Below are 56,457 nucleotides of genomic sequence, written 5' to 3'. Positions count from 1 at the left end.
AGCCGCGGTGCACAACAATCCGAAAGCCAGGCAGAAATGGGCCGTCGAGCAGATGAAGTTCGGCGCCAAGGCGTCAAAGAATCTGGGCCTGAAGGCCTCGGTCTCCTTCTCCGGGGCGTTGGCTTTCCCTTACCTCTATCCATGGCCGCAGCGGCCTGCAGGCCTGATCGAGGAAGCGTTCGCCGAACTTGGCAGGCGCTGGAAGCCGATCCTCGACGTCTATGACGAGAACGGCGTCGACATCGGCTACGAGATCCATCCGGGCGAGGACGTGTTCGACGGCGCCACTTTCGAAATGTTCCTCGATGCGGTGGGCGGCCACAAGCGCTGCAACATCAATTACGACCCGTCGCATTTCCTGCTGCAGCAGCTCGACTATCTCGAATTCATCGACATCTATCACGAGCGGATCAAGGCGTTCCACGCCAAGGATGCCGAGTTCAATCCGACGGGACGGCAGGGCGTCTATTCCGGTTACCAAAGCTGGACCAACCGGGCCGGGCGGTTCCGTTCGCTCGGCGACGGTCAGGTGGATTTCGGCGGCATCTTCTCCAAGCTCACCCAGTACGGCTACGATTCCTGGGCGGTGCTGGAATGGGAATGCTGCCTCAAGCATCCGGAGGATGGCGCTGCCGAAGGTGCGCCGTTCATCCAGCATCACATCATAAGGGTGACGGAAAAGGCGTTCGACGATTTCGCCGGCGGCGCCACCGACAAGAAGGCGCTGCGCGCCATGATGGGAATCTAGCGCGGTTTCCCTTCCCCTCGAGGGGAGGTAAGCAACAACGAGGGAGACAAAAATGGTCGGCGCATCGAAGTCGGAAACAGGAGGCGGTCCGATCCGCTACGGCATGGTCGGCGGCGGGCAAGGCGCTTTCATCGGCGCGGTGCACCGGATCGCGGCGCGCTTGGACAATGACTTCGTGCTGGTCGCCGGCGCGCTGTCGGCGAATCCCGAGCGCGCCAAGGCTTCCGCCGCCGAGCTCGGGCTCGATCCGGCGCGCAGCTATGGCTCCTACGCCGAGATGGCCAAGGCCGAGGCCAAGCGGCCGGATGGCATCGAAGCGGTGGCCATCGTCACGCCCAACAACGTGCACGTGCCGGCGGCCAAGGCCTTTCTTGAGGCCGGTATCCACGTCATCTGCGACAAGCCGCTGGCAACGACATTGGCAGAGGCAAAGAAGCTGGCTGCCGTGGTCGAAAAGACCGGCAAGGTCTTTGTGCTGACGCACAATTACACCGCCTATCCGATGATCCGTCAGGCGCGCGAGATGGTGGCCAAGGGGCAGCTCGGCGACATCCGCATCGTGCAGTCGGAATATCCGCAGGACTGGCTGACCGAAGACCTTGCCGCCATCGGACAGAAACAGGCGGCGTGGCGCTCCGACCCCAAGCAGGCGGGCGCGGGTGGCGCACTCGGCGACATCGGCACCCATGCCTACAATCTGGCACGCTTCGTCTCCGGGCTGGAACTGGATGCGCTGTCGGCCGATCTCGACGCCTTCGTGCCGGGCCGCCAGCTCGACGACAATGTCAACGTCATGCTGCGCTTCAGGCCGGTCGGCAAGGCGCATCCGGCCAAGGGGATGATCTGGGCGAGCCAGGTGGCGCCCGGCCACGAGAACGGGCTGAAGCTGCGCATCTACGGCTCGAAGGGCGGGCTGGAATGGGTGCAGGCCGACCCGAACTATCTTTGGTACACTCCGTTCGGCCAGCCGAAGCAGCTGCTCACCCGCAATGGCGCCGGCGCGCTGCCGGTCGCGGGTCGCGTCAGCCGCGTGCCGTCGGGCCACCCCGAGGGCTATCTCGAAGGCTTCGCCAACATCTACCAGGAGGCCGCCCGCGCCATCCGTGCGGCGCGCAAGAAAGGCGGCAAGCCGGCTAAGGATGTCGTCTTCCCGACCATTGAGGACGGCGTCGAAGGCATGGCCTTCATCGAGGCCTGCGTGAAGTCGTCGAAGAAGAACGGAGCATGGACCAAACTGTGAAAGGCGGAGCTGTGAGAACGGACTGCTAAATGTCTTCGCCACCTGAAACCGACCGACAGTACGCATACTTTCGCGCAATCGGCGAGGATAATCCTGCGGAAGTCACAAGCCTGCTTGGGGTAGAGCCTAACGAATGCTGGCGGACTGGTGACGTTTTCGAACGGCGCGGACACACGTTTCGCCGCAAATCATCCTCGTGGAGACTCGACAGCGGATTGGAAGACACTGAAGCTCTTGATCGTCACGTCGAAGCTCTGCTGACAAAGCTGACCCCGCGCAAAGACGAACTTCTAAGGGTGCGGGTGAAGTTCAAAACGCAAATTGTTTGCGTGAGCTATTCCTATCAAAGCTTCAGTTGGGAGCTCGACTTCGATGTTCAACGGAGTGCCACAGCGCTCGGGATTGGTTTTTGGATTGATGCTTATAGTTTCGGCGATCACCACGAAGAAATGGTTGCGTTGAGAGAGCAGTTGAAGGCGCGTGCAAAGGGTCCGGCTAGGTAACGCGAGTCACTTCCTCGCGGCCCGTCCTGCCATGGGAGACGAATGGGGAGGGGTGTCGATGAAAATCGGCATGTGCATGTTTTTGTGGACGACCAGCGTCTCGAAGAAACACGAGAAGCTGCTGCGCGACATCAAGGCGACCGGCTTTGATGGCGTCGAGATCCCGGTGTTTTCCGGCACGCCTGACGACCACAAAAGGCTCGGCGACCTGCTCGACCGCATCGGGCTGGAGCGCACCGCCGTCTCGGCGATGGGCGATCCCTCGACGAACCTGATCTCGCCTGATGCCGCGACGCGCAAGGCCGGGATCGACTACATGAAATGGGCGATCGACTGCAGTGAGGCGCTTGGCGCCGACAGGCTGAGCGGTCCGCTGCATTCGACGCTGGGCGCGTTCTCAGGCAGCGGGCCGACGGCGGCCGAGAAGAAGCGTTCGGTCGCCTCGCAGCGCGCCATCGGCGACCATGCCGGCAAGAGGGGCGTCACCATCGGGCTCGAGGCGCTCAACCGTTTCGAATGCTATCTGCTGAACACGATGGACGATTTGTGCGAGCATATCGACTCGATTGACCGGCCACACATCAAGGCGATGTACGACACATTCCACGCCAATATCGAGGAGGCCGACCCGATCGGCGCCTATACGCGCAACCGGAAAAATATCGTCCACATCCATGTCTCAGAGAACGACCGCGGCGTGCCGGGGCGCGGCAACATTCCGTGGGCCGAGACGTTTTCCGCCATCCGCAACAGTGGCTATGACGACTGGCTGACCATCGAGGCGTTTGGGCGTTCGCTCAAGGATTTGGCGGCGGCGACCAAGGTGTGGCGCGATTTTTCCGAGAGCCCGGAGGCCGTCTACCGCGATGGCTACAGGCATATCAAGAATGGGTGGAAGAAGGCTGGTGCCGGGGACGCAGCGAAGCCTTTTCCCTCTCAGGCGATCTGAGCCGCGGGCAGCGGGCGGGTGGGCGTGCGCTGGGGCCGCTCGTCGTTGCCGTTTCCGACGGTCCCCATAAGTTTGCGGCGGAGATAGTTGGAGATGTTGTCGAAGATAAAAACGACAAGCAGGATCAACAGAACCATGTAGAAAACATTGGCCCAGTTGGTGTTGGTGCGCATGGCCTCCCACAGTTTCAGACCAATGCCGCCGGCGCCGACAGCGCCGATGATTGTCGCCGAGCGCGTGTTCGATTCCCAGAAATAGAGGGATTGGCTAAGGAACACCGGCAGAACCTGAGGCAGCACGCCATAGCGTTGCACCATCGCCGGCGTTGCGCCCACCGAGCGGATGCCCTCGCGCTGCTTGTCGTCGATGTTTTCCAGCGCCTCGGAATAGAGTTTGCCCAGGGTTCCGGTGTCGGTGAAGAAGATCGCCGACATGCCGGCCAGTGGTCCCGGGCCGAAGCCGCGGGTGAAGAACAGCGCCCAGATCAGCATGTCGACAGACCGCAGGAAATCGAAGAAGCGTTTTGTCGCCTGGTTGGCCATCCAACTCGGGGTGATGTTGCGCGCAGCCAGGAAAGCGAGCGGAAAGGCGACGATCGAGGCCAACACCGTGCCGACAAAAGCCATGACGATGGTTTGCAGAAGCTTCAGCCACACGTCGCCGTGCTGCCACTCGGCATTGTAGAGGATGCTATCCCAGGCAAGCGCCGCGTTTGATCGCGACGCGTCGATGCGTTCCCCGGAAACGATCAGTGAAGCGACCTCGCCGAATGATTTTCCCCAGAATGGGGAATTCGTGTCAAACACAAAATTGGCCCAACCGAAAAACCGCCTCCAGGCGATCACCTCGTCGTTCTGCACTTCGGCGCGGCCCAAAAACCCGAACGAAACATAGGCTGTCGACCCTGGTTTGCGTTGCTCTATCCAGTAGGGCAGCGGTGTGCGCGGCGTGACTGATCTGTCCTTGGCAATGTCAAAGATGACGCTTTCGGCACCGCGCGTCACAGTGACAAGATTTGGCGTAATGGCAATCTGGCCGCTTCCAAGGACGACGGTCGCCGCCACGACGGCCTTTTCGCGAACCGTTTTGGGCGCAGCCGGAACCGATTTGTCTGGCGAGGGGGCAGGGTTCTCGGCGGTTGGCGCGCCAGGCGCCATGAAAGAGCCCTGCGATGACTTGTCAGTGGCCATCGCCGGTGCTGGTGCAGCGTCACCCCGGCGCTCGATCGCAGCAATCTGTTTGATCACCCAGTCGGGATTTGGATTGGATCCCAGTTTGGAGAAACGGGAGTAGTCGATGGTCAGATAATCGTCCTTGAACTCGATGTCCGGGCGGATTTCGTAAGACACCCAGTCGGCGAGATAGGCGCCGGCCAGGTTCCAGTTCGCCTTTTCGAGAACGATGCCTATCGAAAAGAACCACCAGCAGTAAAAAGTATAGAGAATGCACAAAAGGACGCCGAACGGGGCGGCATAGCGCTTCCATAAGGGGCGTCGGAACGCTTCCGGATGGCGAGCGGCGATGTCGTTGATGGCGTCGGCGTTCATTGCGTTACTCTCCGCGCCCGTATGCGAACGCCTGCCTGCCGACAAGACGTTGTCTCAGCCATGCCGAAAACTGGTCGACGGCGACAATCGTGCAGAACAGCAGAAAGACGATGGCAATGGTCTTGGCCTCATGGCCCCGGCTGATCGAAAGACGCAGGGATTCGCCGATGCCGCCGGCGCCGACGGCGCCGAGTATGGTCGAAGCGCGCACATTGATCTCGAAGCGGAGCAGGAAATAGCTCATGAAGTTGGGCAGAACCTGAGGCACGATGCCGAACCACACCCGTTCGACCCAATTGGCGCCAACGGCCCGCAGGCCTTCGTCAGGCTTCATGTCGGCATTCTCGACCACTTCGAAGAACATTTTTCCGAGCGCGCCGACGGTGTGGATGCTGACCGCGAGGATCGCCGGAATGGGCCCAAGCGAGAAGATCGCCAGAAAAAAACCGGCAATGACGATTTCCGGAAAGGCGCGGACAATTTCGAGGAAGCGGCGCGTGGTGAAACGGAGCCAGCGGCTGGCCGTGATATTGCTGGCAGCCAAGAAGCAGAGCAGGAAACCGAAGGTGGAGCCGACCAGCGTCGAAAACAGGGCAATGTTCAGTGTCTCGATCATCCGGTAGAAATACTCCGGAATGTAGATGCCCTGGGTCAGGTAGACCCGGCCTTCGGGATAGTCGAATTTGAGGCTGCCATCGTCATAGGGCGACGGCAGGTCGAACAGTGCGCGCACCGGGTCAAACCAGTCGCGCGGCTTCAGTTCAACGAAAAAATCGGCGATGTGGGGAAGGCGGTCGAAGAACTTTCCGGCGTTGGTTTCGTTGGCGAACCAGAGCGAGCCCGAGAGAGCAAGCAGCAGGAAAACCAGGCCTCCGATCGTGTAGAGGCGCCGGCGAGCGGCGAGGTCGCGCCAGTGCTGCTCGACCAAGGCTCCTTCCGTGGAGAGCGCAGGCGCGCGGTAAACGTCGATAGCACTCATCGATAGGTCCCAGCCCGTGACGCGGCAACGCCGCCGGCGGCATTTTAGCCCCGGCGGCGTCGTGCCTTGGGCTTACGAGCCGATCTTCGCCTTACGAGCGTCGATGATCGCCTGATAAAATTCCGGAGTGACCGGCGAATAGCCCTTGAAGTCGCCGCCTTGAACCGCCGAGAAACAGGCCGGATCGGTTTGCGGAAGCTTGGTCAGGAAATCGGTGATCTTCTGCTTGGTAGCGTCGTCGAGCGAGGTGCGTATGACCAGCGGGCCGTTCGGGATCAGCGGCGACTGCCACAATTCAACGAGGTCGTCCATCTTGAGGACGCCCTTGTCGACCATCTTGCGCAGATTGCCCGAGCTGTAGCCGTCCTTGAAGTCGCCGACGCCGGAGGCCCAGGTGGTGCCGGCATCAAAGGTGCCCTTCAGAACTTCAAGGACAAGCTGTTCATGGCCGCCGCCGAAACCGGTCGACGCGAAATAGCTCTTCACATCCATACCAATGTCCTTGGGCAGCGACGTGACCGGGATCAGATAGCCAGAAGTCGAATCGGGATCGGCGAAACCGAGCTTCTTGCCCTTCATGTCAGCGAGTGTCTTGATGCCTGAATCCGCACGGGCGACCATAACCGAATGGTAGCCGGTCGAACCGTCGGTCTGGACCGTCGTCAGGATCGGCTGAACCGCGTCCTTGTTTTCGAGATAGACCTTGGCGTAGGCGGAAGCTCCGAGCTCGGCATAGTCAAGTGTGCCGCCGAGGAGGCCCTGGATGACGCCGTCGTAGTCGGCGGCCGGGAACAGCGAAACCTTCTCGACACCGAGGACTTCCTTGATGTGATCGGCGAAGCACTGGTAGTTGCGCAGACGGTCGGCTTCGTTCTCGCCGCCGAGAATGCCGACGCGGAATTCCTTCAGGTCCTGTGCCTGGACAGCGCCCATCGCCATGGCAATGATGGAAACGGCACCGAAGAGTATCTTCCTAAACATCTCGAGTCTCTCCTGTTGAGTCCGGCATCGCGCCGGCTGCGTTCGAATTTTGACGGTGCCTGTGACGCGGGCTGGCGATCCAGATCGCTCTTTTGCTTGTCCATGATCTTTCCCGCAAACCGGCGTCCACTTTGCGGGATCATGGATCAGTATCCCGGGAATGCGGGCTCGAGCGGTCCAGTGGATGCGGCGATTCTTTGCTTGATGGTGACGCTGGTCGAGGTGATGGCCTCGGAGATTTCGCTACCGTTGCTGTCGGCGCCATAGACCATGCGCACGGCCTCGCGGTTGAGATCCTCGGGTGGGCCGTCGAACACAACCTTGCCGGCGGCCATACCGATGATGCGGTTGCAATAAGTGCGGGCCGTGTCCAGCGTGTGCAAATTGGTGATGACGGTGATGCCCTCGCGCAAATTGATATCCTGCAGCGAATCCATCACCACCTTGGCGTTGAGTGGGTCGAGCGAGGCAATCGGCTCATCGGCAAGAATGATTTTCGGCTGTTGCATCATGGCGCGGGCGATGGCGACGCGCTGCTGCTGTCCGCCGGACAAGGTGCCGGCCGGCTGCAGCGCGGTGCGGGCGATGTCGAGACGCTCGAGTGCTGCTATCGCCTCGGCTCGTTCCTCACGCGAGAAGATACCGAGCAGATTGGCAATGGTAGCACGATGATTCAACCGGCCGAGCAGCACATTGGTCAGCACGTCGAGGCGCGGCACCAGGTTGAACTGCTGGAAGATCATGGCGCAGTCGCGCTGCCAGCGGCGCAGCGGCGAGCCCTGCAGGCGCGAGACTTCGGCGCCGTCAAAAAAAATCGACCCCTGGCTGGGATCGATGAGACGGTTGATCATGCGCAGAAGAGTGGATTTTCCGGCACCGGAGCGACCGATGATACCGACCATCTGGCCCTGTGGGATCGACAGGTCGACGGCGCTGACAGCGGTGTTCTTGCCGAATCGTCGGGAAACGCCGCGGATTTCGAGCGTGGCAGGGGTTGCTGACATGGGGCAGGGCTCCAGTCCAGTCGCGATTGAAGGTCTGTTAACCTTGGCTAGCGCAGCCGCATGAACCTGCGGTGTCGGATTGATGTCAGTTTTGTTACCGCCCACAGGCCTTTGGCGATCCTTTGCTTGTGCATGTCGTTGCCCCAAAACCGCGGTGGCCTTTGGGCGACATGCACGGGATCAACCCAGAACCAGAAGCTCCTCGAAATGGTTCATGTCCTTGAAGCTGCAAAAGGCCGGCTGCCTGAGCACGATCACCGGCGCCTCGCGTTCGAACAGCGACAGGCAGTCTGCGAACAGATCCTGCCATGCGGCTGCGCGGTCGTCGGCAAGCCGGCGGATCTGGTAAGCGAAGGTGATGTGGAAGACGTAAGTTTCGTGGTCGGGATGCCGGTAGCCGAACGGCACCGACAGGGCATCACGCCATGCACTCATGATGGCCCTGTCGTCGTCCGAGGCGCCGGCAACAGTCAGCCCTGTCGGCACGACATCGATGACCTTGACCTTGAATGCGCCCTGGTTTTCGAAGCCCTGCAGCCGCTCCAGGTAAAGACGGGTCATGTCGTCGATGCTGGTGTCTAAAGGCACATCCTGCGGCCAGTAGGGCAGCCGGCGGCGATACTCGATGATGCCCTGGAACAGCGTCATGTGCAGGCTGGAGATCGGCGTGAAGGCCAGACGGTCGGCGTCGAGCAGGGCGCGCATGCGGTTACGCACCTCGATGACCACCGCTTCGGAAGGCGAGCCGCTGACGAGATGGCTGACGACGGTGTTGCCGGGCTCGAACAGAAAATTGCCTGATCTGTCATAGCGCGTGCCGAGATGCACGGGAGGGGTCGGGTTGGTGCCTTCGAAAAAACCGGCGAGCGAGGATCTTGGCTTGTCGAGCATTTGGGGGTCTCCGGGGAAAGACCGTGTCCTGTCCGAGTCCTGTGTCAGGGATGTGAATGGTGAATGGTGAATGGAGAGGCTTCACTGGGCTCGAGCCCAATTGGTCGCCCCTATTCGCCATTCACCATTCACCATTCACCATTCACTAGCCGCCATACTTCTCCAGAAACGCTTCCGCCTCCAGCTCGCGGAAATCGTCGAGCGCAGCGCGCAGGTCGGCATGGTCCCAATCCCACCAGGCAAGCGCTTGGTAGCGCTCGGCGGTGCGGCGGTCGAAACGCTCGCGGATCGGCTTCGCCGGCACGCCGGCGACGATGGTATAGGGCGCGACGTCCTTCGACACCACCGCGCCGGCGCCGACCGCAGCGCCATCACCGACGGTGACGCCGGGCAGGATGGTCGAGCCATGGCCGAGCCAGGTGTCGTGGCCGATTGTGACGCGTTTGGCGCGGCGCTGGGCGAAAAACTCGCTCTCGTGCTCGGCGTCGTCCCAATAGTCCGAAGCGCGATAGGTGAAGTGGTGCAGCGTCGGCCGCCATGTCGGGTGGTTGGTGGCATTGATGCGCACGCTTGCCGCGATGTTGGAGAACTTGCCGATCGTCGCACACCAGACGGCGCAATCCTGCATCATGTAGGAATAGTCACCGAGGATGCTCTCCGAAACCCGGCTGCGGTCGGCGATCTCTGTCCAGCGGCCGAGCGTCGAATTCTCGATCTGCGCCGTCACGTGGACGAGCGGCGCTTCCGACAGTTTCCTGCTCATGCGGCACGCTTCCCGGCAGCGAAGGTGGTGACGTCGATGATGCGATCGGCGACCGCCTTGCGCACGTCGTGGTCGTGGAATATGCCGAGCAAAGCGACGCCGGCCGCTTTCTTTTCCGCGATCAGCGCGATGACCACGTCGCGGTTCCTGGCGTCGAGCGAAGCGGTCGGCTCGTCGAGCAACAGGACCGGGTGATGGGTGATGAAGCCGCGCGCGATGTTGACGCGCTGCTGCTCGCCGCCGGAAAACGTCGCTGGCGGCAGTGCCCAGAGTTTTTCCGGCAGGTTGAGCCGCGCGAGCAGGGCGCGCGCCTTACCGCGCGCGGCCTCCCGGTCCTCGCCGCGCTCGACCAGCGGTTCGGCGACGACATCGAGCGCCGAGACGCGCGGCACGGTGCGCAGGAACTGACTGACATAGCCGATCGTTTGCCGGCGCACGGCAAGCACGGTACGAGGGCTGGCGGTGGCTAGATCGATCAGGCAGTCCGCGTGCTGGACGATGATCTGGCCTTCGTCGACGGCGTAGTTGCCGTAGAGCATCTTCAAAATGGAGCTCTTGCCGGCGCCGGAGGGACCGCCGAGCACGGCGCATTCGCCGGCCCGGATCGAGAAGGAGACGCCAGCGACGACAGGCAATTTGATGCCGTCGCGCAGATGCATGGTGAAGCTTTTTGCAACATCGGAGACAACGAGGGGGGTGGGCATCGTCACACCTGCAAAATGGAAGAAACAAGCAATTGCGTGTAAGGCGCGCGCGGATCGTCAAGCACGCGGTCGGTGAGGCCGCTTTCGACGACGCGGCCGTCCTTCATCACGATCATGCGCTGTGACAGCAGACGCGCCACGGCGAGGTCGTGGGTGACGACGATCGCCGCCAGGCCGAGGTCGGTGACGAGGCCGCGCAACAGGTCGAGCAGGCGCGCCTGCACCGAGACGTCGAGGCCGCCGGTCGGCTCGTCCATGAACACAAGCCGTGGGCCTGTCACCAGGTTGCGCGCGATCTGCAGGCGCTGGCGCATGCCGCCGGAGAAGGCGCGGGGTTCGTCGTCGATGCGGTCCTCGTCGATCTCGACGCGCGAGAGCCAGTCGACTGCCGTGGCGCGGATCTTGCCGTAGTGGCGGTCGCCGATCGCCATCAGCCGCTCACCGACATTGGCGCCGGCCGATACCGTCATGCGCAATCCATCCGCCGGGTTCTGATGGACAAAACCCCAGTCGGTGCGCATCAGGAAGCGGCGCTCGGCCTCGCTCATGCGGTAGAGCTCGCGGAACTGGCCGTCGCGCATGCGGTAGCTGGCGGTGCCGGAGCTTGGCAGCAGCCTAGTCGACAGGCAGTTGAGCAACGTCGTCTTGCCGGAGCCGGACTCGCCGACCACGGCCAGAACCTCGCCCGGCCAGAGGTCGAAGCTGACATTCTCGCAGCCGACGCGCGAACCATAGAATTTGGACAGCGCCGAGACGCGCAGCAGCGGTTCGTCGGTCATTGCGCCGGCTCCACGGTTTCCGCGGCAAGATGGGTTTCCGGGGCAAGATGGCCGCGATGGCCGTCTGCCCGCCGCTTTTCGCAATGGTCGGTGTCGGAGCAGACGAACATGTGGCCGCCATGGTCGTCGAGGATGACCTCGTCGAGATAGACGTTCTCGGCCGCGCACAGCGCGCAGGGCTGGTCGAAGGTCTGCACCTCGAAGGGATGGTCCTCGAAGTCGAGACTGACCACGTCGGTGAAGGGCGGCACCGCGTAGATGCGCTTCTCGCGGCCGGCGCCGAACAATTGCAAAGCCGGCGAACGGTGCATCTTCGGATTGTCGAATTTCGGCGTCGGCGATGGGTCCATCACATAGCGGCCCTCGATCTTGACCGGATAGGCGTAGGTGGTGGCGATGCGGCCGTGCCTGGCGATGTCCTCGTAAAGCTTCACATGCATCAGGCCATATTCCTCCAGCGCGTGCATTTTTCGCGTTTCCGTTTCGCGCGGCTCGAGGAAGCGAAGCGGTTCGGGTATCGGCACCTGATAGACCAGCACCTGACCCGCTTTCAGCGGGTGCTCGGGGATGCGGTGGCGGGTCTGGATGATACTGGCTTTGGCCGTCTCAGTGGTGACGGCGACATTGGCGACCTTCCTGAAGAAGGCGCGGATCGAGACCGCATTGGTGGTGTCGTCTGCGCCCTGGTCGATGACCTTGAGCACGTCATCAGGGCCGATGATCGAGGCGGTGACCTGGACGCCGCCGGTGCCCCAGCCATAGGGCATCGGCATCTCGCGCGAGGCGAACGGCACCTGGTAGCCGGGAATGGCGATGCCCTTGAGGATCGCACGGCGGATCATCCGCTTGGTCTGCTCGTCGAGATAGGCGAAGTTGTAGGTGGCGATGTCGGTCATGGTGATCGCTTCCGCTTTGTGCTACCGAATTGACTTCCAAAACGCGGAAAGAGGGCCAGACTCAGGTGACCCCTACCGGATGGATGCACATCGGAATTCTGTTGCTGGCGTTCGTCGGCGTGGTTGCCTTTTTCCTTCGCCCCAAGAATCTTTCCGGACCAAGAGACGGTTCGAGCAATGACTTCTTCTCCGGTGGGCAGGATGGCAGCAGCGGGTATCCTGGGCATGGCGGTCACTCCCACGATAGCGGCGGACACGGGGGACACGGCGGCGGAGACGGTTGATCTCATGACGCCCTATCCAGTCCCTTGGCGTAGCGCGCCAGCCGCTCAGTGAGCGTGCCGGTGTGCAGCTCGAACATGTGGTTGTCGTCGTCGTAGAAATAGATCGAGCGGCCTTCGCCCTCGACGCGCGGGCGCGGCGGGCGCATGTCGAGGCCAAGCGTTTTGATGCGCTCGGCGTAGCGGTCGAGATCGGCGTCGTCGATCTTGAAGGCGATGTGATTATAGCTTCGCTCGGGCAGCGGCTCGCCTCCCATGATGGCGATCCAGAGATCGCCGATCAGGAAGAATTTTTCGCGTGACAGCGAGAACTGCTCGGTATCGCTGGCATAGACTTCGCGCGCGTCGAAGATGCCGGTCAGGATCGCGCTCATGCGGTCAAGATCGCGGACGATGAAGGTCATATGGGACAGGCCTTCGATCATTCCGCGGCCTCCCGCTTTTCCTCGACCTTCGCAGGGTTTTCGCGGGCCTCGTACTCGGCGCGCATGCGGCGCACGAGATCGAGCTCGGCCTGGAAGTCGACATAGTGCGGCAGCTTCAAATGCTCGACGAAGCCGGTCGCCTGGACATTGTCGGAATGCGAAATGACGAACTCCTCGTCTTGCGCCGCGGCAACGACATCCTCGCCCAATTCGCTTGCACGAAGAGCGCGGTCGCAGAGCGCCATCGCCATCGCCTTGCGCTCGCTCTGGCCGAAGACGAGGCCATAGCCGCGGGTGAATTGCGGCGGCGCCTTGGCCGAACCCTTGAACTGGTTGACCATCTGGCACTCGGTGACGCGGACGCTGCCGAGCGGCACGGCGAAGGGCAGTTCCGGCACGTCCAGTTCCAGTTCGACCTCGCCGATGCGGACCTCGCCGACGAACGGGTGGTTGCGGGCATAGCCGCGCTGGGTGGAATAGCCGAGCGCCAGCAAAAAGCCCTCGTCGCCGCGTGACAGCGCCTGCAGGCGGATGTCGCGCGCCATCGGGAATTCCAGCGGCTCGCGGGTGATGTCGCCGGGGACATGGTCCTGCGGCATGTCGCCATCCGGCTCGATCAGGCCTTCGCGGGCGAGGATCGCCGAAACGCGCGGCATGGCTTGCGCCTCGCTCTCGCGCTGCAGCGGCTCGGCGACGTCGCCGCCGGCGGCAAGCTCGGGATCGAGCAGCCGGTGGGTGTAGTCGAAGGTCGGACCGAGGAGCTGGCCGCCGGGCAGGTCCTTGTAGGTCGCCGACACGCGGCGCTCGACCAGCATCGCGCCGGTGTCGATCGCCTTGGTGTAACCGAAGCGCGGCAGCGTTGTGCGGTAGGCGCGGACCAGGAAGATCGCCTCGATCATGTCGCCGCGCGCCTGGACGATGGCGAGCGCGGCCAGTTCGCGGTCGTAGAGCGAGCCTTCGCTCATCACCCGGTCGACGCCGAGCGCCAGCTGCTCGACGATCTGGTCGAGGCGAAGTGCCGGCACCGAACGGTCGCCGCGCCGGCGATCGGCGAGCAGTCGGTGGGCGTTTGCAATGGCTGCTTCGCCGCCTTTTACCGCAACGTACATCTTACGCCTCCATCGTCTTGATGCGCGTCGTGCGTGGCAGGCAGGCGAGGCTGTCGGCGGTGGCCAGGATGATGTCGACGCCACGCGGAAAGCGCTGGTTGTTCTGCTTCCACTGTTCGATGAAATGACGCGGCATCTGCGCCGGCGCGATGGTCGCGCTGGTTTCGATGCCGGGGCCTTCGAGCAACAGCGGCGCGCCGGAGACAAGATCGGTGACTTGCAGGATAAGCGTCGTAGAGCGATCGGGATAATCCTGGGTGCCTTGCGAAAAGCCGTCGAGCGCCATCATTTCCGCCGGGTTGGCGATCAGCGCGAAATGCGCATCAGCCGGGGTGTTGGCCGAGGGCGCGCCGGTGTGAAAACCCAGCCAGGATTTGACGGCGGGCGCTGCCTGCAAGGTGAGATCGAGCCAGAGCGGCGTGTCGTTGTCGCAGAGCGAAAGCGCAATGGCGCCGGCCGTCGCCGAGAGCGGCACTGGGGGGCGGGCAAAGGCCGGCAGGGCTTGCACGCTGCCCGGCCGCGCCATCGCGTCCATGACGGCGCGAAAGACCGTCTGGGCGTTGAACACCGGATCGGCGAAACCGCCCTCGATCGATTGAGCCGCTATCTCCATCAGTCCTCTCCGCGCACCATGGTGAAGAAATCCACTTTCGTTGCCGCGGTCTCGGCACGCCGCCGGTCGCGCGCCTCGACCAGGGCCGCCCGCAGCGGTGCGACCAGTCTGGTCTCGACCGCTTCGCGATGGGCGGGTTCCTGCCACAGCGCGTCGGCGATCGCCGCCAGCTTCGCTTTCCGCTTGTCGCGGCCGAGCGTGTAGCAATGGCCGACCTGTCCGGAGGGCAGCCGGACCGTGGCGCGGGTGACCGTCGCCTCGCCGACATTGAAGGGCGCGCCGCCGCCGCCGATGCGGCCGCGCACCGTGACCAGGCCGGTTTCGGGACCACGCAGCAGTTCGGCTTCCAAAGGCAGGCCGGCTTCGCTCCAAAGACGGGCGATGTCTTCGCCGGGCGACTGCGCCAGCGTCGCCATGATCGCCTTGCGTTCGGCCTGATCGCGCGCTTCCTGTCCTCGCATGGTTTGCTCCTTGCGCAATGGCTAATTTGTCTATTGATATAGACAACCATACAAATTATACCTGTTAGCTAGCGCGAGTCCATGACGGGTGCATGACATCGCGTGAAAGCATCGGGGCGATGGAAGATTGGGGTGGACATGATTGGGCAGCAAGTGGCCAGCATCGAGCGGCGCAGTGGCGTCTCGCTATGGCGGCAGATCGCCGACCAGATCCTGCATGCGATCGCCGTCGGCGATTTCGCCGAGAATGCCGCGCTGCCGCCGGAAATGGCGCTGGCTGAGCGCTATGGCGTCAACCGCCATACGGTGCGTAGTGCCATCGCCGCCCTCGTGCAGGACGGTGTGCTGAGGGCCGAGCAAGGGCGTGGCACCTTCGTGCTGTCGCGCAAGCGGCTGTCCTACCCGATCGGCGCACGCACGCGTTTTTCGACCGGCCTGCAAGGGCAGACGTCCGAACGGCATATCGTCCTGCTCGCGTCGTCGGTCGAGCCGGCCAGCCGTCGCGTCGCCGAAGCCCTGGGGCTTGTCAGGGGCGCTGATGTGATCCGCCTGGAAACGCGCGGCGAAGCCGACGGGCATCCGGTGTCGCGCGCTACCGCCTGGTTCGATGCCCAGCGCTTCGCCGGTATCGACGCTGCCATGGCGGAAACCGGATCGGTCACCGCCTCGCTCAAGCGCTTTGGGATCAACGATTATCTGAGGCAATCGACGGTGCTGTCGGCGCGCCACGCCGATGCCGCCGATCTGGTCGATCTCGACCTGCAGCCCGGCGCCATCGTGCTGGTGACAATTGCGGTCAATATGACGCTCGACGGTCAGCCGATTCAGTTTTCCGAGTCGCGGTTTCCGGCGGAGCGGGTGGAGCTCAGATTGTCGGCTAACGATCAGGCAATGTCGTAGAAACGCGCGGCATTGCCGCCGAAGACGGCATTCTGCTCGGCCAGCGACAGGCCAGCTAGAAGCTCCTTCGCGGCAGCCAGCCAGTTCTCGTAAGTGGCGGCCAGTTCGCAAACCGGCCAGTCGCTGCCGAACATCAGCCGCTCCGGGCCGAAGCAGGCGATGAGGTGGTCGGCATAGGGTTTTAGGCCGGCGACCGACCAGTTAGGGCCGGCTTCGGTGACCAGACCGGAAAACTTGCACAGCACCGACGGTCTCTTGGCGAGCGCGGCCATGTCGCTTGCCCAAGGCTCGACAATGCCCTTGGCGATGAATGGCTTCGCGGCATGGTCGACGACGATAGGCAGGTCCGGGATATGGTCGGCGAGTGCCGCGACCACCGGCAGGTGGCGCGGCTGCGCCAGTGCGTCGAAGCGCAGGTTCAGTTCGGGCAGCAGCCTGAGCGCCGCGAGGTGCTTCGGCTTCAAAATGTCGAACGTGTCTTCGATGTCCTGCAGCATCGGCCGGATGCCGCGGAATTTCGGCCTTGTCGCCAGCCGGCGCAACGTCGCTTCGACGTCGTCGGCGCCGACGTCGACCCAGCCGACTACTGCCGCGATGCTCGGCTCGTTCTCGGCAAGGTCGAGCATGAATTCGGTCTCGGCGACCGTTGCCGCTGCTTGCACCACGACGGTGCGTTCGATGCCGGCGGCGCCGAGATGCGGCTTCAAATCGGCCGGAAAGACATCGCGCACGATCGGCGCGACATGCGGCCCCATCCAAAAATAGTCGCCGCGGGCGATCTGCCAGTAGTGCTGGTGTGCGTCGATCCGCATCGTCTCATCCGATCTCGATGACGGCCTTGATCAGCCCGGATTTCTGATGCGCCCAGCGGGCGAGGTCAAGGGGGGCCTGGCCAAGCGTGGTCCGGTGGGTGACGAGCTTTGCCAGTGGCACCGCGCCGTTGCGGATCGAGGCGGCGACATGGTCGAAGTCGGCGCCAAGCGCGTTGCGGCTGCCGACCAGCGTCATCTCGCGCTTGTGGAACTCCGGATCGGAAAAGACGATGTCGTCCTTGACGACGCTGACCAGGACCAGGGTTCCGCCATGCGCGACATGGGCGAAGGCCGACTGCACCGACTGCGTGTTGCCGGTGGCGTCGAAGACAACGTCGAACCCCTCGCCGCCGGTCGCGCCGCGAACCAGATCGGGCGCAGTGGCGCGGGAGCCGTCGAGCGTCGCGAAGCCGAACTCGCTCTCGGCGAAGCCGAGCCTCTCGCTGCTCATATCGAGCAGGCTGACGTCGAGCCCGGCGATGCGGGCAAACAGCGCCGTGCCGAGCCCGATCGGCCCGGCGCCTATGACCAGTGTGCGGGCGCCTGGATCAGCGCGCGCGCGACGTACGGCATGCGCGCCGATAGCCAGGAATTCGACGGCGGCGGCATCGGCCAGCGACAGGCCGTTTGCCGGATAAAGATTTTGCACCGGCACCAGGATCTGCTCGCACATGGCGCCGTCGCGATGGACACCGAGCACCTCGATCTTGACGCAGCAATTCGGCTTGTCGTGCCGGCAGGCGATGCATTTGCCGCAGGCGAGATAGGGATTGATGATGACGGCTTCGCCAACGTTGAGCGTGACGCCGTCGCCCTTGTCGACGACCGTGCCGGAGACCTCGTGGCCCATGATGCGCGGGTAGGCGAGGAACGGGTGCTTGCCTTCGAAGATGTGGTAGTCGGTGCCGCAGATGCCGACATGGCTGACCGCTACCAGCGCCCATCCCGGCGGCGGCGCGCCGGGCACCGGGCGGACCTCCAGGACAAGATCACCAGGCGAGCGGCAGACGACTGCTTTCATGCTTCAATCCAATTCACGATACCGCCGGCCCTCGCTTTCGCGGGCCGGCGGCTCCTGGGAGGAATTTACTTGCCGCGGCGGCGCAGGCCGTCGAAATAGACGATGACGATGATCAGCACACCGGTGATGATGCGCTGCCAGAAGGCGTTGACGTTCAAGAGATTGGCGCCGTTGTTGATGGTGGCGAGGATGAAGGCGCCGAGCAGCGGTCCGTGCACGGAGCCGACGGCGCCGAACAGCGAGGTGCCGCCGATCACCGAGGAGGCGATCGCCTGCAGTTCCCAGCCCTCGGCCTGGGTCGGGTTGCCGATGCCGATGCGCGAGGCCAGCAGCACGCCGACGAAGGCGGCGCACAGGCCGGACAGCGTGTAAGCCATGTAGATGGTGCGCTGGACGTTGACGCCCGACAGGCGCGAGGCTTCGGCATTGGAGCCGACCGAGAACAGATAGCGACCCCAGCGGCTGTGATGCAGAAAGATGTAGGCGGGGATGCCGACCAGGATCACCATCCAGAACAGATTTGGGACGCCGACAAAGGAGCTGCGCGAGAACTCCTGGAAGGCATCGTTGTTGATCGAGATCGAGTTGCCGTTGGTCATCAGCAGGCCGATGCCGCGCAGCGAGGTCAGCGTCGCCAGCGTGATGATGAAGGGCGGCAGGCCCATCTTGACGATGCCGAAGCCATGGAACAGGCCAATGGCGACGCCGACGAGCAAAGTGATCAGGATGGCGAGGAAGACCGGCACGCCGGCATTGATCAGCATGGCGGCGATGACGGTGGCGAAGCCGACGACCGCGCCGACGGAAAGGTCGATGCCGCCGGTGATGATGACGAAGGTCTGGCCGACCGCCAGGATGGCGATCATCGAGCCCTGGCGGAGCAGGTTCGAAATGTTGTTGCCCGAGGCGAAGCTTTGCGTCGCCACCGACAGGATGACCCACAACAGAACCAGCAGCGCCAGCAGCGTCAGCCCGAACAAGGCGTTGTAGTTGCGCTTCGGTTTTTCGGCGGCAATGGCCTCGGTGCTCATTTCTGTCCTCCCAGTTTTTCTTGTTTCTCGGCGAGCGCCTGCGTGAGAATGTCCTCGTGATTGGCGGTACGGAACCCGTGCGTGGCCACCAGCTTGCCGCGCCGGAACACGTGCAGCGTGTCGGCCAGCTCATAGACCTCCGGCAGATAGGACGAGATCAGGATGATACCGGCGCCCTTGGACAGAAGCGCGCTGAAGAGGCGGTAGATCTCGGCCTTGGTGCCGACATCGACGCCGACCGTCGGCTCGTCGAAGATGAACAGCTTGGCGCCGTGCGCCAGCCATTTGCCGATGACGATCTTCTGCTGGTTGCCGCCGGACAGGCTGGAGGCGAGCGCGCTCCGCGTCGGCGTCTTGATCCTGAGGCCGGCGATCTGGCGATCGGCTTCAGCTTTCTCCTTTGCGCCTGAGATCAGCATGTTGCTGGAGATGCGCTTGTAGATCGGCAGGTTGAGATTGAGGCCGACCGGCAAATTGAGGCAGAGGCCCTGGTCGCGGCGGCTTTCCGGGGCCAGCGCCATGCCAAGCCTGATCGCGTCGTGCTCGGAATTGACCTGGACCGGCTTGCCTTCCCAAAGGATCTGGCCGGCCGATTTGCGGTGGCGGCCGTAAAGCGTGGTGACGAACTCGCTGCGCCCGGCGCCGATCAGGCCGTAAAGGCCGACGATCTCGCCGGCGCGCACCGAGAGCGAAACGTTCTCGAAGCCCTTGCCGGACAGGTTCTTGGCTTCGACGATCATCGCGCCCGGCGTAAAATGCTCCTTGTGGTAAACCTGCTCGATCGAGCGGTTGATCATCATCTTGACCAGTTCGGCGTCGTTGGTCTCGGCAATGTTCCTGGTGCCGACAAGCGTGCCGTCGCGCAGCACCGAGACGCGGTCGGCGAGTTCGAACACCTCTTCCATGCGGTGGCTGATGTAGATGATGGTGACGCCTTCGCCCTTCAGCCGACGGATCAGCTTGAACAGCTGGTCGGCCTCCTTGCGGGTCAGATAGGCGGTCGGTTCGTCGAAGATGAGGAATTTGGTGCCGCGCACGGTGGCGCGGGCGGCGGCGATCAACTGCTGCTGGCCGATGGTGAGGTCGCCGAGCACGACATGCGCCGGCAGGTCGAAGCCGAGATCGTCGATGATCTTCTGCGCATCCTTGACCATGGCGCGTTGCTGCAGGATGCCATAGCGCGAGTTCTCCTCGCCGAGGAACATGTTGGCCGCAACCGTCAGGTGGCGGCAGAGCACGACCTCCTGGTGCACCGCATTGATGCCGAGCGCCATCGCCTCGTGCGGGGTCGCCAGCGCTTCGGGCTTGCCCTCCCAGATGACGTCGCCGGAGGTGCGCGGCATGACGCCGGTCAGAAGCTTGATCAAGGTGGACTTGCCGGCGCCGTTCTCGCCGACGATGGCGTGGATCTCGCCGGACTTGAAGGCGAGGTCCACCGGCTTCAGCGCGTGAGTGCCGGGATATCGCTTCTCCAGCCCCTTGAGTTCGAGGATCGTCCTGCCGGGCTCCAGAGTCGGGGCCGGGTGCAGTTCCTGCGCCGTGGACGTCATGACAATCCTCCCAGATTGGTCCTGCGATTGGGCACGTAGACTAGAGGCTGTCGAATCCCGGTGGTGTCGGGATGCGGGGTGTCTCCGGGGCATGGGCCCCGGGGACGATGCGCCTGTGGCGATGCTTAGTCGAGCTTCGGGTTGAGCAGCGCGTCGATCTTCGGCTCTTTCATATTGGCCTTGGTGACCAGGTTGGCGCCGGTGTCGACATTGGCTTCAACCTTCTCGTTCTTCGAGGCGGCGAGCGCGGTCTTGATGCCGTCATAGCCCATCCGGTACGGGTCCTGGACAACGAGGCCGGAAATGACGCCGTCATTGAGGAACTTGATCAGCTTCTCGTCGCTGTCGAAACCGATCAGGCCGACCTTGCCGGCAAGGTTGTTCTCGGCGATCGCCTGGCCGACGCCCTGCGCCATGATCAGGTTGGAGGCGAAGATGCCCTTCAGGTCAGGGTTGGCGGTGATCAGGTCGGTCGCGATGTTGAGGCCGGTCGTGGCCTGGCCGTCGGCATATTTGTCGGCGATCAGTTCGAGGCCCGGATATTTCGCCTTGAGCTGTTCCTTGAAGCCCTGAGCGCGCTGCTCGAGCGAGCCGGCGCCGGGAAGCGCGGTGATGAGCGCAACCTTGCCCTCGACCTTGCCGCCATTGGCCTCGCCAATGGCCGCGGCGAGGCCGTCAGCGGCGACGCGGCCGCCCTGGACGTTGTCGGTGGTCAGGAACGAGGTGAAGGCCTTGGAGTCGGCGCCGGAGTCGATGCCGATGACCTTGACCTTGCTTGCTGCCTCATCGATCGGCTTGCCGAGCGCCTTGGCTTCGGTCGGCGCGATGACGACGGCGGCCGGGTTGCCGGCGACGGCGTTCTCGAGGATTGAGATCTGGCCGTTGACGTCGGTTTCGGCCTGAGCGCCGAGTTCCGGTACGTTGACGCCGAGGTCCTTGCCGGCCTTGCGGGCACCGGCCAGCACGATCTGCCAGTAGAAGGAGGTGGTGTCCTTGACGATGATCGGGATGGTCACGTCCGCCGCCGAAGCTGGTGCCGAGTGCAACGCACCTGCAAGCATCGAGGCGGCCGCGAGTGCCACGAAGGCGCGGCGGTTGAGAATGCTGGTCACGAATTTCATGAGGGTTCCTCCCTAGATCGCCCGGTGAAGGTTACGGAAGCTCCATTCGGATAGGCGCGGCCCAAACAGAACTTTATCAATAAAAAACATTTGCCGCTTTTTGATAGTGCATCGATCCGGCCGACGCAAGCGGTGTTTCGTATCGTCTCCGCGTGGCCTCGACAGGAGGCAAGCCTCCCTCCGCCGATCCTCTTTGCCACGTTCGGATGCTTCCGATCCTCTCTGACCGCGATGGAATATTAATTCCATTGATGCGTCAAGATGGAACATTCATTCTCTCGCGATTGTGAAGCCTTTTTCATGCCGACCACCTGGCCGGACAATAGGTTCGTTGCCTCAGCCTAGCGCCTGCACCACCGTATAGGGATCGTATCTGGCGAACTCTGCTGGGGGCACAGGAATTTCGAGCAGTTCCAGATTGCGCGTCAGATTGGCCGGCTTGGCCGTTCCGGTCAGCACGGAAGCGACGACAGGTTCGTGCAGCGGGAACTGGAAGGCCGCGGCCGCGAGCGGGTAGCCGCCCTCGGCGGCGATCTTCTCCATCGCATCGACGCGTTCGAGAATGTCCTTGCCGGCCGGCTGGTAGTCGAAATGCGCGCCCTGCACCGGGCCGGTTGCCAGAATGCCCGAGTTGAACACGCCGCCGATGATCAGCGAGGTCTGCCGCTGCCGGCAAAGCGGCAGCAATTCGGCTTCGGCGCTGCGGTCGAGCAGCGAGTAGCGGCTGGCGAGCAGGATGCAGTCGAGCGGCGCACGGTTGAGCACGTCGAGGCAGATCTGCACTTCATTGACACCGAGGCCATAGGCGGAAATCGTGCCTGATGTCTTAAGCTCGTCGAGCGCCTTCAGCCCGCCATCCATCAGCTGGCGGAAATGCAGCTTCGTCTTCTCGACACCGTGCGTGTAGGCGCCGATGTCGTGGACAAACAGGATGTCCATCCTGTTTAGGCCGAGCCGGGCATAAGAGAATTCCACCGAGCGCATAATGCCGTCATAGGAATAATCGTAGTCGAGCGCGAAGGGCAGCGGATCGACATAGGAGTGATCGGGCACCTGGTCCTCCGGCACGGGGCGGAACAGCCGGCCGACCTTGGTCGAAAGCACATAGGAGTCGCGCGGCTTATAGCGCAGGAAGTCGCCGAAGCGGCGTTCCGACAGGCCGAAGCCATAGAAGGGCGCGGTATCGAAATAGCGCAGGCCGGCGTCCCAGGCGGTCTGCAGCGTTTCCATCGCCACATCGCGCGAACAGGCCCGGTAGAGCCCGCCGATCGCCGCGCCGCCGAAGCTAATCTCGGTGACGTCGAGCGCAGTTGTGCCGATGCGGCGCTTGTCCATTGCAAAGCCTCCCCTTCCGGCCGCTGGCCGGTTAAAACATGTCTGGTTGGTCGTGGCTGGTCTACAGCGTCGCTCCGAGGTGCCAGGGCACGAACTCGTTGTCGCCGTAGCCGAACGCCTCGCTCTTGGTCTTGCGCCCCGATGCCGTCTCGACGATCAGTTCGAAGATCTCGCGACCCATGCCGGCGATGGTCTTCTCACCCGAAGCGATGACGCCGCAGTTGACGTCCATGTCCTCTTCCATGGTGTGATACATGGTCGAGTTGCTGGCGACCTTGATCGACGGCGTCGGCCGGCAGCCGAAACAGGAGCCGCGGCCGGTGGTGAAGACGATGACGTTGGCGCCGCCCGCCACCTGGCCAGTGGCCGAGACCGGGTCGTAGCCGGGCGTATCCATGAACACCAGGCCGTGTCCGCTGACCTTCTCGGCATAGCCGAAGACGCCGTTGAGCGGCGTCTGGCCGCCTTTGGCGACCGCGCCCAGCGACTTCTCCAGGATGGTGGTCAGCCCGCCGCGCTTGTTGCCGGGCGAGGGGTTGTTATCGATCGAGGCGCCATGCTTGGCGACATGATCCTCCCACCATTTGATATAACCGTCGAGCTTGGCGGCGATTTCCGGGCTCGCGGCGCGGTAGGCAAGCAGATGCTCGGCGCCGTAGATCTCCGTCGTCTCGGACAGGATACCGATGCCGCCGACGTCGGCGAGGATATCGACGGCGGCGCCCAATGCCGGATTGGCGGTGATGCCGGACATGCCGTCGGAGCCGCCGCATTGCAGGCCGACGACGATCTCGCTGACCGGGATCGGCTCTCGCCTCAGCTGGCCGACTTCCTCGGCGATCTCGGCCAGCACGCCCATCGCCTTTTCGACCGATTTGCGCGAGCCGCCGGCCTCCTGGATGTTGAAATGCCGTTTGCCGGCAGCGACACCCTTCTGGCCGTAAAGGGTAAGCTGGTTGACCTCGCAGCCCAGGCCCACCATCAGCACGCCGCCGAAATTCGGATGGCGGGCATAGCCGGCCAGCGTGCGATGCAAAACCATCATGCCGTCGCCGGTGCCGCTCATGCCGCAGCCTTGGCCGTGGACGATCGGCACGAAGCCGTCGATCCCCGGATATTTCGGCAGCAGCTCGCGGTTGGCCTGGTCGGCGATGGCGTGGCAGACGGTGGCCGAGCAATTGACGCTGGCGACGATGCCGATGAAGTTGCGCGTCCCGGCGCGGCCATCGGCACGGCGATAGCCCATGAAAGTGCGGGCGCGGTCGGTTTCCGTCGCGTGCTCGGCCTCACTCGGCGGCACCACCGGCAGGCGGCCGGACTCGAAGACCAGATTGTGCGAATGCACATGTTCGCCGGGCGCGATGTCCTGCGTGGCGCGGCCGATCGCCTGGGCATACTTCACCACCGCCTCGCCGGCGGTGATCGGCTTGATCGCCACCTTGTGGCCGGGCTCGATCAGCGCGGCGGCGACGGCGCCGCCCGGCAGCACCGTGCCGATCTCGATGCGGCCGTTGGCGACCGCGACATTGTCGGCCGGGGAAAGAAGAATGCTGTTTGCGGCGTTCACGGGCAGTTTCCTAGGGGTTCCTGGGATGCGCTGGCGGATTGACATCAGCCTGTTAGCAGATAATGTCTTTTATCGTGAAAAAACATTTTTACGTCAATCGTTTTTTCGAAAGGCCGTGCGCCCGGTGGATGCATGGAGGATAGGGAGCGGCGCCTGACACGGAAAGCGATTCCGCTTTTCCTAGGCATGCGCTAGGAACATCTGTCATAGCGCGCTTCAAGCCGGCCACGGCAAGCGCCGGCGCGCAACGGGGCAGGGGATGTCGAAGAGCAACAACGTCTACAAGGACGCCTACAACCGCTGTTTGCGGCTGCTCGATGAAACGAAGAGCCTGCCGTCGGAGCCGGAGCTAGGCACGCTGCTCGGCGTCAGCCGCACGACGGTGCGCAGCATCCTGGCGCGCATGGAAGAAACCGGGCTGATCGCCTGGAACAAGCGCAGCAAGACGGTTCTGCGCGCGCCGCGGCCGGACGATTTCTTTCCCGAAGAAGAAACCGACACGCTGGCCGAGATCATCGAGCGCTCCTTCATGCGGAGGCTGCTCGCCGGCGGCGCGGAAGCCGGCATGCAGATTAACGAGCTTGAGCTGGCGCGCGAGATCGGCGTCGGCACCACCAGCGTGCGCGAGTTCCTGATCCGCTTTTCCCGCTTCGGCCTGATCGAGAAGCGGCGCAACAGCCACTGGGTGCTGAAGGGTTTTACGCGAGCCTTCGCGCTCGAACTGACCGAAATCCGCGAGATGTTCGAACTGCGCTCGGCGGCAGCGTTTGCCGCCTTGCCGGAAGAAAGCCCGGTCTGGGCCGATCTCTACCGGCTGGAGGACGAGCATCGTCTGCTGGCGCGCGAGATCGCCTCCCGCTTCAACGAGTTTTCCGAGCTGGACGAGCGCTTCCACCGGCTGATCCACCGCGCCTCGCACAACCGCTTCATCGTCGATTTCTATGACGTCATCGCCATGATCTTCCACTACCACTACCAGTGGAACAAGGCGCAGGAGCGCGAGCGCAACGAAGTCGCTGTCGCCGAGCATCTGGTTTATATCGCGGCGCTCAAATCGCGCGACCTCGGCAAGGTCGATGCCGCTTGCCGCAAGCATCTGAAGTCGGCGCGCAACACGCTCTTGACCTCCATCCCCGAGGCCGGCAGCCGCAACGTGCCTGATGCGCGCCGTGCCTGACCGGATCGATGCGACGCGCTTCTATGCATGTCGTTGTCCCAAAACCGCTGCACACTGTTGGGCGACATGCATTGGTCGCGCCGCGTTGCCGCAGCAATGATTTGACGATTTTCGCCCGGTCGGCCGCGTGCTAGGTATCTGCCGTTGCTGATCAAAGAGGCGGGTCCTTGAACATCCGGCGGAGACGATGGAGCATGCCGGCCGCGCTTGTCGCGGCCTATCTGCTGCTCATCCAGACGACGCTGGGCGCGTTCGCTTTCGCCACGGCGCAGGATGCTGCGCTGCTCGACGCCTTCGGCAACGTCATCTGCGCCCATGAGGGCGCTGCCCAGCCTTCCGGCGGCGATCCGCACCAGCAGCATATGCCGGTCTGCTGCATGCTCGGCTGCAGCATGACTTCCGCGGCTCATGCGCCGCCGCCCGATGCCGGCGCATTGGCGACGAGTCTCTCCTTCGAGGCCGTCGCCTTCGTGCTGCCGGCCTTCAGGCATCTCGATTTCGCCCGTGATCGCTCTCCATCGAACCCGCGTGCGCCACCGGCTTGAGCCAGCGCGGCCTCGCGGAACCTTTCGCGGGCGCACTCATCCAACGCTGAACTGATCGCGACCGGCCAACGGCGCGATATCGTATCCATGGAGCTATCATGTCTCAGTTTTTCCGTGCCGCCGCGCATGCGCGCGCGCCCGGCCATAGAAACACCCTCCTGCCCGAGCAACGCCTCGGTATCCTTGTCTTCGCTCTCGCCTTGCTGTTCGTCGGCGCCCAGTCGGCCTTCGCGCATGAATTCAAGGTCGGTGATCTCGAGATCGAACATCCCTGGTCGCGGGCAACGCCTGCCGGCGCCAAGGTGGCGGGCGGCTATTTCACCGTCACCAACAAAGGCAGCGCGCCGGACCGGCTGCTGTCGATTTCATCCGATGTGTCGGACAAGGCCGAACTGCATGAGATGGGCGTCAAGGACGGCGTTATGACCATGCGGCCGGTCAGCGGCGGCCTCGAAATCCCTGCCGGCGGCAAGGTCGCGCTGAAGCCCGGCGCCTATCATCTGATGTTCATGGGCCTGAAGCGCCAGCCCAAGCAAGGCGAGAAGTTCTCCGTCACGCTGACCTTCGAGAAGGCCGGTGCCGTTACCGTCGAGTTCGCCGTCGAAGGCATGGGCGAAACGGGTGGCATGGACGATCACGCCAATTGAGCCGACCAGCTTCCACAAATTTTGAGAATCAGAGGGACCATCGTGAACAAATATCTTTTGTCCGCCGGGGCGTTTTTCATCGGGACAAGTGCTGCCTTCGCCCACATCACGCTCGAAACCCAGGAAGCGCCCGTCGGTTCGACCTACAAGGCAGTCCTGCGCGTCCCGCATGGCTGCGAGGGCAAGGCGACGACCGCCGTGCGGGTGCAGATCCCGGAAGGGGTGATTTCGGTCAAGCCGATGCCCAAGCCTGGCTGGACGCTGCAGACCAAGAAGGGCAGGTACGAAAAATCCTACCAGCTCTATGGCGAGGCGGTGACGTCAGGCGTCAAGGAAGTCGACTGGAGCGGCGGCAGCTTGCCGGACGAGTTCCACGACGAGTTCGTCTTCCGCGGCACGCTGGCGGCGGACCTGCCGGCCGGCGAGACGCTGTATTTCCCGGTGGTGCAGGAATGCGAGGGGGCTGCCGAGCGCTGGATCGAGATTCCGGCGGCCGGGCAGGACGAGGACGCGCTGGAAAATCCGGCGCCCGGCCTCAAGCTGCTGCCGAAAAAATGATCCCTTTGGCGGCGCGCTTCATTCGACGGAGCGTGCCGCTATTTTTGTGTGATGGTGGCATGAGCGCGCTATCTTTCCCGTGGAAGACTGGCAGGTTCGACAAGCGCGTCGGTCGCCTTGCCGCTGGGCTTTTGGCTGTCCTTGTGCTGCTCGCGGTTCTCGGCCTGCCGGACCGGGCATTGGCCCACGCGGCGCTGATCAAAACGGATCCGGTTGACGGCGCGGTGCTGGCGCAAGGCCCGGGGCAATTCTCGCTGACCTTCAACGAGCCGGTGTCGCCGCTCGTGCTCACCCTTGTGCGGCCCGACGGCACATCGGTTGCGCTGACTTCCTTTCGCCTGAGCGACCAGACCGTCGCCATCGACAATCCGCAGAAGTTGAAATCCGGCACGCATGTGCTGAGCTGGCGGGTGATTTCCACCGACGGTCATCCGGTCGGCGGCTCGGTGCTGTTTTCCATCGGCGCGCCGAGCACGCCGCCAGTGGCGGCCGAGCCGGTCGATTGGGATTTGCGCTCGGCGATCTGGCTCGGCAAGGTTTTTCTCTACATTGGCCTGTTCCTCGGCGTCGGCGGCGCCTTCGCGCTTGCCTGGCTGGCCGAGAGCGGGCGGTGCGGCCGGCGCTTCGTCATCGCCGCGCTGTTCTGCGGGCTGGTCGCCGCGCCGGTTTCGCTCGGCTTGCAGGGGCTGGACGCGCTCGGCGCGCCGCTCGCCGGGCTGGCGCAGCCAGTGGTCTGGCGCACGGCATTCGGCACCAGCTTCGGCTGGACGGTGCTGATCGGCCTGATGGCGCTGGGGCTCGCCCTGCTGTCGCTGGCCGGGCCGCGCATCGGCGCAAAACCGTTCGCCCTTGCTGGGCTGGCCGGCGTCGGTGCCGCACTTGCAGCCAGCGGCCATGCCAGTGCCGCCGAACCGCAATGGCTGACGCGGCCGATGGTGTTCCTGCATGGCATAGGTATCGCCTTCTGGGCCGGCGCGCTGGCGCCGCTCGGCCTTGCGGTGCGGCGGCAATCGGGAGAGGCCGGGCCGTTCCTGCGGCGATTTTCCCGCGCGATCCTGCCGGTCGTTGCCGTGCTCATCGCCGCCGGCATCGTGCTTGCCGTCATCCAGGTGCAGACGCCCGCGGCGCTGGTCAACACCGGCTATGGCCGGCTTTTGCTGGTCAAGCTGGTGTTGCTGCTCTTTCTCTTCACGCTCGCCACCGTCAACCGGTGGACGCTTACCGCGCCCGCCGAAGCCGGCGCGACCGAGGTGCAACGACGGCTGGTGCGCTCGATCGGCGCCGAAGTGCTGATCGTGCTCGCCATCTTCGCCGTCGCCGCCGGCTGGCGTTTCACGCCGCCGCCGCGCGCGCTGGCGATCGCCGCGGCGCAGCCGGCGTCGGTGCATATCCATACGCTGAAGGCGATGGCAGACCTCAGCATCACGCCCGGCCATGCCGGGCCGGTCATCGCCTCGATGGTGATCATGACCGGCGATTTCGGACCGCTCGACGCCAAGCAGGTGACGCTGGTGCTGTCGAAGCCCGATTCCGGCATCGAACCGATCAAGCGGCCGGCGACCAAGCCGGGCGACGGCAGTTGGCGTGTCGATGATCTCGTCATCCCCGTTCCCGGCCGGTGGACGGCGCGGCTCGACATCCTCGTCTCGGACTTCGAGATGGTGAAGATCGAAGCGCCGATCGATATCAGAGCGGAATAAGCGGTCTGGCGGACACAATTCGGCGAGGCGGTTGACGCCGCCGCGAAGGCCCGTCATTCATCACGGGAATAGGGGCGTCCCCCCCAAAATCGCGGCCTCAACAAAAGATCCGAAAGCAGGGAAGAAACGATGGAAAAAGCCGAAATCGGCCTGATCGGCCTTGGCACGATGGGCTCCAACCTGGCGCTCAACATCGCCGAGCACGGGCACCGCATCGCCGTCTTCAACCGTACCGCGGCGCGCACCGACGCCTTTGTCGAGAGCGCCGGCGCGCTGAAGGACATGGTGGTGCCCTGTTATAGTCTGGAGGAGCTGGCCGCCGCGATCCGGCCCCCGCGTCCGATCATCATCATGGTGCTGGCCGGCAAGCCGGTCGACGAACAGATCGCGGCACTGCGCGGCGTGCTGTCCGACAACGACATCGTCATCGATGCCGGCAACGCCAATTTCCGCGACACGATGCGGCGCTTCTCCGAGCTCCACGGCTCGGGCCTCACCTTCATCGGCATGGGGGTGTCCGGTGGCGAGGAGGGCGCACGGCACGGGCCATCGATCATGGTCGGCGGCACCGAAGAGAGCTGGAAGCGCGTCGAAAAGGTGCTGGTCGCAATTTCCGCCAAGTTCAAGGACGAACCCTGTGCCGCCTGGCTCGGCACCGATGGCGCCGGCCATTTCGTCAAGACCATCCACAACGGCATCGAATATGCCGACATGCAGATGATCGCCGAGATCTACGGCATCCTGCGCGACGGCCTCGGCATGGGGCCGAAGGAGATCGGCACCGTCTTCGCCGACTGGAACAAGGGCCGGCTCAACTCCTACCTGATCGAGATCACCGCCAAAGTGCTGGCCGCCGACGATCCGAAGACCGGCAAGCCGGTGGTCGACATCATCCTCGACCGCGCTGGCCAGAAAGGCACCGGCAAATGGTCGGTGATCGAGGCGCAGCAACTCGGCATTCCGGCCACAGCGATCGAGGCGGCGGTGGCGGCGCGCGTGCTGTCGTCGATCAAGGACGAGCGGCAGGCCGCGGAAAAAGCCTATGGCAACAGCGGCGTGACGAGGATTTCCGGTGACAAGGCCGCGCTGCTCAAGGATCTCGAACTGGCGCTGTTCGCCGGCAAGATCGCCGCCTATGCGCAAGGTTTCGCTGTCATGAGCGGCGCCTCGAAGGAATTCAACTGGAACCTGCCGATGCCGACCATCGCCAAGATATGGCGGGCCGGCTGCATCATCCGCTCGCAAATGCTGGATACGATGGCGGAGGCTTTCGGCTCCGGCGGCGCTTCCACCAACCTTTTGATGGCGCCGGCCTTCATCGCCATGATGCAGGAGGCGCATCCCTCACTGCGGCGCATTGTTGCGCGAGCATCCGAGGCCGGCGCGCCGGTGCCGGCGCTGTCTTCGGCGCTCGCCTATTTCGACAGCTACCGCCAGGGCCGCGGCACCTCGAACCTGATCCAGGCGCAGCGCGATTTCTTCGGCGCGCACGGCTTCGAGCGCATTGGCGAGCAGGGCGCTTTTCATGGCCCGTGGGGCAGCGGCGCTGCCGGTTAGCCGCGATAGGCCACGACGTCGCCAGGCAGACTCAGGCTTTGCAGCGAACCGGGGGCGGCGCCGCCGATCAAGCCGAGCACCGAGCGGGCGAGTTCGGAGCCGGCCAGCCGGAAGTTCTCGTTGACGACCAGCAATTCGCGCCGGAACAGATGCAACAGGTCGGACGACTGTTTCGACACGACATCGACGTCGCGGCCTAGCTTCAAGCCGGCGTCCTCGATGCCGGCGACGACGGCCAGCGTCGCGGCCGCGGCGCTGCTGACGAAGCCGTCCGGCCTGTCGTCGCGGCGCATCAGCTGCGCGGTGCGCATCCTGATCTGCTCGATCGAATGGTCGATCGAAACGGTGTTGAACGGCACCTCGCTGGCGCCGACCTCGCTCAGCGCATCGGCAAAACCGTTCACCGTGTGGCCGTGATAGGTCAGGCCGACGGGCGGCGTTAGAAGAGCGAGCCTGCGGCGGCCGATGCCGGCCAGATGACGCACTGCCTCGGCCGCGAAGGCATAATTGTCGAAGTCGTGGTAGGGGTGGATCAGCCCCATATCGGTGCGGCCATGCGTGGCGAAGGGGATGCCGCGCTCCAGCATGTAGCGGGCCCTGGGGTCGTTCGGTTGCGTGCGCGAAATGATGACGCCGTCTGCGGAGCCGGTTTCCACCAGATAGCGGATCGGGTCCAGCGGATCCTGTGAGCGCGAGTAGGGCGTGACGATCAGGTGGTAGGGCGTGTCGGCGATGACTTCCGAGACGCCGTAGATGATGTCCGAGACAAAACTCATGATCTCGCGCTCGGTGTTGAGCACGAGGCTGATGACATTGGTCTTGCCAGTTCTGAGGCGCACGCCGGCGCGGTTCGGCCGGTAGCCGATCTGCCTGGCGACGAGTTGGACACGGCGCCTGGTCTCGGCGCCGATCTCGGGCGCGTCCTTCAGCGCCCGCGATACGGTGGTGACGCCAAGCCCGGTCATGAAGGCTAGCGTCTTCAGCGTCGGGCGCTCGTGCGCCGACGCCTCGTCGTCCTTGTCTGTCTGATCCCTGTCCATTCGTCCCGCCCGTCAGGCGCATAGCAGTTGCCGGGCAGGCCGGCAATCGCCGGGGCCGCGATAGCGCGACTTCCACCTGGCGAAACCTCAATACACTGAAACGTTACAGATTGTCACGAGCGATACATGCGCGGCTGGGGCAGGCCGGCTTAGGTCTGCTGTGCTGCCGGGACAGAAAACCATTGGAAATCAGCGGAGAAGACCTTTCAGGCGAATTCTTTGCCAGCTTTCGTTGTTTTGCGGTGCAACTTTGCGTGCTGCGATGCACAATGGGGTGCTGGCGGAAGGATTTTGTTCGCAGCTCGAAAAATATCCGGACGGCTTTCGCGCGAGGGGTTGCGTACGTCACGCAATTGCCGTATCGAAAATCTGTAACGTTTCAGATTCTGGGAGGAACCGAAATGCAATATAAACTCTTGACTGCCGCGCTGGCGGCGACGGCGGCGCTGCAGCTCGCCGGTTCGGCGGCCGCGGCCGATCTAGAAGTGATTCACTGGTGGACGTCGAAGGGCGAGTCGGCGGCGGTCTCGCAGTTTGCAAAGGCCTTTGACAATGACGGCCACGGCGACAAGTGGGTGGACAGCGCGGTCGCACTCGGCGAAACCGCCCGCTCGACCGTCATGCAGCGCGTGCTCGGCGGCGATCCGCCCGGTGCGGCTCAGTTCAATCCCGGCCGGCAGTACGAGGAACTGATTTCGGGCGGCAAGCTGCTCGATCTCACGGACGTCGCGACCGCTGGCAAGTGGGATGAGGTCATTCGCCCGAAGGCAATCGGCAGCGCCTGCCTCGTCGACGGCCACTGGTGGTGCGTTCCGGTCAACATCCATTCGAACTACTGGGCCTGGTACTCCAAGCCGGTTTTCGAGAAAGCGGGCGTGCCGGAGCCGAAGAGCCTGGCCGATTTCATCGCGGCCGCGCCGAAGATCAAGGAGGCGGGCCTCATTCCCTTCGCCATCGGCGGCGACGGAAACGGCTGGCAGATCCAGTTGCTGTTCCAGGACATGGTCACCGAGGCTCTCGGCGTCGCCAAACGTGACGAGATGTACACCAAGAAGAGCGCCGAAATTGCCGGCGGCGCCGAGATGAAAGGCGTCTTCACGCAGTTGCGGACCCTGAAGCAGTTCACCGACAACGGCTATGCCAACCGCAACTGGAACGATACCACCAACCTGGTGATCACCGGCAAGGCCGGACTTCAGGTGATGGGCGACTGGGCTCGCGGCGAGTTCGCAGCCGCCGGCATGACCGGCGTCAAGGATTTCGGCTGCATGATCGGCCTGAACGAGGACAAGCCGGTGGTCAGCACCGACGGCGACATCATCGTCTTCTTCAAGCAGGACAATCCGGACGTCGAAGCAGCGCAGAAGCGTCTTGCGGCGCTCCTCATCAGCCCGGAGGTTCAGGTCGCCTTCAACAACGCCAAGGGTTCCATGCCCGTGCGTGGCGATGTCGACATGTCGACGGCCGACCCGTGCATGCAGAAGTCCCTGAAAGCGGTGGAAAACCCGTCCAACATCGTCACTGCCACGAACCGCTTCATCACCGAGAACACCAATCAGCAGATCAATGAGCTCGTCTCGCAATATTTCGCGGACGACTCCATGACCGCTGACGACGCCACTGCGAAGTTTTCTACCATCATCGGCAACTCCGACTAGAGCCTGTTCCATCCCGACAGAATCGGGATGGGGCTCTATCTCAGTGCTTGAGCATGATCTTTTCCGAAAACCGGTACCCACTTTTCGGGATCATGCTTTAGGAACCGATCAGTACCCAGAGGCGCCGCCCTTGCGGCGGCGCCTCGGTCGCGTCCCGGCCCGAGAGAAGAAACTGTTTCTCGGCGACGGGCTGACAATGGCAGGACGAGAAGTCGCGGCGGTTCGGAGCCCGGTCGTTCGGACAGCGCTGACTTTCACGTCGGCAGACTGCCCCAGAGTGTCGGTGGAAGCGGAGAAAGACGGACGATGCAGAAGAGTTGGAGGCGCAGATTTCACCTGCCCGCCGTCATCGGGACGATACCGATGATCCTCGTCGCCGTCGGCGTGTTCGTGATCGGCATCGGCTTCTCGGTGCTATGGTCCTTCACCAGTTCGAAGCTGTTCCCCGCCTACGATTTCGTCGGCCTGGCGCAGTATAGGCGCCTTTGGGCCGATAGCCGCTGGCTCGTCTCGGTCAACAACATCTGGTTCTTCGGCCTGATGTCCATCACCTGCAACATGGTGTTCGGCTACCTGCTCGCCGTTTTCATGGACCAGCGCATCCGCCAGGAAGACCTGTTCCGCTCGATCTTCCTCTATCCTTTCGCCATGTCGCTGATCGTCACCGGTCTCGTGTGGCAATGGGTGCTCGACCCCAATCTCGGCTTGCAGGCGGCGCTCCGCAATTTGGGCTGGTCGAGCTTCAGCTTCGCCCCGCTGGTCGATGCCGAGACGGCGCTCTACGCGCTGGTCGTGGCGGGCATCTGGCAAGGCTCGGGCGTGACGATGGCGATCCTGCTTGCCGGCCTGCGCGGCGTTGACGAGGAGATCTGGAAAGCGGCGAGGGTCGACGGCATCCCGACGTGGAGAACGCACATGTCCATCGTGGCGCCAATGATAAAGGGTGCCTTCGCCACCGCCTTCGTTCTCCAGTGCGTAGGCGTGGTGCGCGTCTACGACCTGGTTATCGCCATGACCGGCGGCGGTCCCGGCATCGCCACGTCGATGCCGGCAGTCTACGTCATCCAGCTCATCACAGTCCGCCAGAACGTCGGCCAGGGCATGGCCGCGGCAACGATGATGCTGCTGCCGGTCCTGGTCGTGCTGGCGCTCAGCGGCATTCTGCTGTGGCGGCGAAATCGGGAAGCGAGCGCATGACCGCCGGCCAGATCACCGCAATTCAGCCAGTCCAGGAAGCGCCGGATCAGGCCGGCGCGGGCCCCTTCGGGCCGAAACCGCGTCGGATGTCGGCCGGCCGCATCGGCCTCTATGCTTTCCTGGTCGTCGCGGCTCTCTTCTTCCTCATCCCGGTCTACATCATGATCGTCACATCGCTGAAGGGTATGCCGGAGATCCGGCTGGGACATCTTTTCAACCTTCCAGGCGAGCCGACCTTTCAACCCTGGGCCGACGCCTGGCTCCATGCCTGCACCGGTCGCGACTGCAACGGCCTCAGTCCAGGTTTTTACAATTCAGTGAAGATCACCCTGCCCAGCGTGGTCATCTCGATCATCTGCGCGTCGATCAACGGTTATGCGCTGACCTTCTGGCCATACAAGGGGGCGAACCTGCTCTTCGGGTTGCTCGTGTTTGGTGCCTTCGTGCCCTACCAGGTGGTGATCTATCCATTGATCATCGGACTGAGCTCGGTCGGCCTGTTCGCGTCCCTGCCCGGCATCATCATCGTTCACACGATCTTCGGAATGCCCATCCTGACGCTGCTGTTCCGCAATTTCTATGCGGCAATACCGGTCGAGCTGTTCAAGGCGGCGCGTGTCGACGGCGCGGGTTTCTGGCGCATCTTTTTCCACATCATGCTGCCGATGTCGCTGCCGATCACGGTCGTCGCCGTCATCCTGCAGGTTACCGGCATCTGGAACGACTTCCTGTTCGGCATCGTGTTTGCAGGGCGGCCCAACTGGCCGATGACGGTGCAGCTCAACAACATCGTCAACACCACGACAGGCGTGCGGGAGTACAATGTCAACATGGCGGCCACCATTCTGACGGCTGCGGTGCCCCTGATTATCTACTTCGTCTCCGGAAGATGGTTCGTGCGCGGCATCGCCGCCGGCGCGGTGAAAGGCTAGTGGATATGGCGCAGAACGGTACCAGCGTTTCGATCCAGGACCTGTCGCTGAGTTTCGGCGCCATCTCGGTGCTGCACACGCTCAATCTCGATGTTGCCGAGGGCGAGTTCATCGTGCTGCTCGGGCCGTCGGGCTGCGGCAAGTCGACCTTGCTCAACTGCATCGCCGGCTTGCTCGACATTTCCGAAGGCCGCATCTTCATCAAGGGCAAGAACGTCACCTGGGAGGAGCCCAAGGACCGCGGCATCGGCATGGTGTTCCAATCCTATGCGCTCTATCCGCAAATGACGGTGGAGCGGAATCTGTCCTTTGGCCTGCGCGTCGCCGGTCTGCCCAAGGAGGAGATCGACAAGCGCATCGCGCGCGCCGCCGAGATCCTGCAGATCGAGCCGCTTTTGCAGCGCAAGCCGTCGGCGCTCTCGGGCGGCCAGCGCCAGCGCGTGGCGATCGGGCGGGCGCTGGTGCGTGACGTCGACGTCTTCCTGTTCGACGAGCCGCTTTCCAACCTCGACGCCAAGTTGCGAGCGGAACTGCGCGTCGAAATCAAGCTGCTGCATCGCAAGCTGCAGAACACCATGATCTACGTCACCCACGACCAGATCGAGGCGATGACGCTGGCCGACCGCATCGCGGTGATGAAGGGCGGCGTCATCCAGCAGCTCGACGCGCCGCAGACTATCTACAACCGCCCGGTCAATCGCTTCGTCGCCGGCTTTCTCGGCTCGCCGGCGATGAACTTCATCGATGGCAGGTTGGAGAAGGTGGGCAGCGACTGGCAGTTCGCCTTCGAGGACGTGCGCATCCCGCTCGCGACCTACGCCTTCGAGAAGGAACCGACGCCGGGGCCGGCCGTGTTCGGCATGCGCCCCGAGCATGTCGCCTTCAACAGCGGCGCAGGCTGGCCGTTCACGGCGACGGCAAATGTCGAGGTCGTCGAGCCGATGGGCTCCGATACGCTGGTCTGGCTGAAGCTTGGCAAGCAGAACTTCACCGTCAGGGTGACCTCGGAGCGCACGCCGAACAATGCGGACACGGTCAGCATCGGTTTCGATCCGATGCGGGCCTCGCTCTTCGACGCTCAAACCGGCAACCGCCTTTAACTTCTCCCAAGATCCATCCCCCCCAAGAGAAAACGGACAGAGACGATGAACTGGTCATTCCAACTTTACAGCGCCCGCAATTTCCAGCCCTGGGAGGGCGTGCTCAAGACGCTCGGCGAACTCGGCTACAAGGAAGTCGAAGGGTTCGGCGGCGTCTATGACAATCCCAAGGCCTTCCGCGCCGAACTCGACAAGAACGGGCTTTCGATGCCGACCGGGCATTTTTCGATCGACGCGCTGGAGAACGATTTCGACGGCGTGCGCAGAACAGCCGACGCGCTCGGCATCACGCTCGTCATCTGCCCCTATCTGCTCGCCGAGCAGAGGCCGGCCGATGCCGCCGGCTGGCGCGGCTTCGGCGAGCGGCTGGCCAAGGTCGGCGAGACGGCGCAAAAGGCCGGCTACGGCTTTGCCTGGCATAATCATGATTTCGAATTCAAGACGCTTGTCGACGGCTCGGTGCCGCAGGACCATATCCTGTCCTCGGCGCCCGACATCGGCTGGGAGATGGACGTCGCCTGGGTAGTGCGCGGCGGCGTCGATCCGCTGCCCTGGATCGAAAAGCACGGCAAGCGCATCAGCGCAGTCCATGTCAAGGACATGGCCAAGCCAGGCGAGGGGCTGGACGAGGACGGCTGGTCGGATGTCGGCCACGGCACCATCGACTGGGCCGGGCTGATCAAGGCCTTGCGCGCCAAGAGCGTCGCCAAGTACTACGTCATGGAACAGGACAACCCCAACGACATCGAACGCTTCGCCCGCCGCTCGCTCGCATCCGTCAAGGCTTACTAGGAACAATCATCATGGCAAAGAAACTGGGTATCGGCGTCATCGGCTGCGGCAACATCTCGAAGGCGTATTTCTCGCTGGCGCCGCTGTTTCGCGGCATCGAGATGCGTACTTGCGCCGACATCAACATGGACGCTGCGAAGGCGCGGGCGAAGGAATTCAAGCTGCGCGCCGGGACCGTCGAAGATCTGCTCAAGGCCGACGACATCGACATCATCGTCAACCTCACCATTCCGGCGGTGCACTACGAGGTGTCGAAGCAGATCCTCGACGCGGGCAAGCACGTCTATTCGGAAAAGCCGTTCGTGCTGTCGATCAAGGAAGGGCTCGACCTGAAGAGCCGGGCGGAGAAAAAGGGGCTGCGCATCGGCTCGGCACCCGACACCTTCCTCGGCGGCGCGCACCAGCTTGTGCGCGAGCTGATCGATAACGGCACACTCGGCAAGATCACCAGCGGCACCTGCCATGTGATGGGCCACGGCATGGAGCACTGGCATCCCAATCCGGACTTCTTCTTTCAGCCGGGCGCCGGTCCGGTGCTCGATATCGGACCCTACTACATCACCAATCTGATCCAGCTGATCGGGCCGGTGAAGCAGGTGGCGGCGTTCGCTTCGATCCCGGCGACGGAGCGGACGATTTCGTCGAAGCCGCGCGCGGGCGAAAAAATCCCGGTCAACACGCCGACGACCATCCACGGCCTGCTGGAGTTCGAGAACGGCGCCGTCATCACGCTCAACACCAGCTGGGACGTCTGGAGCCATGGCCACGCGCCGATGGAACTCTATGGCGAGGCGGGCACGGTGTTCGTGCCGGATCCGAACTTCTTCGGCGGCGACGTGCGTCTCACCGAAGCGGCCAAGCCGGTCAAGAAACTGCCGAAATGGAAGCATCCGTTCGGCGTTCCCAATGAAATGCACGGACAAGGCATGATGGCCAACTATCGCACCGCCGGCCTTGCCGACATGGCGATCGCAATTGCCGAAGGTCGACCGCACCGCTGCTCGATGGAGCTGGCGCTGCATGCCGTCGACGTGATGACCGGCATATTGCGCTCCGGCGAGACCGGCAAGTTCGTCGCCATGCAGACGACCTGCGAGCGGCCGGCGGCTCTCGGCGTCAAGGAGGCGAAGGAACTGATGGCCAAGAAAAAGTAGGCTGCAGCGATTATCGATAATTTTGACTTTGCCCCTCTCCCCCTTCTCCCGGGGAGAGGGTAAAGGGTGGGGTGCGGGGCCCTGCTCATCGCGCATGCGATGGCCGTGCCCGGTCTGTTTCAGATATCGAGGATATTCCCCATGCCCTATGTCGCCGCCGAAAACCGCTATGAGAAAATGATCTACAACCGCTGTGGGCGGTCCGGCCTGAAGCTGCCGGTCATCTCGCTCGGGCTGTGGCACAATTTCGGTAACGACACGCCGCACAAGACCAAGCAGGCCATCGTGCGCAAGGCATTCGACCTCGGCATCACGCATTTCGACCTCGCCAACAATTACGGTCCGCCTCCCGGCTCGGCGGAGACCGCCTTCGGCGAAATCTTGTGCACCGACTTTGCCGCCTATCGCGACGAGATGATCATCTCGACCAAGGCCGGCTACGAGATGTGGGCAGGTCCCTACGGCGAATGGGGTGGCCGCAAATATGTGCTGGCCAGCCTCGACCAGAGCCTGAAGCGGATGGGGCTCGACTATGTCGATATCTTCTATTCGCATCGTTTCGACCCCGATACGCCGCTGGAGGAGACGATGGGCGCGCTCGACCATGCGGTGCGCTCGGGCAAGGCGCTCTACGCCGGCATCTCGTCCTACAATTCGCAGCGCACGCGCGAGGCGGCGGACATATTGAAGCAGCTCGGCACGCCCTGCGTCATCCACCAGCCGAGCTATTCGATGCTCAACCGCTGGGTCGAGGAGGACGGGCTGCTCGACACGCTGGAAGGGCTCGGCGTCGGCTCGATCGTGTTCTCGCCGCTGGCGCAAGGCATGCTGACCGACAAATATCTCGGTGGCATCCCTGACGGCAGCCGCGCTGCCCAGGGCAAGTCGCTGCGGCCCGCCTTCATCAACGACAAGTCCATCGACAACATCAAGGCGCTGAACGCGATTGCCGGCCGTCGCGGCCAGACGCTGGCGCAGATGGCGCTGGCCTGGGTGCTGCGCAAGGGCCGGGTGACCTCGGCGCTGATCGGCGCCAGCCGGCCGGAACAGGTCGAGGATTGCGTCGGGGCTCTGAAGGCGCTCGACTTCAGCGATGCCGAACTCGCGGAAATCGATACCTACGCGCGCGAGGCCGACATCAATCTGTGGGCGGCCTCGGCCGAGCGCAAGGGCCCGCCAAGGAAGTAGCAAGCGCCGGAATACAAAGCCGGCAAAATATAAAAACGGCGGGAACATTCCCGCCGTCTTCATATGCGCTTGTTCTCAGGGCTTCTTCGCCGTGCCGGCACCAGATGGAGATGACGGAAACAGTGGCAAAAAGGCCGGTTCGTCGCTATCTCAGTGGAATTGAGACCGCCCGCATGCGGAAATGACGTGCGAGCGGCAGGGAATGATTGGAAGCAGGACCATGGCGGCAAGGGATGTGCTGACGAAGAACCAGCTGTGCGTGCTCGAAAAACTCGAAGCCGCCAGCGGGCCGCTCAGCGCCTATACGCTGCTCGACCAGCTTCGCGAGCGCGGTTTTCGCGCGCCGCTTCAGGTCTACCGGGCGCTCGACACGCTGGTGAAGTCCGGTTTCGTGCATAGGCTGGAAAGCCTCAACTCCTTCGTCGCCTGCGCCGAGCCGCACGACCACAGCCATTCGATGACCGCCTTCGCCATCTGCGACACCTGCGGTCAGGTGACGGAAATGTCCGACCACGATGTCGATCATAGGCTCGACGAATGGGTGCGTTCGACCGGCTTCGCCGCCAAGAAGGCGGTGATCGAATTTCGCGGGACGTGTGCGAAGTGCCTGGCTGAGGCCGCTTAAGGTGTATTGATATTCAGGTGATGCCGGCCTGCAAATGGCGGCTTCCTGCGCTTCCGGTTCTCACGTACTTCAAGTACGCTCCGCTCCGGTTCTCGGAAATCACCTTGTTTGGTCGCTTCGCGCCCGTCTTCGACTCCGGCTCGGCCTGACCTGAATCTCAACACACCTTGGCTTCGGCGCTTTAATGCGCCTCGTCCCAGTTGTTGGCGGCCCGCGCATCGACATGCAGCGGCACCGACATCGAGACCGCCGGCATCGGCGCGTTCTCCATCACGCGGCGCACGACCGGGATCGTCGCCTCGACTTCCGCCTCCACCGTCTCGAAGATCAACTCGTCATGCACCTGCAGCAGCATGCGGGCGGAAAGCCCTGCCTTCTCCAGCGCCTCGTCCATATGCACCATGGCGCGGCGGATGATATCGGCGGCGGTGCCCTGCAACCTGGCATTGATCGAGGCGCGCTCGTTGAAGGCGCGGATCGAAGGATTCGACGATCGTATCTCCGGGTAATGGATGCGGCGGCCGAAGATGGTTTCGACGAAGCCATGTTCGCGGGCATAGGCCTTGGTCGCATCGATATAGTCGCGGATGCCGGGGAAGCGCTCGAAATACTTCTTGATGTAGGCGCCGGCTTCCTCGCGCGGGATCGACAGCTGGTTGGCCAAACCAAAGGCCGAAATGCCGTAGATGATGCCGAAATTGATCGCCTTGGCGCGGCGCCGCACTTCCGAAGGCATGCCTTCGACCGGCACGTTGAACATTTCCGAGGCGGTGATGGCGTGGATGTCGGCGCCGTCGGCGAAGGCCTGCGTCAGTTGCGGGATCTCGGCGACATGGGCAAGCACGCGCAATTCGATCTGGCTGTAGTCGGCCGAAACCAGCTTGTGGCCCTTGTCGGCGATGAAGGCGGTCCTGATCTTGCGCCCCTCGGCGGTGCGCACCGGGATGTTCTGCAGATTGGGGTCGGAGGACGACAGCCGGCCCGTCGTCGTCGCGGCGAGCGCATAGGAGGTGTGCACGCGCCTGGTGTCGGGATGGATGAAGCCGGGCAGCGCGTCGGTATAGGTCGATTTCAGCTTGGTGAGCTGGCGCCAGTCGACGATCTTGCGCGGCAATTCGTGGCCTTCGGCGGCGAGGTCTTCCAGCAGCTGCGCCGAAGTCGACCATTGGCCGGTCTTGGTCTTTGAGCCGCCCGGTAGGCCCATGCGGCCGAACAATATGTCGCCCAATTGCTTCGGCGAACCGATGTTGATGCGCTCGCCGACGAGGCCGTAGATTTCTTCCTCCAGCCGTGCCGCACCCTGCGCCAGTTCACCGGAGAGCCGCGACAGGATCTGGCGGTCGACCGAGATGCCGCGCTGTTCCATCCTGGCCAGCACCGGCACCAGCGGCCGCTCCAGCCGTTCATAGACCGAAACCAGCCCCTTGGCGGCGAGCCGAGGCTTCAGCACCTGCCACAGCCTCAATGCCACATCGGCGTGCCCGGCGGCGTAGGCGGTCGCCCTGTCGATGTCGACCTGCTCGAAACCGACCGAGCTTCTTCCGGAGCCTGCGAGATCCTTGAGAGGGGTCGTTGAGTGGCCGAGCCATTTGTCGGAAAGAGCCGACAAGGTGTGGTGGCCGGTGCCGGCGTCGAGTACGTAGGAGATCAGCATGGTGTCGTCGAAGGGCGCGACGTCGACGCCATGGCGGCTCATGACGACGATATCGTATTTCACGTCTTGGACGATCTTGAGGACCGATCTGTCCTCCAGCAGGGGTTTTAGCAGCGCCAGCGCCTCGCGGATGGGTACCTGGTTCTCCAGCATTCCGCCGCCGAGCAGGTCGCCGGCGCCGCTCTTGTGGGCGAGCGGCACATAGGCGGCGCGACCGGGCGCAATCGCCATCGAAAAACCGATGAGGTCGGCCAGCATCGGGTCGGACGACGTGGTCTCGGTGTCGAAGGCAACGACGCCGGTCTCTCTCGCCTCAGCCAGCCAGGCCTTCAGCGTCGCGATATCGCGGACCGCGACATAGGCGCCGGCGTTGATCCTGGCGGCGGAAGCCGCTTCGAGGCGAAGGGCGGCGAGCAGGGAAGGGGTATCGCCTGCCTTGGCCGCCTCCGCCTTGCCTGCAGCCGGCGCTGCTCCGGCTTCGTTCGTCCCCGCGCCCGCCGCGCTTGGGGCTGCTGCCGGTGCGCCGGCGCCGACATCGGGACCATGCGCGGTGTCAGCGCGTTCGACCGTGACGGCAACGGCCTGGACATCGCCGGCCTCGGTGCCGGTCGCTTCCGCCACACGGCGGGTCAGCGAGGTGAATTCCATCGTCTTGAGGAAGCCGATCAGCTTCGGTCCGTCCGGCGCATGCAGCACGAAATCGTCGAGCCCCTCGGCCACCGGCACGTCGTTCTTCAACGTCACCAGCTGGCGCGAAATGCGAGCCTTGTCGGCATTGGCGATGATCGATTCCCGCCTTTTGTCCTGCTTGATCTCGCCGGCGCGCTCGAGCAGCCCGTCGAGGTCGCCGAACTGTTCCAGCAATTGCGCGGCCGTCTTCGGCCCGATGCCCGGCACGCCCGGCACGTTGTCGACGGAGTCGCCGGTCAGCGCCTGCAGATCGATCATCTTTTCCGGCGGCACGCCCCATTTCTCGACCACCTCGGGAATGCCGATCTGGCGGTCCTTCATCGGGTCGTACATGCCGACCGTGTCGCCAACCAGCTGCATCAGATCCTTGTCGGAGGAGATGATCGTGGTGTCGCCGCCGGCCTCACAGGCAAGCTTGCAATAGGTGGCGATGAGGTCGTCGGCCTCAAAACCTTCCATCTCGATGCAAGGCAGGTTGAAGGCCTTGGTCGCCTGGCGGATGAGGCCGAATTGCGGGATCAAGTCTTCGGGCGGGGCCGAGCGGTTGGCCTTGTATTCGGGGTAGAGCTCATTGCGGAAGGTTTTTGACGAATAGTCGAAGATGACGGCGAAATGCGTCGGCACCACACCGACATCGGTGTTGCGGGCGTCCTGCATCAGCTTCCACAGCATGTTGCAGAAACCGGAAACGGCGCCGACCGGCAGACCGTCCGATTTGCGGGTCAGCGGCGGCAGCGCGTGATAGGCGCGAAAAATGTAGCCGGAGCCGTCGATAAGGAAGAGATGATCGCCTTTTTTCATGCCGGCAGGGATAGCGCGGCGCGGCTGCGCGGTCCATGCCAAAGGCGGCTTCTGTCAACGGTTCCGGCAATACCCTGACAGAACCCTGATGGGCCGGGCGCTCACAAGTATGTTACAAAAGTGTAATTTTGGTGCCCTTGAATCGCCACGTTCAAGGACCCAAATACACGTCATCGGCAGTTTTCGCCGAAGTCCGGAGCAAGGCCCGTCCCCCGCCTATCCCGGACACCTGCGGCAGCCTATCCCCCCTCTCCGGGCTGCCGCAACGTTTCGAGTAAAAGGCCGCCGTGGTTCCCCCTCCACCACGGCGGCTCTTTTTTGCCTTCCGGCTTTTGCCGTTCATCTTGACATTTCCAACAGCAAAGGCGCTGGTCCAACGTTCCCGGCTTTTCGTTTTCGGCTCGTCGCTTTAGGGTCGGCGCAAAATCGAAAGGCCAATGAATGTCCAGAGTTTCTCCCGTCCTCGATCGTCTCGACAGCAATCTCGACCAGAGCCTGGAGCGGCTGTTCGGCCTGCTCAGCATCAAGTCGATCTCCACCGACCCAAGCTACGCCGCCGACTGCCGTAAAGCGGCGGAATGGCTGGTGGCCGAGCTCAAGCTGATCGGTTTCGACGCCAGCGTGCGCGACACGCCTGGACATCCGATGGTGGTGGCGCATCATGAAGGACCGGCAGGGGCGCCGCATGTGCTGTTCTACGGCCATTACGATGTGCAGCCGGTCGATCCGATCGAACTCTGGGAAAACGACCCGTTCGCGCCGGCGGTGAAGGAGATTGCGCCCGGCCACAAGGTGATCACCGGCCGCGGCTCGGCCGACGACAAGGGTCAATTGATGACCTTCGTCGAGGCCTGCCGCGCCTGGAAGCAGGTGCATGGCAGCCTGCCTTGCAGCATCACCATCCTGTTCGAAGGCGAGGAGGAATCCGGCTCGCCGTCGCTGAAGCCGTTCCTCGACGCCAACAGGGCCGAACTCAAGACCGACTTCGCGCTGGTTTGCGATACCAGCATGTGGGACCGCGAGACGCCGTCGATCTGCGTTTCGCTGCGCGGCATGGTCGGCGAGGAGATCACGGTCAAGGCGGCCAGTCGCGATCTGCATTCCGGGCTTTATGGCGGCCCTGCAGCCAACCCGATCCGCATCCTGGCGAAAATCCTGGCCGACATCCATGACAAGGACGGCCGCGTGACCATTCCCAGCTTCTATGACGGGGTCGAGGAGACGCCCTCGCAAATCCTGAAATCATGGGAGACGCTCGGCGAGACCGCCGAGACATTCCTCGGCCCCGTCGGACTTTCCATCCCAGCCGGCGAAAAGGGCCGTTCGGTGCTCGAGTTGACCTGGGCGCGGCCGACCGCCGAGTTCAACGGCATCATTGGTGGTTATACGGGAAAAGGCTTCAAGACGGTGATCGCCGCTGAAGCCTCGGCGAAAGTGTCGTTCCGTCTGGTCCACAAGCAGGACCCGAAGAAGATCCGCGCCGCTTTCCAGGCTTTCGTCAAGGAACGCATTCCGGCCGATTGCTCGGTCGAGTTCCACCCGCATGGCGGCTCGCCGGCGATCCAGCTCTCCTACGACTCGCCGTTCCTGGCCAAGGCCAAGGACGCGCTGTCCGACGAATGGGCGAAACAGGCGGTGACGACGGGCGGCGGTGGTTCGATCCCGGTGGTCGGCGATTTCCAGACCTATCTCGGCATCGAATCGCTGCTGGTCGGCTTCGGCCTCGACGACGACCGCATCCATTCGCCCAACGAGAAATACGAGCTCACTTCCTTCCATAAAGGCCAGCGCTCCTGGGCCCGCATTCTCGACGCGCTGACGCGCTGACGCGGGAATCACGAATGGCGTGAATTCAACTTTCTATTGATTTTTCTGCCGATCGCGGCGACGAGGGATCACGCCGCGACCGGAGAAGACGATGAGCGATATCCGCTTCCACAAAAATGACCTGCCCGACCTTTCGCACTACAATGTCGGGGCGGTGGCCATCGACACCGAGACGCTGGGGCTGAACCCGCATCGCGACCGGCTCTGCGTGGTGCAGATTTCGCCCGGCGACGGCTCGGCCGACGTCATCCAGATCGCGCCCGGCCAGAAGAAAGCGCCGAACCTCGTCAGCCTGCTCAGGAACAGGGGCATCACCAAGCTGTTCCATTTCGGCCGCTTCGATCTCGCCGTGCTCTACAATGCCTTCGGCGTCATGCCGGAGCCGGTGTTCTGCACCAAGATCGCCTCGCGGCTGACCCGCACCTATACCGACCGGCATGGGCTGAAGGACATCTGCAACGAGCTGCTCGGCATCGGCCTGTCGAAGGCGCAGCAATCGTCGGACTGGGCAGCCGAGACGCTGTCGCCGGAACAGCTCGAATATGCCGCCTCCGACGTGCTCTACCTGCACCAGCTGCGCGAGGTGCTGGCTGCCCGGCTGGCGCGCGAGAACAGGACGAGGGAGGCCGATGCCTGCTTCCGCTTCCTGCCGACGCGTGCCAAGCTCGACCTGATGGGCTGGGCGGAAGAGGACATCTTCGCCCATAGCTGATGGCTCCGGAACCAGGGCGCCGCTGGCCGCGTTCCGTCGGCTCAAGGAGGCATGACCTCGAAGAGGGAAGACATGGCAGACCGCAAGCCTATATCGACCGCGCCGACGGACGGTTCCAGGGTTACCGTCTACTGGAAAGACGCCAACAGCGTGATCAACGAATCCATCGCGCAGTACCGCGACGGTGCCTGGTGGACCTATATCGACAGCGATACGCAAAAGCGGGTCGAACCGACGAGCTGGCGGCCCACCTCTGAGGAGAGTGACGACGACTGACCCCGCTGGCGGGGCCGGCTGCTTTCGCATAGCCTGAAGTCGTTGATATCGAGGCCGATTCGGGGCTTTCGCTCCGCCGTCGCCCTTTGCTCGGAGGAACTAATGGGTATCGAAAGCCTAATCATCTTCATCATCATCGGCGCCTTCGCCGGCTGGCTGGCCGGCCTCGTCGTCTCAGGCTTCGGCTTCGGCCTGGTCGGCAACATCATCGTCGGCATTATCGGCGCCTTCATCGCCGGCTGGCTTTTCCCCAGGCTCGGCTTTGCCATTGGCGGCGGCATCCTCGCCGCCATCATCAATGCCACGATCGGCGCCATCATCCTGTTGCTGGTGGTCAAGGTCTTGAAACGAGCCTGACGCACGACAGCAAAAGGGCGCGCCATGAAACAGAACATGCTCTATTTGATCATCGGCGCGCTCGTCGTGGTCGTCATCGCCCTTGGCATCTATGTCTATCGCGAGCAGACCAAGCCGAAGGGCGTGGAGCTGAAGATCGACGACAAGGGCATTTCGATCCAGCAGAATTGATTCACGCCGGATTGCCGTGATCGGGCTGACCGGCTTGACCGGACAACCGCGGATCAGGCCTTGTCATCGCGTCTCAAGCCAAGGCGGCAGCGGGCATCTTCCATTCCTTCCTCTCTTCAGGTCAGGCCTCAGGTGATACCCCGGATCGACTTCAGGGCCAGCGATGCTGTCCGAGCCGTGCTTTCGGCAATCGGGCGCACGGAAGATGTGCGCTTTTCGCCCGACAACCGGCTCTTGGCAATCGCCGGCTTTGGGCGAAAGCGCTGCCTGATCCTGCGGATCGAGGTCGAGCCAGCCTCCGATGGCCCCGAGGTCACGATCCATGATTACATGGAACTGACATCCGACTGCATCGGCGAGGTTCATGGCCTCGATTTCATCGACGGCCGGACCCTGGCTGTCGCCAATCGCGACGGGCTGGTTGGGATATTTTCGCTGCCGGCGGGAGAGCCTGCCGGCAGAAGCCTTGAAATCTCGCCGCGTCGCCAGATCAAGAGCGGGCTGTTCTGCAAGCTGAGGACGCCCGGTTCGATCGCAGTCAGGCGGGAGTCACCCAGCCGGACCAGCCTGCTGGTCTGCAACAACTATACGCACCGGGTCACCCGTCATGTCGTCGACCGGCGGCTGGGATATCGTGCGCTGAGGAACCAGGTGCTGCTGAAACGGGGCCTCGATATTCCCGACGGCATCGCGCTCAGCCATGACGGCCAGTGGGTCGCCATCAGCAGCCATGGCACCCAGGATGTGAAAGTCTACAGCCTGCCGGGACCGCTCGGACCCGACACCGAGCCGGCCGGGATTCTCGAGAACGCCAACTACCCGCACGGCCTGCGCTTCACCGCTGACGACCGGCATGTTCTTGTCGCCGACGCCGGCAGTCCAAGGCTGCACGTCTATGACAGCGAGGGCGGCTGGAGCGGACGCCGCACACCGTCGCGCTCGCTTGTCGTCCTCGACGACGAGACCTTCCTGCGCGGCAGGAACAGCGACGAGGAAGGCGGTCCGAAGGGCCTCGACATCGACCGCTCGAACAATGTCGTTGCGTTGACTTGCGAAGAGCAGACGCTGGCGTTTTATTCGCTGGCGTCGATCATCGGGCGGGCAGCGCAGCGGCTCGAAGCGGACATTACGCGCCTCTAAGGGTAGTATTTGAAATGATTGGGACAGGTGCCGCCCCGACAAGCTGAACATCAGCAACGCCAACTTTCGGTTGGTCATGAGGGGTTGAGCCTGGCGCCGAGTTCGACGCCCACCGAACTGTCTCTCGGACGCGAGCAACCACGACATCAAGAGGTATATCCTCGGTTTTCCTCGACCCGAACTCGCGCGCTTCCACTACCCAATGATACGGGGTGAGCGGGCGCCAGAGGCGGGCTTTCGACGGGCCTGCCAATGTAAGCAGTGCACCTTGCCGAGTGGCCACCAGATGTCCAAGCCCGCTCTCCGCGGCAACAATGCAGATCGCACGATCGGCGAGGGCGTGGAACAGCCAAGGAAGCAACGCCGAATCCTGGACCGAACCGACATCGACAATCTTCGACACGCCGTCCTTTTCAATCCAGTTGCGCTGCTCGGTTTCTTGAGGCCCGAGCAGGAAAACAGGAAGGATGCCATCGCTGGCAATGTGTTTGGCGAGGTCCGTCCATTTCTGCCGATGCCAGAACTTGTTCATAGTCGGGCCGGGAGACAGGCCTATGAAGCGCTCGCCCGATGGAATGAGACGCAAAGCCTCGTCGCGTGCCTTTTCGAACACGGGCAATTTGGCGTCGAAAGGCAAAAGGCGGCCAATGGCCAGTTCGACCATTCGATGCCATCGCAGGGCGTTGGTAGGGGGGCGGGGCTCGAAAAAGCCGGCAATATTGCGCCGCAGAGCGAAGCCTACCGAATTGGCCATGTAGCGCGCAGGCAGTCCTGCCGCTGCAACATAGCTCCGGGGTGTTTCCTTGCTTGAGCGAAGATCCAACACGAGGTCCACCGTGCCAAGTCGGCGCATCAGCGCACGCATCTGGGAAATGCTGGACAGGCGCTGATCGACTAGAATTTCATCGATAAGCTCGGGTTGAACGGGGGCCAATGTTGTGCGCCATACCGTGTCCAAATCCGATGCGCAGACGATCCAATGAGCGGGCAAAGCCAGCCTCAGCGCGCGGTAAACTGGAACCCGCAAAATCGCGTCCCCAAGCTTTTCATTGCGCGTCAGCACCAGGACTACTGGCTTTTCTGAAATCTTCATGTTCGCAGCGCCAAGCCCCCGAAAATCTTCGCGCTAATGCAAGATGATGCCGAAGGCAAGCAGTGACCGAGCCACAGGCCAGGTATGCGGCGAATACTTTTTCCCTCGCGAGTTCACATTGCGCGGCCAAGGGAACCCCAGGAATAACATCGATCAGGATTTGACCGCGCCGCGCAAACCAGGACGAAAGGCTTATGTCGGCATGAAAGAACCTGTTTCGCGCGGGAAAGCATCGGTAACGGCGGCGACAACGGGCAGTAGCGGGTTTCGAAATTTCCAAGGCAATTCAACAGGCTGCGAATCCGCCGCTTTAACGCGCCTTTAAACCGCCGCATCTACTCTGCAACCGGAGCGCCATAGGCACGGGACAAATAGCACAGCGCATGGCGAACCGCAGAGACAGTCGCATCGAACCCAGCTTCGAGGGGCCGTCACAGGCAAAAACCTCGGCCGGGTTTTCGGTGAGCGAGGAGGATCGCGTCGTGCCGGGCAATCGCAAATCCTCCGCTGGTCGTAAAGCCGGAAAGGCAAAATCATCGCGGCGTGGACGCGGCCGAAACCGGCGCGGCCTGTTCGGTGCGCTTGGCCGCCTAGTCTACTGGTGCTTCGTGCTCTGCATCTGGGGCGGCATCGCGGCGGCCGGCATCGTCGTCTACTACGGCGCGAAGATGCCCGCGGCCACGACCTGGTCGATCCCCGACCGTGCACCCAACATCAAGATCGTCTCGGCCGACGGACAATTGCTCGCCAATCGTGGCATGAGCGGCGGCGAGGCGGTCGGCCTGCACGAAATGTCGCCCTATATTCCCGAAGCCGTCATCGCCATCGAGGACCGCCGCTTCTATTCGCATTTCGGCATCGACCCGATCGGCCTGTCGCGCGCCATGGTCACCAATGTGCTCGGCGGGCATTTCTCGCAAGGTGGCTCGACGCTGACCCAGCAGCTCGCCAAGAACCTGTTCCTGACGCCGGACCGCACGCTCGAGCGCAAGGTGCAGGAAGTGCTGCTGGCGCTGTGGCTGGAGCACAAGCACACCAAGGACCAGATCCTCGAAATGTACCTCAACCGGGTCTATTTCGGCTCCGGCGCCTATGGCGTCGAAGCGGCCTCGCGGCGCTATTTCGGCAAGAGTGCGCGCGACGTCACTCTGTCCGAGGCAGCGCTTCTGGCCGGCCTGTTGAAAGCGCCGTCGCGGCTGTCGCCGGCGCGCGACCCGAAGGCGGCCGAGGACCGGGCGCAGCTGGTGCTCGCCGCCATGCGCGACGAAGGCAAGATCAGCGCCAAGGAACTGACGTCGGCGATGAGTGCGCCGGCAACGCGTGCGCCGTCCTACTGGACCGGCTCGGAAAACTATGTCGCCGATACCATCATGGAAGAACTGCCCGACCTGATCGGCGACGTGCGCGGCGACATCGTCATCGACAGCACGGTCGACCTGACGCTGCAGAAGCTCGCCGAACAGTCGATCCGGCGGCTAATCGACGAGAGCGGCAAGAAGCTCAATGTCAGCCAGGGCGCGCTGGTGTCGATCGACGATTCCGGCGCCGTGCGCGCCATGGTCGGCGGCTACGACTATTCGACCAGCCAGTTCGACCGCGCCTCCGAAGCCCGCCGGCAGCCCGGCTCCGCCTTCAAGCCGTTCGTCTACATGGCCGCACTTGAGGCCGGACGCACGCCGGACAGCGTGCGCAACGATGCGCCGATCAAGATCGGCAAATGGACGCCGGACAATTACGGCGGCAAGTATTTCGGCAAGGTGACGCTGGCGACGGCACTGGCGAAGTCGCTGAACTCGGTCGCGGCACAGCTGACCATGGAGGTCGGGCCCGACGCGGTGGTCGAGGCGGCGCACCGCATGGGCATCCAGTCCGAGCTGCAGGCCAACACTTCGATCGCGCTTGGCACTTCCGAAGTGACGCCGCTCGAGCTGACCTCGGCCTATGTTCCCTTCGCCAATGGCGGCTACAAGCCGGACATCCATTTCATCCGCCGCATCACCACGACCGAGGGCAAGGTGCTCTATGACGCCAGTGGCGGCGGCGCGCCGCGCGTCATCAAGCCAGAGATCGTCGGCATGATGAACTCGATGATGACCGGCACGGTCGAGATCGGTACCGCCAAGAAGGCGGCCTTTGCCTGGCCGTCGGCCGGCAAGACCGGTACCAGCCAGAATTCGCGCGACGCCTGGTTCGTCGGCTACACCGCCAACCTGACCACCGGCGTGTGGTTCGGCAATGACGACGGCAGCGCGATGAAGAAGGTCACCGGCGGCGCGCTGCCGGCGCAGGCCTGGCACGAATTCATGGTCGCGGCGCATGAAGGCGTGCCGGTGCGGCCATTGCCCGGAACCTGGAAGTCGACGCCATCGGACACGATCGTGCCGGACGACATACCGTCGGCCGATGCCGGACCGGCGCCGGTGCCGCAGGCTTCGGTCGGCCAGTCCCAGCCTGCCGCCCAAGCGCCAGCCCGCCCTGCACGGCCCGCCCAAACGGTCGATGCCGACGGTTTCGACATGCCGGGCGACGGTGGGACCACCGCTTCGGTCGGGCATCCCGTGCCGCCCGGCAATGTCGGCGGCCCGATCAAGAAGCGGCAGACGTCGATCCTCGACATCCTCACCGGGGGTTAGAGCCTGATCCATCCCGATGGAATCGGGATGGATCTACCCCTTTGTTTGTCCATGATCTTTTCCGAAAACCGGATTCCACTTTTCGGGATCATGGTCTAAGCGGCAACTCGCCTCTCGCCACGGCATCGGCGTTCCGCTAAATGTCCGGCTGGAGACCGCGACATGGCTGAACTCGACACCAGAAAGACCATCGTGCTTACCGGCGCCAGCCGCGGCATCGGTCATGCCACCGTCAAGCGTTTCTCGCGCGAGGGCTGGCGCGTCATCACCTGCTCGCGCCAGGCTTTTGCCGAGGACTGTCCGTGGCCGGCGGGGCCTGAGGACCACATCAAGGTCGATCTGGCCGACCAGGAAGATGTCGGCATCGCCGTTTCGGAAATCCGTCACCGGCTGGAGGCGCATGGCGGGCACCTCAATGCGCTGGTCAACAACGCCGGCATCTCGCCGAAGCTCAGCGACGGCAACAGCCGGATGAACTCGATCGAGACGCCGATGCATGTCTGGCGCGATGTGTTCCAGGTCAATTTCTTCGCGCCGATCATGCTGGCGCGCGGCTTGTTCAAGGAGCTGGCATCGGCGAAAGGTTCGATCGTCAACGTCACTTCGATCGCCGGCACCCGCGTTCATCCTTTCGCCGGTACGGCCTATGCGACATCGAAGGCTGCACTCGGTTCGCTGACGCGCGAGATGGCGCATGATTTCGGCCCGCACGGCATCCGCGTCAATGCGATTGCGCCGGGCGAGATCGACACGGCGATCCTGTCGCCGGGCACCGACAAGATCGTCGAGACCATCCCGCTGAGAAGGCTCGGCGCTACGGCCGAGGTCGCCGACATCATCTTCTTCCTGTGTTCCGGGCAGGCGTCTTATGTGACGGGCTCGGAAATCCACATCAATGGCGGCCAACACGTGTGAGCCTGTTGGCTAAGGATTGCTCATCCGCTTATGGTGAGAACAGCCTTGCCGCTGATGCTGCGCTGTCGCAGTGCTTCCAGGGCTTGGGCGATGTCTGTCCACGGCACGGTCAAGGCCACGCGGGTTTCCAGCCGGCCAGCCGCGACCAGAGCGAGCAGCGATGCGATGTCCGCGCCAATGCCCGAGCCGGAAGTGTAGTACGCGAAAGTCTGAAGCCTCGCCCCCTCGTGACCCGGAACGAACTGACGGAATCCGACGGGCGTGAGTTCGCCGCTGCTCGAACCGAACATGACGATGGTGCCGCCAGGGGCGACGCGTTCGATCGCGTGTGCGAGGCTTTCACCGCCGACTGACTCGGTGATCAGCGAAAACGGCCCCTCAGCCAGCTCGATCGACTGGACAACCTGCTCGGCGCCCAGGTGGCAGAGATCCTCGCCGTGCCGGGATGCGGCGACTGCGGTGACCGACGCACCCTGCTCGCGGGCGATCTGGATTTGGAAACGACCGACCGCACCGCTTGCGCCGGTGATCAGGACCTGCTGGCCGGCCAGGTCGCCGCCATGGCGCAAAGTCCTCAGCGCCGTCGTGCCCGCGACAGGAAGCGTGGCCGCAGAAACGAAGCTGACGTCATCCGGCAGTACGGCGAGACGGTCGGTCGAAACGGCGACACGTTCGGCCCAGCCGGCCTGGTCGACCAGAGCCGCAACCCGCGCGCCTACAACTGGCCCGGAGCCATCGGCTGCTGCCCGATCGACAACCCCAACGATGTCCTGGCCGGGTATCCAGCCATTCGGACGTATGGCGAGCAGGCGCAGTTCGCCGCGGTTCAACGAGGTTGCGTGGACCGAGACAAGCGCCTCGTTCGAGGCCGCTTGAGGCTCGGCGAGCTCCGCGATCCTCAGTCCGGTCGCGCTATCGGAAGAGATGACGAGGGCGAGCATAGTTCATACCTCACTGCTGCGCGGTGGACGCACAGCCTCCGGGCAGTTGCCATGCCCGGTCTTGCTGGTTCGACTTGGAGCGCCAGCGGCCGCCGGCCGAAGAAAGTCGCCACCTCCGCACGCTCCAGAGTTGTTCATTCGCAAGCGGAACCTATCGATTTTCTCCCTTGAATAATCTAGATATTGATGCATTTGATCGCTAAAAACAGTCAATCATGAGACAACCCCTCCGCTACCCTTGGCTTGATCTCGATGTGGATGACCCTTCCGCGCCGGCGATTGCCGTGCGCGTTGATGTCCCCGAGACCAGGGCGGAGGTACCCGCCCATCGGCACCGCAAGGGTCAACTCGTCTTCGCGCTCGGAGGCGGCGTCACATGCCACGTCCCAAGCGGCCTGTGGATGGTGCCGCCTCATTGCGGAGTCTGGATTCCCGGCGACATGGAGCACAGCAATGTTGCGACGGCCAACGCCAGGATTTTTTTCGTGTACATCGAGCCGGGAGCCGCCAGTCTGCCGGACCGGTGCTGCACGCTTTCGATCTCGCCGCTGCTGCGCGAACTGATCATCGAGCTGTCCGATGGCGTGCAGGACGATCCGGCGAGGGATGAGCTTTTGACCAGGGCCCTGCTTACCGAGTTGCCGCGTATGCCTGTCCAGCGGCTGCATCTGCCGTTTTCATCCGAGCCACGCTTGAGGAAGATCGCCGAAGCGTTGGCGCAAGACCCTGCCGACCGCAGCACACTGGCAGAATGGGCCAGTCGCGTTGCGCTTAGCGAGAGCAGCCTGGCGCGTCTCGTCGTGAAGGAAACAGGGCTGAGCTTCGGGCGCTGGCGCCAGCAATTGCATCTGATCGTCGCAATTCGAGAATTGGCCTCCGGTGCGAGCGTGCAGCAGGTTTCGGGCGATCTCGGCTATGGTTCCGTCACGGCTTTCATCACCATGTTCAAGAAGGCGCTTGGGATGCCGCCGGCAAGATACCTCAGCAGTATCGCGCAAAACGGCGGCTCTGCATTCGTCGCCTGATCAACCCGATTGCGAACGCAGTCGAGACGATTGCATTGACAGTACATGGCGTAGGCTTGGTCAGGCTGCGGACGGTTCAGCCGCTTCCGGCTTGTGGCCAAGCACCTCTTCCACGATGCCGCGGGCGATCTCGCGCTCGCCCATGATCACCGTGTCGGCGCCGAGCCCCTTGAGATGCTCGACCTCGGCATCGGAATGAGCCCGGGCGATGACGCTTATCCCGGGATTGGCGGCTCGTGCGCGCAGCACGACCTGTCCCGCTTCGAAGGCATTGGGAATGGCGAGGATCAATCGCTTTGCGCCTTCCGGATTGGCGGCGGCGAACACGTCGGCGTTGGCCGCATTGCCAGCGACGGTTTCGATTCCGTCGGCCCTGAGCTTGGCCAGCGCCTTGTCGGCATCCTCGATGACGAGGAAGGGCATGGCGGCGTCCTTCAGCGCGGCGCCAACGAGGCTGCCGACGCGGCCGTAGCCGATCAGGATGGCGTGGCCGGTGAGCTTTGTCTTCGGCGGCGGCCCATCTTCCCTTTCCGGCGCGACCGACGCCACTTCTCCGGGTGCGGTCGCCGGGCCGATCGGCCTTGGCTCGACCGGTGGCGCCGCTTTGGCCGCACGCGCCTCCAGCCATGGCTTCATCCAGTCGATGGCGAGGAACATCAGCGGGTTGAGCACGATCGACAGGATGGCGCCGGCCAGGATCAGGTCGCGCCCCTGTTCGGGCAACAGGCCGAGCCCGACGCCGAGTTCGGCCAGGATGAAGGAGAATTCGCCGATCTGCGCAAGGCTGGCCGAAATCATCAGTGCGGTGGCAATCGGATAGCCGAAGGCGACGACGATGACGAACGCCGCCAACGACTTGCCAAGCACGATGATGGCCAGCGTCGCCAGGATCGGCAGGCCATTGCTCATCAGGCTGAACGGGTCGAACAGCATGCCGACCGAAACGAAGAACAGCACCGAGAAAGCATCGCGCAGCGGCAGCGATTCCTCGGCCGCGCGATGGCTGAGCTCGGACTCGCTCATGATCATGCCGGCGAAGAAGGCGCCGAGCGCCAGCGAGACGCCGAACAGCTTTGCCGCCCCGAAGGCAACGCCAAGTGCTATGGCCAGCACCGCCAGCCGGAACAGTTCGCGCGATCCAGTATGGGCGACATAGTGCAGGATCCAGGGAATGAGTCTGCGGCCGACCACCAGCATGACGACAACGAAGGCGGCGACCTTGGCCAGGGTGATGCCGACGACACCCCAGATGCCATAGCTGGCGGGCAGCGCCAGCAGACCGCTGGCGTGGCTGTCCACCTGCGGCTGGCCGCCGAGCACGCCGGCCAGGGCCGGCAACAACACCAGCGCCAGCACCATGGCGAGGTCCTCGACGATCAGCCAGCCGACAGCGATGCGGCCGCGCTCGGTCTCGATCAGCCGCCGCTCCTGCAAAGCACGCAGCAGCACCACGGTCGAGGCGACGGAAAGCGCCAGGCCGAAGACCAGCCCGGCGCCCATCGACCAGCCGAGCAGCCAGGCAAGGCCGGCGCCAAGGGCAGTGGCAAAGCCGATCTGCACGACGGCGCCGGGTATGGCGATGGCGCGGACCGACAAAAGGTCCTTCAGCGAAAAATGCAGGCCGACGCCGAACATCAAGAGGATGACGCCGATTTCGGCGAGCTCGTTGGCAAGGCCGGCATCGGCGACGAAGCCGGGCGTGTTCGGCCCGACCAGCACGCCGGCTATGAGATAGCCGACCAGCGGCGGGATACGGAAGCGGTTGGCGAGCGCGCCGAAGACGAAAGCCAGCCCCAGACCGGCGACGATGGTGGCGATAAGGGGCGTGTCATGCGGCATTGCCTATGGAGCGCCTTTCAGAAATTGCGATGTCGGATAGGACGGCCCGAGGCCGCCGCCCTTTGCAATATGGGGGCTGTCATAGGCGCGAGGCAACCCGCGCTGCCGTGAAAACCGATAGCAAGACGACAGTTGCGTGCAGCCAGGCGAACAGGTGCTTCCGGCGGTCCGCTCAGGCGGCCTGCAGCAGACTCTCGATCTCGAAGATGGTGTGGTTGGTCAGCGTCTTCGGAATTTCCGCCTGCACCCTGTCGCCGACCTCCTTGTGCAGCTTCCGGCGCATCTCGCCCAGCACTTGGGGCG

Annotated in this window: 54 protein-coding genes (2 of these 54 cut by a window edge); 28 read left to right on the top strand and 26 right to left on the bottom strand. The window is 63.4% G+C overall.

From position 1 onward, the window contains the following. The 4 genes in view from AC04SI_RS10090 to AC04SI_RS10075 are tightly spaced (at most 58 nt apart) and all read left to right on the top strand, a layout consistent with a single transcriptional unit that may run on beyond the window. Positions 1–748 carry the 3' portion of a sugar phosphate isomerase/epimerase family protein gene (locus AC04SI_RS10090; protein ID WP_404278214.1) on the top strand. It extends 308 nt beyond the left edge of the window, so the window shows 748 of its 1,056 coding nt (coding positions 309–1,056); its start codon lies off the left edge, out of view; the stop codon is at positions 746–748. 52 nt (positions 749–800) lie between these two features. Further along, a complete protein-coding gene (locus AC04SI_RS10085; protein ID WP_488474165.1) occupies positions 801–1,988 on the top strand; it encodes a Gfo/Idh/MocA family protein in 1,188 nt (395 codons plus the stop codon). 29 nt (positions 1,989–2,017) lie between these two features. Next, on the top strand, positions 2,018–2,491 hold the full coding sequence (locus AC04SI_RS10080; protein WP_404278211.1) for a DUF4279 domain-containing protein: 474 nt from the start codon (positions 2,018–2,020) through the stop codon (positions 2,489–2,491). A 58-nt stretch (positions 2,492–2,549) separates the two neighbouring features. Next, positions 2,550–3,440 (top strand): sugar phosphate isomerase/epimerase family protein, encoded by an 891-nt coding sequence (locus AC04SI_RS10075; protein WP_404278210.1) that lies wholly within the window; start codon positions 2,550–2,552, stop codon positions 3,438–3,440. Here the strand turns inward: AC04SI_RS10075 and phnE (AC04SI_RS10070) are convergent. From phnE (AC04SI_RS10070) to phnG, 13 genes are all read right to left on the bottom strand, one after another. After that, entirely contained in the window at positions 3,428–4,987 is a 1,560-nt protein-coding gene (phnE, locus tag AC04SI_RS10070; RefSeq protein ID WP_488474164.1) for a phosphonate ABC transporter, permease protein PhnE, read from the bottom strand. The two genes, AC04SI_RS10075 and phnE (AC04SI_RS10070), sit on opposite strands and share 13 nt — an antisense overlap. Before the next feature lie 4 nt (positions 4,988–4,991). Continuing rightward, entirely contained in the window at positions 4,992–5,966 is a 975-nt protein-coding gene (phnE, locus tag AC04SI_RS10065) for a phosphonate ABC transporter, permease protein PhnE (RefSeq protein WP_404278207.1), read from the bottom strand. Between the two features lie 72 nt (positions 5,967–6,038). Next, entirely contained in the window at positions 6,039–6,947 is a 909-nt protein-coding gene (phnD, locus tag AC04SI_RS10060; protein WP_404278205.1) for a phosphonate ABC transporter substrate-binding protein, read from the bottom strand. 146 nt (positions 6,948–7,093) lie between these two features. After that, positions 7,094–7,951, bottom strand: a complete 858-nt coding sequence (gene phnC, locus AC04SI_RS10055; protein ID WP_404278203.1) for a phosphonate ABC transporter ATP-binding protein — start codon at positions 7,949–7,951, stop codon at positions 7,094–7,096. Between the two features lie 180 nt (positions 7,952–8,131). Beyond that, positions 8,132–8,842 carry a DUF1868 domain-containing protein gene (locus AC04SI_RS10050; protein WP_404278201.1) on the bottom strand — a complete coding sequence of 237 codons (711 nt, stop codon included), beginning with the start codon at positions 8,840–8,842 and terminating at the stop codon, positions 8,132–8,134. Between the two features lie 145 nt (positions 8,843–8,987). Beyond that, positions 8,988–9,605 (bottom strand): DapH/DapD/GlmU-related protein, encoded by a 618-nt coding sequence (locus tag AC04SI_RS10045; RefSeq protein ID WP_404278199.1) that lies wholly within the window; start codon positions 9,603–9,605, stop codon positions 8,988–8,990. After that, positions 9,602–10,309 (bottom strand): phosphonate C-P lyase system protein PhnL, encoded by a 708-nt coding sequence (gene phnL, locus AC04SI_RS10040; RefSeq protein ID WP_404278197.1) that lies wholly within the window; start codon positions 10,307–10,309, stop codon positions 9,602–9,604. Before phnL ends, AC04SI_RS10045 begins: the two co-directional genes overlap by 4 nt. 2 nt (positions 10,310–10,311) lie before the next feature. Next, positions 10,312–11,088: a phosphonate C-P lyase system protein PhnK gene (gene phnK / locus AC04SI_RS10035; protein WP_404278195.1), complete on the bottom strand. Its 777-nt coding sequence runs from the start codon at positions 11,086–11,088 to the stop codon at positions 10,312–10,314. Further along, entirely contained in the window at positions 11,085–11,984 is a 900-nt protein-coding gene (locus tag AC04SI_RS10030) for an alpha-D-ribose 1-methylphosphonate 5-phosphate C-P-lyase PhnJ (protein WP_404278193.1), read from the bottom strand. Before AC04SI_RS10030 ends, phnK begins: the two co-directional genes overlap by 4 nt. 286 nt (positions 11,985–12,270) lie before the next feature. Further along, on the bottom strand, positions 12,271–12,690 hold the full coding sequence (gene fosX, locus AC04SI_RS10025) for a FosX/FosE/FosI family fosfomycin resistance hydrolase (RefSeq protein ID WP_404278191.1): 420 nt from the start codon (positions 12,688–12,690) through the stop codon (positions 12,271–12,273). Next, entirely contained in the window at positions 12,687–13,799 is a 1,113-nt protein-coding gene (locus AC04SI_RS10020; RefSeq protein ID WP_404278189.1) for a carbon-phosphorus lyase complex subunit, read from the bottom strand. The genes fosX and AC04SI_RS10020 overlap by 4 nt, the downstream gene beginning before the upstream one ends. 1 nt (position 13,800) lies before the next feature. Continuing rightward, positions 13,801–14,412: a phosphonate C-P lyase system protein PhnH gene (phnH, locus tag AC04SI_RS10015; protein ID WP_404278187.1), complete on the bottom strand. Its 612-nt coding sequence runs from the start codon at positions 14,410–14,412 to the stop codon at positions 13,801–13,803. After that, complete coding sequence (gene phnG / locus AC04SI_RS10010) at positions 14,412–14,873, bottom strand: phosphonate C-P lyase system protein PhnG (RefSeq protein ID WP_404278185.1); 462 nt, start codon at positions 14,871–14,873, stop codon at positions 14,412–14,414. Before phnG ends, phnH begins: the two co-directional genes overlap by 1 nt. A gap of 138 nt (positions 14,874–15,011) precedes the next feature. On the opposite strand from phnG, the gene phnF reads away from it, so the two are divergent. Then, entirely contained in the window at positions 15,012–15,773 is a 762-nt protein-coding gene (gene phnF / locus AC04SI_RS10005; RefSeq protein WP_404278325.1) for a phosphonate metabolism transcriptional regulator PhnF, read from the top strand. Here the strand turns inward: phnF and AC04SI_RS10000 are convergent. The 7 genes from AC04SI_RS10000 to AC04SI_RS09970 form a co-directional block, all read right to left on the bottom strand. Then, positions 15,758–16,585, bottom strand: a complete 828-nt coding sequence (locus tag AC04SI_RS10000; protein WP_404278183.1) for an amidohydrolase family protein — start codon at positions 16,583–16,585, stop codon at positions 15,758–15,760. The two genes, phnF and AC04SI_RS10000, sit on opposite strands and share 16 nt — an antisense overlap. Before the next feature lie 4 nt (positions 16,586–16,589). Continuing rightward, a complete protein-coding gene (locus AC04SI_RS09995) occupies positions 16,590–17,606 on the bottom strand; it encodes a zinc-binding alcohol dehydrogenase family protein (protein ID WP_488474163.1) in 1,017 nt (338 codons plus the stop codon). A 65-nt stretch (positions 17,607–17,671) separates the two neighbouring features. Then, complete coding sequence (locus AC04SI_RS09990; protein WP_006200459.1) at positions 17,672–18,637, bottom strand: ABC transporter permease; 966 nt, start codon at positions 18,635–18,637, stop codon at positions 17,672–17,674. Further along, positions 18,634–20,187, bottom strand: a complete 1,554-nt coding sequence (locus AC04SI_RS09985; protein ID WP_404278179.1) for a sugar ABC transporter ATP-binding protein — start codon at positions 20,185–20,187, stop codon at positions 18,634–18,636. Before AC04SI_RS09985 ends, AC04SI_RS09990 begins: the two co-directional genes overlap by 4 nt. 125 nt (positions 20,188–20,312) lie before the next feature. After that, positions 20,313–21,308: an ABC transporter substrate-binding protein gene (locus AC04SI_RS09980; protein ID WP_404278177.1), complete on the bottom strand. Its 996-nt coding sequence runs from the start codon at positions 21,306–21,308 to the stop codon at positions 20,313–20,315. Between the two features lie 336 nt (positions 21,309–21,644). Next, complete coding sequence (locus AC04SI_RS09975) at positions 21,645–22,643, bottom strand: aldo/keto reductase (RefSeq protein WP_404278175.1); 999 nt, start codon at positions 22,641–22,643, stop codon at positions 21,645–21,647. A 61-nt stretch (positions 22,644–22,704) separates the two neighbouring features. Continuing rightward, the gene (locus AC04SI_RS09970; RefSeq protein ID WP_404278173.1) at positions 22,705–24,210 is read right to left on the bottom strand and encodes a UxaA family hydrolase; all 1,506 of its coding nucleotides are present in this window, start codon (positions 24,208–24,210) and stop codon (positions 22,705–22,707) included. A gap of 259 nt (positions 24,211–24,469) precedes the next feature. Between AC04SI_RS09970 and AC04SI_RS09965 the strand changes: the two genes are divergently transcribed. From AC04SI_RS09965 to gndA, 6 genes are all read left to right on the top strand, one after another. Next, complete coding sequence (locus AC04SI_RS09965) at positions 24,470–25,387, top strand: GntR family transcriptional regulator (RefSeq protein WP_404278169.1); 918 nt, start codon at positions 24,470–24,472, stop codon at positions 25,385–25,387. A 194-nt stretch (positions 25,388–25,581) separates the two neighbouring features. After that, the gene (locus AC04SI_RS09960; protein WP_404278167.1) at positions 25,582–25,932 is read left to right on the top strand and encodes a DUF2946 family protein; all 351 of its coding nucleotides are present in this window, start codon (positions 25,582–25,584) and stop codon (positions 25,930–25,932) included. Between the two features lie 98 nt (positions 25,933–26,030). Further along, a complete protein-coding gene (locus AC04SI_RS09955) occupies positions 26,031–26,579 on the top strand; it encodes a copper chaperone PCu(A)C (RefSeq protein WP_404278165.1) in 549 nt (182 codons plus the stop codon). A 42-nt stretch (positions 26,580–26,621) separates the two neighbouring features. Next, positions 26,622–27,137 (top strand): YcnI family copper-binding membrane protein, encoded by a 516-nt coding sequence (locus AC04SI_RS09950; protein WP_404278163.1) that lies wholly within the window; start codon positions 26,622–26,624, stop codon positions 27,135–27,137. Positions 27,138–27,196: 59 nt separating this feature from the next. Beyond that, on the top strand, positions 27,197–28,837 hold the full coding sequence (locus AC04SI_RS09945; protein WP_488474162.1) for a copper resistance CopC/CopD family protein: 1,641 nt from the start codon (positions 27,197–27,199) through the stop codon (positions 28,835–28,837). Between the two features lie 129 nt (positions 28,838–28,966). Then, positions 28,967–30,394: an NADP-dependent phosphogluconate dehydrogenase gene (gndA, locus tag AC04SI_RS09940; protein WP_404278158.1), complete on the top strand. Its 1,428-nt coding sequence runs from the start codon at positions 28,967–28,969 to the stop codon at positions 30,392–30,394. On the opposite strand, the gene AC04SI_RS09935 is transcribed toward gndA, so the two are convergent. Then, the gene (locus tag AC04SI_RS09935; RefSeq protein WP_404278156.1) at positions 30,391–31,434 is read right to left on the bottom strand and encodes a LacI family transcriptional regulator; all 1,044 of its coding nucleotides are present in this window, start codon (positions 31,432–31,434) and stop codon (positions 30,391–30,393) included. The two genes, gndA and AC04SI_RS09935, sit on opposite strands and share 4 nt — an antisense overlap. Before the next feature lie 401 nt (positions 31,435–31,835). On the opposite strand from AC04SI_RS09935, the gene AC04SI_RS09930 reads away from it, so the two are divergent. From AC04SI_RS09930 to AC04SI_RS09895, 8 genes are all read left to right on the top strand, one after another. Continuing rightward, positions 31,836–33,092 carry an ABC transporter substrate-binding protein gene (locus AC04SI_RS09930; RefSeq protein ID WP_404278154.1) on the top strand — a complete coding sequence of 419 codons (1,257 nt, stop codon included), beginning with the start codon at positions 31,836–31,838 and terminating at the stop codon, positions 33,090–33,092. A 306-nt stretch (positions 33,093–33,398) separates the two neighbouring features. Further along, a complete protein-coding gene (locus AC04SI_RS09925) occupies positions 33,399–34,289 on the top strand; it encodes a carbohydrate ABC transporter permease (RefSeq protein ID WP_488474161.1) in 891 nt (296 codons plus the stop codon). After that, positions 34,286–35,221: a carbohydrate ABC transporter permease gene (locus tag AC04SI_RS09920; protein WP_404278150.1), complete on the top strand. Its 936-nt coding sequence runs from the start codon at positions 34,286–34,288 to the stop codon at positions 35,219–35,221. The genes AC04SI_RS09925 and AC04SI_RS09920 overlap by 4 nt, the downstream gene beginning before the upstream one ends. 5 nt (positions 35,222–35,226) lie before the next feature. Beyond that, positions 35,227–36,321, top strand: coding sequence for an ABC transporter ATP-binding protein (locus AC04SI_RS09915; RefSeq protein WP_404278148.1), 1,095 nt, complete (start codon positions 35,227–35,229; stop codon positions 36,319–36,321). 45 nt (positions 36,322–36,366) lie between these two features. Next, the gene (locus AC04SI_RS09910) at positions 36,367–37,113 is read left to right on the top strand and encodes a sugar phosphate isomerase/epimerase family protein (protein ID WP_404278147.1); all 747 of its coding nucleotides are present in this window, start codon (positions 36,367–36,369) and stop codon (positions 37,111–37,113) included. An 11-nt stretch (positions 37,114–37,124) separates the two neighbouring features. After that, entirely contained in the window at positions 37,125–38,267 is a 1,143-nt protein-coding gene (locus AC04SI_RS09905) for a Gfo/Idh/MocA family protein (RefSeq protein WP_404278145.1), read from the top strand. A gap of 141 nt (positions 38,268–38,408) precedes the next feature. After that, entirely contained in the window at positions 38,409–39,455 is a 1,047-nt protein-coding gene (mgrA, locus tag AC04SI_RS09900; protein ID WP_404278142.1) for an L-glyceraldehyde 3-phosphate reductase, read from the top strand. A 220-nt stretch (positions 39,456–39,675) separates the two neighbouring features. Further along, positions 39,676–40,080 carry a Fur family transcriptional regulator gene (locus tag AC04SI_RS09895; RefSeq protein WP_006200431.1) on the top strand — a complete coding sequence of 135 codons (405 nt, stop codon included), beginning with the start codon at positions 39,676–39,678 and terminating at the stop codon, positions 40,078–40,080. Between the two features lie 181 nt (positions 40,081–40,261). On the opposite strand, the gene polA is transcribed toward AC04SI_RS09895, so the two are convergent. Beyond that, entirely contained in the window at positions 40,262–43,225 is a 2,964-nt protein-coding gene (gene polA, locus AC04SI_RS09890) for a DNA polymerase I (RefSeq protein WP_404278323.1), read from the bottom strand. Positions 43,226–43,666: 441 nt separating this feature from the next. On the opposite strand from polA, the gene AC04SI_RS09885 reads away from it, so the two are divergent. From AC04SI_RS09885 to AC04SI_RS09860, 6 genes are all read left to right on the top strand, one after another. Beyond that, on the top strand, positions 43,667–45,052 hold the full coding sequence (locus AC04SI_RS09885; protein ID WP_404278140.1) for a M20/M25/M40 family metallo-hydrolase: 1,386 nt from the start codon (positions 43,667–43,669) through the stop codon (positions 45,050–45,052). A 91-nt stretch (positions 45,053–45,143) separates the two neighbouring features. Further along, entirely contained in the window at positions 45,144–45,764 is a 621-nt protein-coding gene (locus tag AC04SI_RS09880; protein ID WP_404278137.1) for a ribonuclease D, read from the top strand. Between the two features lie 72 nt (positions 45,765–45,836). After that, positions 45,837–46,040 carry a hypothetical protein gene (locus AC04SI_RS09875; protein ID WP_404278135.1) on the top strand — a complete coding sequence of 68 codons (204 nt, stop codon included), beginning with the start codon at positions 45,837–45,839 and terminating at the stop codon, positions 46,038–46,040. 102 nt (positions 46,041–46,142) lie between these two features. Further along, positions 46,143–46,397 (top strand): GlsB/YeaQ/YmgE family stress response membrane protein, encoded by a 255-nt coding sequence (locus AC04SI_RS09870; protein ID WP_404278133.1) that lies wholly within the window; start codon positions 46,143–46,145, stop codon positions 46,395–46,397. A gap of 24 nt (positions 46,398–46,421) precedes the next feature. Then, positions 46,422–46,568, top strand: coding sequence for a hypothetical protein (locus tag AC04SI_RS09865; RefSeq protein WP_404278131.1), 147 nt, complete (start codon positions 46,422–46,424; stop codon positions 46,566–46,568). A 177-nt stretch (positions 46,569–46,745) separates the two neighbouring features. Further along, positions 46,746–47,708, top strand: a complete 963-nt coding sequence (locus AC04SI_RS09860) for a YncE family protein (protein WP_404278129.1) — start codon at positions 46,746–46,748, stop codon at positions 47,706–47,708. Here the strand turns inward: AC04SI_RS09860 and AC04SI_RS09855 are convergent. Beyond that, entirely contained in the window at positions 47,695–48,801 is a 1,107-nt protein-coding gene (locus AC04SI_RS09855) for a glycosyltransferase family 9 protein (protein ID WP_404278127.1), read from the bottom strand. The two genes, AC04SI_RS09860 and AC04SI_RS09855, sit on opposite strands and share 14 nt — an antisense overlap. Positions 48,802–49,184: 383 nt before the next feature. Here AC04SI_RS09855 and AC04SI_RS09850 point away from each other — a divergent pair, with 383 nt between their 5' ends. Continuing rightward, the gene (locus tag AC04SI_RS09850) at positions 49,185–51,434 is read left to right on the top strand and encodes a transglycosylase domain-containing protein (RefSeq protein ID WP_404278125.1); all 2,250 of its coding nucleotides are present in this window, start codon (positions 49,185–49,187) and stop codon (positions 51,432–51,434) included. Between the two features lie 162 nt (positions 51,435–51,596). Continuing rightward, complete coding sequence (locus tag AC04SI_RS09845; protein WP_404278123.1) at positions 51,597–52,349, top strand: SDR family NAD(P)-dependent oxidoreductase; 753 nt, start codon at positions 51,597–51,599, stop codon at positions 52,347–52,349. Between the two features lie 20 nt (positions 52,350–52,369). On the opposite strand, the gene AC04SI_RS09840 is transcribed toward AC04SI_RS09845, so the two are convergent. Next, the gene (locus AC04SI_RS09840; RefSeq protein WP_404278121.1) at positions 52,370–53,290 is read right to left on the bottom strand and encodes a zinc-binding dehydrogenase; all 921 of its coding nucleotides are present in this window, start codon (positions 53,288–53,290) and stop codon (positions 52,370–52,372) included. A gap of 215 nt (positions 53,291–53,505) precedes the next feature. Between AC04SI_RS09840 and AC04SI_RS09835 the strand changes: the two genes are divergently transcribed. Continuing rightward, entirely contained in the window at positions 53,506–54,315 is an 810-nt protein-coding gene (locus AC04SI_RS09835) for an AraC family transcriptional regulator (RefSeq protein ID WP_404278119.1), read from the top strand. A gap of 60 nt (positions 54,316–54,375) precedes the next feature. Here the strand turns inward: AC04SI_RS09835 and AC04SI_RS09830 are convergent, their stop codons facing one another. Both AC04SI_RS09830 and AC04SI_RS09825 read right to left on the bottom strand, forming a co-directional pair. Then, on the bottom strand, positions 54,376–56,154 hold the full coding sequence (locus AC04SI_RS09830; RefSeq protein ID WP_404278117.1) for a cation:proton antiporter domain-containing protein: 1,779 nt from the start codon (positions 56,152–56,154) through the stop codon (positions 54,376–54,378). Positions 56,155–56,326: 172 nt separating this feature from the next. Then, a protein-coding gene (locus AC04SI_RS09825) for a baeRF12 domain-containing protein (protein ID WP_404278115.1) crosses the window boundary here: on the bottom strand, positions 56,327–56,457 show its 3' end. 319 nt of this gene lie beyond the right edge of the window; 131 of the gene's 450 nt are visible here — the last part of the coding sequence; its start codon lies off the right edge, out of view; the stop codon is at positions 56,327–56,329.

Source organism: Mesorhizobium sp. CNPSo 4689 (genome assembly GCF_057784325.1).
Note: the sequence above shows the minus strand (reverse complement) of the source record. Positions and strands in the feature narration are given on the sequence as shown.

Coding starts and splice junctions, on each gene's coding strand:
- AC04SI_RS10085 (WP_488474165.1), top strand. CDS start 801: ATGGTCGGCGCATCGAAGTCGGAAACAGGAGGCGGTCCGATCCGCTAC.
- AC04SI_RS10080 (WP_404278211.1), top strand. CDS start 2,018: ATGTCTTCGCCACCTGAAACCGACCGACAGTACGCATACTTTCGCGCA.
- AC04SI_RS10075 (WP_404278210.1), top strand. CDS start 2,550: ATGAAAATCGGCATGTGCATGTTTTTGTGGACGACCAGCGTCTCGAAG.
- phnE (WP_488474164.1), bottom strand. CDS start 4,987: ATGAACGCCGACGCCATCAACGACATCGCCGCTCGCCATCCGGAAGCG.
- phnE (WP_404278207.1), bottom strand. CDS start 5,966: ATGAGTGCTATCGACGTTTACCGCGCGCCTGCGCTCTCCACGGAAGGA.
- phnD (WP_404278205.1), bottom strand. CDS start 6,947: ATGTTTAGGAAGATACTCTTCGGTGCCGTTTCCATCATTGCCATGGCG.
- phnC (WP_404278203.1), bottom strand. CDS start 7,951: ATGTCAGCAACCCCTGCCACGCTCGAAATCCGCGGCGTTTCCCGACGA.
- AC04SI_RS10050 (WP_404278201.1), bottom strand. CDS start 8,842: ATGCTCGACAAGCCAAGATCCTCGCTCGCCGGTTTTTTCGAAGGCACC.
- AC04SI_RS10045 (WP_404278199.1), bottom strand. CDS start 9,605: ATGAGCAGGAAACTGTCGGAAGCGCCGCTCGTCCACGTGACGGCGCAG.
- phnL (WP_404278197.1), bottom strand. CDS start 10,309: ATGCCCACCCCCCTCGTTGTCTCCGATGTTGCAAAAAGCTTCACCATG.
- phnK (WP_404278195.1), bottom strand. CDS start 11,088: ATGACCGACGAACCGCTGCTGCGCGTCTCGGCGCTGTCCAAATTCTAT.
- AC04SI_RS10030 (WP_404278193.1), bottom strand. CDS start 11,984: ATGACCGACATCGCCACCTACAACTTCGCCTATCTCGACGAGCAGACC.
- fosX (WP_404278191.1), bottom strand. CDS start 12,690: ATGATCGAAGGCCTGTCCCATATGACCTTCATCGTCCGCGATCTTGAC.
- AC04SI_RS10020 (WP_404278189.1), bottom strand. CDS start 13,799: ATGTACGTTGCGGTAAAAGGCGGCGAAGCAGCCATTGCAAACGCCCAC.
- phnH (WP_404278187.1), bottom strand. CDS start 14,412: ATGGAGATAGCGGCTCAATCGATCGAGGGCGGTTTCGCCGATCCGGTG.
- phnG (WP_404278185.1), bottom strand. CDS start 14,873: ATGCGAGGACAGGAAGCGCGCGATCAGGCCGAACGCAAGGCGATCATG.
- phnF (WP_404278325.1), top strand. CDS start 15,012: ATGATTGGGCAGCAAGTGGCCAGCATCGAGCGGCGCAGTGGCGTCTCG.
- AC04SI_RS10000 (WP_404278183.1), bottom strand. CDS start 16,585: ATGCGGATCGACGCACACCAGCACTACTGGCAGATCGCCCGCGGCGAC.
- AC04SI_RS09995 (WP_488474163.1), bottom strand. CDS start 17,606: ATGAAAGCAGTCGTCTGCCGCTCGCCTGGTGATCTTGTCCTGGAGGTC.
- AC04SI_RS09990 (WP_006200459.1), bottom strand. CDS start 18,637: ATGAGCACCGAGGCCATTGCCGCCGAAAAACCGAAGCGCAACTACAAC.
- AC04SI_RS09985 (WP_404278179.1), bottom strand. CDS start 20,187: ATGACGTCCACGGCGCAGGAACTGCACCCGGCCCCGACTCTGGAGCCC.
- AC04SI_RS09980 (WP_404278177.1), bottom strand. CDS start 21,308: ATGAAATTCGTGACCAGCATTCTCAACCGCCGCGCCTTCGTGGCACTC.
- AC04SI_RS09975 (WP_404278175.1), bottom strand. CDS start 22,643: ATGGACAAGCGCCGCATCGGCACAACTGCGCTCGACGTCACCGAGATT.
- AC04SI_RS09965 (WP_404278169.1), top strand. CDS start 24,470: ATGTCGAAGAGCAACAACGTCTACAAGGACGCCTACAACCGCTGTTTG.
- AC04SI_RS09960 (WP_404278167.1), top strand. CDS start 25,582: ATGCCGGCCGCGCTTGTCGCGGCCTATCTGCTGCTCATCCAGACGACG.
- AC04SI_RS09955 (WP_404278165.1), top strand. CDS start 26,031: ATGTCTCAGTTTTTCCGTGCCGCCGCGCATGCGCGCGCGCCCGGCCAT.
- AC04SI_RS09945 (WP_488474162.1), top strand. CDS start 27,197: ATGAGCGCGCTATCTTTCCCGTGGAAGACTGGCAGGTTCGACAAGCGC.
- gndA (WP_404278158.1), top strand. CDS start 28,967: ATGGAAAAAGCCGAAATCGGCCTGATCGGCCTTGGCACGATGGGCTCC.
- AC04SI_RS09935 (WP_404278156.1), bottom strand. CDS start 31,434: ATGGACAGGGATCAGACAGACAAGGACGACGAGGCGTCGGCGCACGAG.
- AC04SI_RS09930 (WP_404278154.1), top strand. CDS start 31,836: ATGCAATATAAACTCTTGACTGCCGCGCTGGCGGCGACGGCGGCGCTG.
- AC04SI_RS09925 (WP_488474161.1), top strand. CDS start 33,399: ATGCAGAAGAGTTGGAGGCGCAGATTTCACCTGCCCGCCGTCATCGGG.
- AC04SI_RS09920 (WP_404278150.1), top strand. CDS start 34,286: ATGACCGCCGGCCAGATCACCGCAATTCAGCCAGTCCAGGAAGCGCCG.
- AC04SI_RS09915 (WP_404278148.1), top strand. CDS start 35,227: ATGGCGCAGAACGGTACCAGCGTTTCGATCCAGGACCTGTCGCTGAGT.
- AC04SI_RS09910 (WP_404278147.1), top strand. CDS start 36,367: ATGAACTGGTCATTCCAACTTTACAGCGCCCGCAATTTCCAGCCCTGG.
- AC04SI_RS09905 (WP_404278145.1), top strand. CDS start 37,125: ATGGCAAAGAAACTGGGTATCGGCGTCATCGGCTGCGGCAACATCTCG.
- mgrA (WP_404278142.1), top strand. CDS start 38,409: ATGCCCTATGTCGCCGCCGAAAACCGCTATGAGAAAATGATCTACAAC.
- AC04SI_RS09895 (WP_006200431.1), top strand. CDS start 39,676: ATGGCGGCAAGGGATGTGCTGACGAAGAACCAGCTGTGCGTGCTCGAA.
- polA (WP_404278323.1), bottom strand. CDS start 43,225: ATGAAAAAAGGCGATCATCTCTTCCTTATCGACGGCTCCGGCTACATT.
- AC04SI_RS09885 (WP_404278140.1), top strand. CDS start 43,667: ATGTCCAGAGTTTCTCCCGTCCTCGATCGTCTCGACAGCAATCTCGAC.
- AC04SI_RS09880 (WP_404278137.1), top strand. CDS start 45,144: ATGAGCGATATCCGCTTCCACAAAAATGACCTGCCCGACCTTTCGCAC.
- AC04SI_RS09875 (WP_404278135.1), top strand. CDS start 45,837: ATGGCAGACCGCAAGCCTATATCGACCGCGCCGACGGACGGTTCCAGG.
- AC04SI_RS09870 (WP_404278133.1), top strand. CDS start 46,143: ATGGGTATCGAAAGCCTAATCATCTTCATCATCATCGGCGCCTTCGCC.
- AC04SI_RS09865 (WP_404278131.1), top strand. CDS start 46,422: ATGAAACAGAACATGCTCTATTTGATCATCGGCGCGCTCGTCGTGGTC.
- AC04SI_RS09855 (WP_404278127.1), bottom strand. CDS start 48,801: ATGAAGATTTCAGAAAAGCCAGTAGTCCTGGTGCTGACGCGCAATGAA.
- AC04SI_RS09850 (WP_404278125.1), top strand. CDS start 49,185: ATGGCGAACCGCAGAGACAGTCGCATCGAACCCAGCTTCGAGGGGCCG.
- AC04SI_RS09845 (WP_404278123.1), top strand. CDS start 51,597: ATGGCTGAACTCGACACCAGAAAGACCATCGTGCTTACCGGCGCCAGC.
- AC04SI_RS09840 (WP_404278121.1), bottom strand. CDS start 53,290: ATGCTCGCCCTCGTCATCTCTTCCGATAGCGCGACCGGACTGAGGATC.
- AC04SI_RS09835 (WP_404278119.1), top strand. CDS start 53,506: ATGAGACAACCCCTCCGCTACCCTTGGCTTGATCTCGATGTGGATGAC.
- AC04SI_RS09830 (WP_404278117.1), bottom strand. CDS start 56,154: ATGCCGCATGACACGCCCCTTATCGCCACCATCGTCGCCGGTCTGGGG.